The organism is Shewanella sp. 10N.286.52.A9, assembly GCF_041468985.1.
Lineage (GTDB): Bacteria > Pseudomonadota > Gammaproteobacteria > Enterobacterales > Shewanellaceae > Shewanella > Shewanella japonica.
Window position 1 is genome coordinate 1 of sequence record NZ_JBFRJQ010000019.1, and the last position, 44,146, is coordinate 44,146.

The following is a 44,146-nucleotide window of genomic DNA, read 5'->3' on the forward strand; positions in this document are numbered from 1 at the left end:
GCCCAGTATCGACCACCATTTCTTCTGCTTTACCTCATTAAATTCTCAAGTTTGATCTAAACACCAACAGTTCATTGTTTTCTGTTTGATGTTCTATTCAATTTTACTGTGTTCTACACTTTTTGTTTTCAAAGCCTATTACTCGTTTTTTGCAAAGCATGTGCAAATCTTAATAAACCAGAGTATTTAACGAGAAAGCTAGTCTATATCCACTCTGCATATTGTTGAGCCATAAAAGCCGCTCAGTGATTACATTGAACGGCTTTGTACTTTATAAACTCAATTTAAGCTTAATCGATCCCTAAGAACCCACCTGTTTGATGTGCCCAAAGCTGTGCGTAGATCCCACCCGATTTAATTAATTCTTGATGCGTACCTTGCTCAACTATTTTGCCTTTGTCTAATACGATCAATCTGTCCATTGCAGCGATAGTTGATAAGCGATGAGCAATAGCAATTACCGTTTTACCTTGCATCAACTCATACAAACTTTCTTGAATCGCAGCTTCAACCTCTGAATCTAATGCCGATGTCGCTTCATCAAGTAAAAGGATCGGCGCATTTTTAAGTAGAACACGGGCTATAGCGATACGTTGACGCTGACCACCAGACAATTTCACACCACGCTCACCCACTTGTGCATCTAAGCCGGTATTACCAAATGGATCTGATAAATCCTTAATAAAGTCAGTAGCCTGTGCTTGCGAAATCGCAGCTTCTAGCTGTGCTTCAGTTGCAGTTGGATCGCCGTAGAGTATATTTTCCCTAATCGAACGATGGAGTAAAGAGGTGTCTTGAGTGACCATCCCTATCATTGAACGTAATGAGTCTTGGGTAACATCAGTAATTTTTTGGTCATCGATGGCAACATGGCCTTTTTCGACATCATGAAATCGCATGAGTAAGTTAACTAATGTTGACTTACCGGCACCAGAACGGCCAACTAAGCCGACTTTTTCACCCGCTCTGATATTGAGATTTAAATCGTTAATCACCCCAGAGTCTTCACCATAGTTAAAGCTAACATCATTGAAATCAATTTTGCCGTTGTCGACACAAATATCTTTGGCATCAGGCTTATCTTCAATTTCAATAGGCTTAGATAAGGTGTTCATTCCGTCAGTGACAGTACCGATGTTTTCAAAAAGTGAGCTGATTTCCCACATGATCCACTGTGACATCCCGTTTAAACGTAATGCTAAACTTACCGCAATAGCGATAGCACCAACGGTAATAGCATTATCAGCCCAAAGCCAAATTGAAACAGCAGCAATGGTAAACGCCAGTAAGTAATTAATCCCTTGCACAAGCACATTAATAATCGTGACAAGGCGCATTTGACCATAAACGGTGTGCAAAAAGCCCATCATACTGTCTTGAGCATAATCGGCTTCTTGTTTCGTATGAGAGAATAATTTTACAGTCGAAATGTTGGTATAGCTGTCAACAATACGGCCAGTCATTGTCGAGCGAGCATCAGCTTGCTTGGCTGAAATTGCTTTTAATTTTGGTACTAACTTCCATTGGATGGCGATGTAAGCAAATAACCATACAAGCATAGGCAGCATTAAACGGACATCAGCACTGGCTATCATAACCAGCATAGAGGTGAAATAAATCAAGATGTACATCAATACATCAAGTAATTTCATCACTGTTTCACGAACTGCGAGAGAAGTTTGCATGACTTTAGTGGCAATACGACCTGCAAAGTCATCTTGGTAAAATGAAATACTTTGCTTAAGCAGATATCGATGTGCTTGCCAGCGTATTGCCATCGGATAATTGCCTAATAGAGTTTGATGCACGATAGAGGCGTGTAACCATACGAGTAGCGGGATCACTACCAGCACAATGACAGACATGCCAATTAACGTGTTACCTTCATCTTGCCATAGGGTTTCAGGGTTTTTAGTGACTAACCAGTCGACTAACTTACCCATAAACCCGAAAAGCGAGACTTCTAAAATGGCGAGTGTGGCAGTCAACATCGACATAATAATCAGGTGTTTTTCAAACCCTCGGGTGTAATGGCGACAAAACGCGTACACGCCTTTAGGTGCCTTGGTGGGCTCTTCTTGAGGCAAAGGGTTCGTTAAAGATTCAAAAAATTTAAACATCAACAACTCGAATGAATATTAGTTATTGCTAGGATACCGTAACTTCTGATGCAAGTGTTGAATAGATTGTGACAATCCTTGTGCGAAGTTAATCAGCATTCAGTTCCGTTTTCCGCTAGTTGTGAAGGTAAACATTGGGTAAAGTGACGTTATCTCCATCACTGACTTATCGATATATGATGACTAGTACAAACAACCAGCCACATCCAGATAACGAGCTCGAACCGGTGCTAGAACCTTCAATTGCATGTTTTTTGCCGAATGATGTTTGCAGACAGGCGAGGTTAAGTCGTGACGCACGCTTTGATGGTCGCTTTTTCATTGGCGTAAAAACGACAGGAATTTATTGCCGTTCGATTTGTCCTGCTTCTCCTCCTAAAGAGCAAAATGTGGTGTATTTCGATTCGGCGATAAAGGCTTCTCAAGCTGGGCTGAGGCCTTGTTTACGCTGCCGACCTGACAGTGCTCCAGAATCTAATGCATGGCAGGGTACAAGCACTAGTTTGCAGCGAGCTATTTCGTTAATCGAAGGTGGTAGCCTTTCTGGTGAGAATGCGCAGTCTTTAACGGAATTATCAGCAAGATTAGGGATAAGCTCGCGTTATTTGTCACGTTTATTTAATCAACAACTCGGGACTTCACCTAAAAAATATGCCTTATACAGGCAATTGATGTTTGCGAAACAATTACTACATCAAACCAGTTTATCGATAACGGACGTCGCAATGGCGGCAGGTTTCAATAGCATAAGACGCTTCAATGAAGTGTTTAAATCACAACTACTACTGACGCCAACACAGCTGCGCAAAACCCAAAAAGTAAACAAGTCTGCAGAAACCAATTCGCAAGGTATTAAGTTATTGTTGGATTATCGGCCACCGTATTCATGGCAGGATATTTGGTCGTTTTATCAATTGCGTGCAGTAGATGGTATGGAGTGGCTGAATGAAACAACTTATGCTTATGGGAGAAGTTTTGCTTTTTCATTCAATGAGCAAACAGTGACAGGTGTCTATGAAGTTGTTCCTGTCAAAGGCAAGAATCAATTAGCGTTAACAGTTGAATTTGAACAGACTGAACATATCCGGTATTTACATCAAACCGTGCGATTTATCAGGCAGCGACTAGATTTAGACGCGGATATGGACGTGATTGAACAATCATTTGAGCCGCTGCAGAACTTAGGGATGAAGGTGAAACAAGGCTTGAGAATTCCAGGTACTGCTTCAGTATTTGAGGCGGGGTGTCGCGCAGTACTTGGCCAGCAAGTTAGTGTGATTCAAGCCAGTAAACTTCTCAATATCCTCGTTAAAAATTATGGTGCCGTTAAGCGAGTTGGAGGTAGGGATGTGCAGTTTTTTCCTAGCGCTGAGTCCATCGCTGCAGCGAGTTTAGATGAATTTAAAATGCCTGAATCTCGAAAACGTGCGCTAAAAGGCCTTGGTGACTTTGTTGCTAAAAATCCATTTGCTTGCCCTAGTAAATGGATAGATATAAAAGGCATAGGTCCTTGGACTATTGCTTATGCTCAAATGCGAGGAGAGAGTAACCCTGATGTGTTTCTGGGCGGAGACTTAGTGATTAAAAATCGAATTAAAGCCCTCTTGCTTGCCTTAAATGACTTGCCTGATAACAAGCTGTTTGCGATAGCAAATAAGGGTGAGTTTACCCCTAAGTTGTATCAAACATTCGTTAACAACCTCGCTAAGCAAGTTAGCCCATGGGGCAGTTATCTCACGTTTCAATTATGGAGCCAAAATGAAAATTAATATGTTACCCCCCTTGCATCAATCTATTTTTAAAAGTCCTGTTGGCGATTTAAAGCTGCAAGCTTCAGTGGCAGGTTTAACGCATTTGCAAGTGATTGATAAAGACTCACCTGCCGCAAATTATTCATTATCCTCTGAAATAAAAGCAGCGACTGGCGCAGACATTAGCCAAGCTAAACAATGGATTGAACAAGCTATTCACGAGCTCGAAGAGTATTTTTCAGGCCAAAGAGTTCACTTTGATGTGCCACTTGCTGCCAAGGGGACAGAGTTTCAACAACAGGTTTGGCAAGCGCTAGTTGATTTACCATTTGGCAAAGTCTGCAGTTATGGTGATATTGCCAATAAAATTGAGCGCCCTAGAGCGGTGCGTGCTGTTGGCGCTGCAAATGGGGCAAACCCAATAGCTATTATCGTGCCTTGTCATCGAGTTATCGGTAAGAATGGTACCTTAACTGGTTATGCTTATGGACTTGAGATGAAGCAATTTTTATTAAATCTTGAAAGTCGTTAGCTCTCAATTAGAGCTAAACTATTGGTATTCAGTCAAACTTTTCAAATGATAAACTGGTGGCCGTTTAACCGCTTATTTGACCACCGGTGATACTGGTACACTGTTATCGCTCAAGACTGTTTGCATATGAGTTTAAATTGGATGTTTGGCTTTTTGATGGGAAATACCTGTATCTAATACCGATTAAGGTTATTAATTACTCATAGGTTGCGCAATATCGCTAACTTAACCGGCTCAAATAAGCTAAAATAAACCTTACTGTTTTATTCGATTTATATTTATATTTGAGCACCCTAATTTAATGACATCAGCTAATCATTCTCCTGAAGCTTCACACAACAGTGCAGCCAACTTTGCCGAACTTGGCCTAATTGCACCCATTACCAATCGTCTAAAGGAAATGGAATATAAAACGCCAACGCCGATCCAGGCGCAAGCTATTCCAAGTGTGATTGCAGGAAAAGATATATTAGCGGGTGCCAACACTGGCTCAGGTAAAACGGCCACATTTGTTTTACCCATTTTGCAAAAAATTCATCAAGCACAACAAACGGCGAAAAAAGACAAAGGCAACTTTGTTTCTGCATTAGTACTAGTTCCTACTCGTGAGCTTGCTAAGCAAGTCGCTGATAGCGTTAAATCTTATGCTGTGTATTTTAATGGTGCTATTAAATCAACCGCAGTTTTTGGTGGCGTATCAGCCAATACTCAAATGCTGTCATTGCGTGGCGGCACTGATGTATTAGTTGCAACACCAGGGCGATTGCTAGATTTGATTTCTAGTAATGCTATCAAGCTCGATAAAGTTGATACCTTAGTGCTTGATGAAGCAGATAGAATGCTGAGTCTAGGCTTTACTGAAGAGTTAGCCGCTCTGTTAGCCTTAATGCCTCATAAAAAACAAACGTTATTGTTTTCGGCAACGTTCCCTGAAGAAGTGCGCACCCTCACAGATAGCTTGCTCACCACGCCAGTAGAAATTCAATTACAAAGCGCCGACGCAAGCACGTTAGTTCAGCGTGTTTTTGCCGTAAACCGTGAAAAGAAAACCGCATTACTGGCCGAATTGATTAAACAAAATCAATGGCGCCAAGCACTGATTTTCGTCAATGCTAAAAACAGTTGTAAACACTTAGCTGAAAAACTCTCTAAGCGGGGGATTACAGCAGAAGTGTTCCACGGGGATAAAGGCCAAGGTGCACGTAATCGAGTTCTTGATGGGTTTAAAGCGGGCGATATTGAAGTGTTAATTGCCACCGATATTGCCGCTCGTGGACTCGATATCGAAAAACTTCCAGTGGTCATTAATTTTGATTTACCTCGAAGCCCTGCTGATTACATGCATCGCATTGGTCGAAGTGGTCGTGCAGGTGAAGTCGGCTTGGCCATTTCGTTAATTGCACACGCTGACTTCCATCACTTTAGTGTGATTGAAAAGAAAAACAAAATTCGTTTAGAACGTGAAACCTTTGTTGGATTTGAACCTGACGAAGAGGCGCCTGAAGATGAAGACGTTACTAAGCCTGTGGCAAAACCTGCAGGAACAGGCAAAAAGAAGAAAAAAAACAAAGTACCAGTGAATGTTGATATTTGGCATTCAGCTGCAAAAGATAAACAATAATACTGGCGACTTAATGGGCAGAATGCGTGATGCATCTGTTCAATGAGGCTGTCAGGGTTTTACATCCTACCTATGAAATAAGAGCAACCATTAAATATGAAGCAGTTATTTTGGTTAGTTGACGACGTGATTGCCGGTCGTAGTGGCCCTAATAAGGATGAATGGGATTTAGCAGAATTAAAAGCCGCCGGAGTGGGCGCAGTTTTATCGGTCAATAACGGGGGTAATGTTGATACTGATGAGATTGAGAAACAAGGTTTACGCTATTTGTGTACTCCTTTTTCACGCAACATTCCTCCACAAGAGGGAGATGTGGCGATTTGTGTTAGCCAAGCGAGAAAAGCGCTAGCGTTTATCAGGCAATGTGAAGCTGACAATGTCGCCGTGATGATCCATTGTTGCTCAGGTAAAGACAGAACTGGGATAATGATGGCATATTATTTAATGGATAATGGCGCAGCGCCAGTTCATGCAGTCAGCCAAGTTCGCAGTGTTCGTGATATTGCATTTAGCGCTGAAGGCTGGGACCAACTGGTGTTTGATGTGCTATACGCGCTGCAAGATTAAATTAAGTGAGGGCTAATTGACGTTAATATAGCCCTCAACAATAAACTGCTGTTATTCGAAGCGTTATAAATCGAATATAAAATAATCGAGAAAGGGAAACTTGATGCTTAAAAATAAATACATATTACTGCTTTGCTATGTGTTTGCTTTTATTGTGTCGGGCTGTGCCTCCAAGGTCGATTTTGCCCCCCTTGAAAAGCAGTATAAGTTTAACCCGCCTACCGATACATCCCTCGCTAACTATATAAACTCTCAGAAAAAGCCAAACTTAACAGGCATAAAAGCTTTATCAGATGGTATTGATGCCTTTATCGCAAGGCTGGCGATGATAGATAGCGCGCAAAAGAGTATTGATCTGCAATATTACATTTATCGAAATGATGAAACAGGGAAAATACTTACCTTGTTTTTATATAATGCAGCTGAGCGTGGAGTTCGAGTTCGTATCCTTCTTGATGATCTGACGACTGCTAACCATGACGATGGGTTATTGGCTGTTGCAAATCACCCTAATATTTCTATTAGGTTATTTAATCCCTCATACGAACGTCAGTATCGTGGTTTAGCATTCTTAAGTGATTTTGGCCGCATGAACCATCGGATGCATAACAAATCATTGACCATTGATAACCTCGTAACCATTGTTGGTGGTCGAAATATTGGTGGTGAGTACTTTTCCGCCAATGAGAATGTTGAGTTTGGTGACTTAGATGTGCTGGCTGTAGGCGAAGCTGTTGATGAAGTCTCAAATCAGTTCGATATTTATTGGAACTCTGAACAGGTACAAAGCATTCAGCAGCTTGCTGATGCAAATGAGCTTAATTCTGATCTTGAGATGCTAAAGGTAAAGGCTGCTGAGTTTGAAGCCACATTAACCCAAGACGAGTACGTTAAACGTCTTGAAAACAGTAGCTTGATTGAGAGGCTTAAAAATAAAACGTTAGATTGGTATTGGGGAGAAGCTCATGTGGTGTTCGATCCGCCAAATAAGCTTGAACAAGGCCGTGAAGATGGCATTTTACTTGATGATTTAGCTTTCTTTTTTAATCAAACTCAGCATAAATTGTTAATAGTATCGCCTTACTTTGTTCCTGGTGATGAAGCCACAAATGGACTAATTAGTGCGGTCAAAGAAGGTAAACAAATTACCATTGTCACCAATAGCCTTGCAGCGACCGATGTCCTTGCTGTTCATGCTGGTTACCAACAATATCGTCAAAAATTAGTAGAAGGTGGCGTTAAAATTTATGAAGTTCGAGGCGATGCAACTGAGAAAAAATCGAGCTGGAAAGGGAGCAGTAAAACCAGCTTACATGCTAAAACCTTTGTCATAGATGAAGAGATAATTTTTGTCGGTTCGTTTAATTTCGACCCTCGTTCGGCCTTAATTAATACAGAAATGGGCTTAGTTATCGAGAACGCGCAATTCGCTCAAGATATATTAAATGGGATAGCCATTACTGCAGATGAAAAAGCTTACGAACTCAGTATTGAAGAAGGTGACTTAGTCTGGCTTGATAACCTCAATGATAAAGTGATTTATGCTGAGCCTGGTGCGGGTTTTTGGCGTAAGTTTATGGCAGATTTTTTATCATTGTTGCCAATAGAGTCACAACTTTAACTTTTCTCAATCATTAATCTAAGCTGTGATTTGCTATGCCATTTAGGTTGTGATTAACTCAATTCGACATGGTGCTGAGTGTTAATGTTTTTAGCAGAATACTTGTTCATGAGCACCCGTTTTTGTATCAGCTACCTGCGAATGATTATGTTAGTGTTGCTGTAAACTTAGCACAGTTGTTATTGGATGGTTTATGAAGAGCAAAGCAGGCCAGTCACAAGGGTTACTCCTTTTTCATTTAACCCAAATGCAGCAGTTTGCCCTCGGTACTTTAAAAATTCGTGAAATAGTGCCTTTTAGCGCGTTATCGAAAATCCCTCAGTCTCATCCTTATATTCTTGGCACATTAACTGTGCGTGGTAAAACCATTGCCATTATTGATATGGCAGGTGCAATTGGATTTAAACCGATCGCTAAATCAGAACAAGAAAAGTGTTATGTGATTATTACTGATTGTCAGCGTATGGTGATTGGTTTTCTGGTTCGTGGCATTGATAAGATCATTGAATGTAATTGGCGTGATATTGAAGCGCCAGCGGCTAATTTAGGTCATTCCGCTTTTTTAACTGGGGTAACTCGAGTGGATGATAAGCTAGTGCAGTTGCTGGATGTTGAGTTGCTTATGGCAAAACTATTCCCACAAGATCCAGCAACAAGTCGCGCAATGCTCACCGATGTTCAGCGTGAGCGATTAAAGCCAATGCGGATTTTGCTTGTCGATGACTCAAAAGTCGCTAGAAAGCAATTATCTGACGCCCTTGATTCAATCAACATTGCTTATGACGTTACCGCTGATGGTCATGATGCATTGACCATTATGCAAGAAGCGGCCAACCAACAAAAACCAATTAATATCTTAGTTAGTGACATTGAAATGCCGGGGCTTGATGGATACGAGTTGGCATTTGAAGTTAAAAACAATCCTGATTTGGCTGATGCCTATATCATTTTACACACGTCATTATCGAGTGAGATAAGTGTAAGTCAGGCACATCAAGTTGGCGCCAACGAAGCCTTAACCAAATTTGATGCCCATGAATTAATCGAAGCCATGCTACGAGGGGCGAAATAACAATTTTTAAATGATTTAACCCACTGCATCATAATTAGTCACATGTTGGCTAAATGTGGTTTGTTTGGTAATAGCGAGTAATATTAGCGCATCATTTCTTCTCTAGACTAGACTTTAGCCAATTCATCCGATATATACCTATCAGAGCTTATTAAAAGCCGCACAAATATTAGAGCTTACTAAAAGCCATAAATATAATAATCATAGGTCAAGCAATGAATCAAAATCCATCTCTGTTAGCGCGGGTCGCTAGCGGTAGCTTAGTGCTACAAATTCTCGCCGGTATTATTCTAGGTGTTATTTTAGCCACTTTCTCGACTTCAGCAGCCACACAAGTTTCTTTTTTAGGAAGTTTGTTTGTTGAAGCACTGAAAGCGGTTGCACCTATTTTAGTCTTTATTCTCGTTGCTTCATCGATAGCAAATCAAAAGAAAAATACCCAGACTAATATGCGCCCTATTATTGGCTTATATTTAGTCGGTACTTTAGCGGCGGCATTAACGGCTGTGGCATTTAGTTTTGCATTTCCAACAACGTTACTGTTGGCTGGCGGTGTTGAAGGTTCTAATCCGCCACAAGGCATTGCCGAAGTGTTAAATACTTTGTTATTTAAAATTGTTGATAATCCAGTCAATGCATTATTAACAGGCAACTACATTGGTATTTTGGCATGGGCAGTGGGTCTGGGGATCACGTTACATCATGCTAGTGAATCAACTAAAAAAGTCGTGTCGGATTTAAGTGATGGTGTGACTAAGATTGTTCGCTTTGTTATTCGTTTCGCCCCAATTGGTATTTTTGGTTTAGTATCAGGCACTATCGCAGAAACGGGATTTGATGCATTAGCAGGTTACGCACAGTTATTAGCCGTACTCGTTGGCGCGATGTTGTTTATTGCATTAGTTGTTAACCCAATTATTGTGTACCTGAAAATTCGCCGTAATCCTTACCCATTAGTATTAAAGTGTTTACGCGAAAGTGGTGTGACGGCATTCTTTACTCGTTCAAGTGCGGCAAACATTCCTGTCAACATGGCCTTATGTGAAGAGTTAAAGCTTCATAAAGACACTTATTCAGTATCAATTCCGTTAGGTGCAACCATTAACATGGGCGGTGCGGCAATCACGATTACAGTGCTGACATTAGCTGCTGCAAATACCTTAGGTATTCAAGTAGACTTTCTAACTGCTGTGTTATTGAGTGTAGTTGCGGCAGTTTCTGCATGTGGCGCTTCAGGTGTTGCAGGTGGTTCATTACTACTGATCCCATTAGCATGTGGTTTATTCGGTATCTCGAACGACGTTGCAATGCAAGTGGTTGCAGTGGGCTTCATTATTGGTGTGGTTCAAGACTCAGCTGAAACCGCGCTTAATAGTTCTACTGACGTGGTATTCACTGCTGCGGCATGTGAAGCTGCTGAAGCAAAAGAAAACAGCTAAAGCTTATTGTAAGCATTAAAAAACCGCTCGTATGAGCGGTTTTTTTTTGAGTTTACAGTTTTTCTACAGCTTAGTTAGTACATCTAAGAATATACTTAGTCGCTAAAAGGGTGCTTACTGAAAAAGGTGCGCTGCTTTTGGGTGTACGGATGGGTTATGGTTAGCATTTGCGCATGCAAACTTAACCTATCCCTTAGTGCGATAGTCTGCTCATCTGCATAAAACGCATCACCAAGGAGCACGTGGTTGAGTGCAAGCATATGAACACGCAGCTGGTGAGTTCGGCCCGTTTCCGGTATTAATTTAACTAGGGTATGTTCTGGATGCCTTTCAATGACTTCGTAATGGGTAATTGCGGCCTTGCCAGTTTCTGAAACAACCTGAAATGGCGGATTACTTTTGTCTGCAGCTAATGCTAAATCGACCGTACCTGAATCATTTTCAATTCGTCCTTTCACCTCAGCGATGTAGACCTTCTTGGTTTTACGGTCTTGGAATTGGGTTTTTAAATGAGATTCAGCTTTTTTATTACGTGCAAACACCATAATGCCTGAAGTATCGCAGTCTAAGCGGTGTACTAAAATAGCCTCGGGGAACAGCTTTTGAACACGTGTGATAGCACAATCGTGGGTTGCTAGTGCTTTACCCGGATTAGCAAGTAACCCAGCAGGCTTATTAATCACAATGATATCGCGGTCTTTGTAGCGAATATCAAGCCAAGGGATACTAGGAGGTTGGTAATCAAAAATTTGCATTAAGTGGCATCGGTTTACAAGAATAATCGGCTATTTTAGCAAACTTTTAGCTGTGCAGTAACGCTTAAACACACAGCATGTGGGTAATAATTGCAACTTAGAGGTGAGGTGAGTATTTATGGCAGGTATTGTTCTGGTGTTTTTCGGCTGTAAATACGGCTGTATGCCATTAACTGCGGGTAGAAGGTTCTAAATGCGATTTCAATATCAACATACAACTTATCGACATCTTTAATGGCCGTTTTAAAGAGTTCTGGCTTTGATATACGTCGGCTAACCCCTTCGATGGCTTTATTCATCCCTTGTTTAGTTTTATAGGCGGATAACCAGTCTTGTTCGATAATGCTAGGAGCAATAAGTTGCAGCTTTTCAGGCAGCTCTTCTGTGGTGTCTAAACTGTGATATGCCTTCTTAGTAAAATCGGCAAGTGAGTCTTGATGGTATTCTTCCCAATAAAAAGCCAAGTAATGATCAAATGCTAAATCGATAAGGATGGGAGCAACTCTTTTAGAGGATTTAGGGAACAATTTAATTAAATCCACAATTATTTCATGGCTATCGGTAATTTTATCAATTTGTCTATGTAGCCAAATTCCTTGCTGAAGATGTTTTGGGAAGTGTTTTATATCGCCTTTTGCAAAGTCACCAGCGAGATTGGCTGCCAAATGAGTATCACTAATATCGGCTAGATGTAGGTGTGCAAGAAAGTTCATATTTTGTACTTTTAATTTTTGAGTTTTTCAGTATGATGCTAAACCACGCAGACAGAAATTAACCATCAATTAGCATTTTTTATAAGTCTAGAATCAATCATATAGATTTCTACTCAAATGTCATTGCTATTATTTCTGAGGGACGTTGCGACATAATAAATAATCGGTTTAAGGATCACGGATGATGAAAAACTGGATAATGTCAGTATTGGGACAGCAACCTAATCGTAAACGCACAAAAATCGAAATTGATCTCCGCTTTGAAAAGCAATCCTTTCGCCCTGAACCCCAAGCGCTTGCCGAAGAAAACGATTCAATTAAAACCCATTCCGGTATCCCTGATTTAGACAGTAATGTGAGTCAATTTAAATCACCTAATTCCAAATAACGATTCACTCATAGATAGTAGACTTCATTGTATTAACGGCTTTGCCTGTTACTCGCTTTTCCTCCTAGCCGATGATTAATATTCGGGCATCGGATTTACTGTGTAATCTTCAAGCACTATTTATTGCGATAAACTTGATATTAACGGCTGGTAGTCCTAGACTAGCGCCCGTTTTTATTGTCCTTTGAATAGAGTATAGATATGCGCGTTGCTGACTTTTCTTTTGATTTACCTGATGAACTTATTGCTCGTTACCCAATGGCAGAACGTAATGCATCAAGATTACTAACGCTTGATGGAAATAGCGGTGCATTAGAGGATCAGCAATTTACTGACGTATTATCAAAGGTTAATCGTGGCGATTTAATGGTGTTTAATAACACTCGCGTTATTCCTGCACGTTTGTTTGGCCAAAAAGCGTCAGGTGGAAAGTTAGAAATACTTGTCGAAAGAATGTTGGATGATAAGCGTATTTTAGCCCATGTGCGTTGCTCAAAATCTCCAAAAGTTGATTCAATCGTTATCTTAGATGGCGGTTATGAAATGACAATGCTCAAGCGTCATGACGCATTGTTCGAACTTGAATTAGACGCTGATAAAACAATCTTAGAAGTGTTAGAAGAAGTGGGCCACATGCCGCTTCCGCCTTACATCGACCGCCCTGATGAAGATGCAGACAAAGAGCGCTATCAAACGGTTTATAATCAAACCCCAGGTGCAGTCGCAGCGCCAACAGCAGGCTTGCATTTTGATGATGCCATGCTTTCGGCGTTAAAAGATAAAGGGGTTAACATTGCTTTTGTTACTTTGCATGTCGGTGCTGGCACCTTTCAACCTGTTCGAGTTGATACGATTGACGAGCACGTGATGCATTCTGAGTGGGCTGAAGTCTCGCAAGAAGTTGTCGATTTAATCGCTGAAACCAAAGCTGCGGGTAATCGCGTGATTGCCGTAGGAACCACTTCGGTTCGTTCACTTGAAAGCGCAGCTAAAGCAAGTGGGGAGGCTCCTCTTGCCGCGTTCAAAGGCGATACGGATATCTTCATTTTTCCTGGTTACGAATTTAAAGTGATTGACGCAATGGTGACCAATTTCCATTTACCCGAGTCGACGTTGATTATGTTAATTAGTGCATTTTCGGGTTTTGACAATGTGATGAATGCCTATCAACACGCGATCGAACAAAAATACCGCTTTTTTAGCTATGGCGATGCCATGTTTTTAACTAAAAAAGCCCCGTAACGTTTGATTTTGATCTAAAATACCCGCCCACAGAGGTGGGTATTTTTTTGGGTTAATTTTAGCTTTAACCTTGAAGTTATCGCTAATGCCCTCATGTCTTATGCAACAACAACGAGTCAGACTGTTTATCTGGCAAGGTGAAATATGAATTTTGAACTTGATACAACAGACGGACGCGCACGTCGCGGTCGTTTAGTTTTTGAACGTGGTACGGTTGAAACCCCAGCATTTATGCCAGTTGGTACTTACGGTACTGTAAAGGGTATGACACCTGAAGAAGTCCGTGCAACGGGTGCTGATATTCTATTGGGTAACACGTTCCATTTGTGGCTACGTCCTGGTGAAGAAATCATGCGTAAGCATGGTGATTTACATGACTTTATGAATTGGCAACGTCCTATTTTAACCGACTCGGGTGGGTTCCAAGTATTCAGTTTGGGTGATATTCGTAAAATCACCGAAGAAGGCGTGCACTTTCGTTCACCAATTAATGGTGAGAAGATTTTTTTAGATCCAGAAAAGTCGATGCAAATTCAAAACTCATTAGGCAGTGATGTTGTGATGATTTTTGATGAATGTACTCCTTACCCAGCAACACATGATGAAGCGCGTAAATCGATGCAAATGTCATTGCGCTGGGCACAACGTTCACGTGACGAGTTTAATCGCTTAGAAAACCCTAATTCGCTGTTCGGCATCGTTCAAGGTGGCGTTTACGAAGATTTACGTGATGAAAGCGTTAAAGGGCTAACAGACATTGGCTTTGATGGTTATGCTGTTGGTGGGTTAGCCGTTGGTGAGCCTAAAGAAGATATGCACCGCATCCTTGAGCATGTATGTCCTCAGTTACCACAAGATAAACCTCGTTATTTAATGGGCGTAGGTAAACCTGAAGATTTAGTTGAAGGTGTTCGTCGTGGCGTTGATATGTTCGATTGTGTAATGCCTACACGTAATGCCCGTAATGGCCATTTATTTACATCAGAAGGCGTGATTAAAATTCGTAACGCTCGCCATCGTGATGATACATCGCCATTAGATGAAAGCTGTGATTGTTATACTTGTAAGAACTACTCACGTGCTTACCTGTATCACTTAGATCGCTGTAATGAGATTCTAGGTGCTCGTTTAAACACCATTCACAACCTACGTTACTATCAAATTTTGATGGAAGGTTTGCGTGGTGCTATTCAGACGGGTACATTAGACGCCTTCGTGACAGATTTCTACACCAAGTTAGGTCGTGAAGTTCCACCTGTACCAGAGTTAAAAGACTGATTTTTAATTTAGAAAACAAGAAGAGAGTAATATGTTTATTTCAAATGCATACGCAAACGCAGCAGGCACTCCACAAGGTGGCGGCACTATGGAACTGATTTTCATGCTAGTAGTTTTTGGCTTGATCTTCTACTTCATGATTTTCCGTCCTCAGTCTAAGCGCGTTAAAGAGCACAAAAACTTAATGTCAGCATTAAGTAAAGGTGATGAAGTGCTAACAAGCGGCGGCATTTTAGGCAAGATTGCTAAAATCAGTGACGACAGTGATTACGTTTTATTAAGCATTAATGAAACTAGCCAAATCACTATTAAAAAGGATTATGTTGCAGCGGTATTGCCTAAAGGCTCTATCCAGTCGTTGTAAGCCAAGAGGGCTCAGGTGTGTTAAATAAATACCCAATGTGGAAAAACATCATGGTGTTGCTTGTCATCACCATTGGTGGTTTCTATGCAATTCCAAACCTTTTTGGTGAGGACCATGCGGTACAAGTCGTAGCGACTCGTGGCGCGGAAGTCACGGCTTCAACACTATCGTCAGTAAATGGATTACTTGAGAGTAAAGGCATTGCGGTTAAGCGCGCTGAGCTCGAAGACGGGCAATTAATTGTCCGTGTTCAAAATGCTGAACAGCAATTGTTAGCAAGAGAAGCCATTGCTGAAAGTTTAGGTGATAAATATACCGTTGCGTTAAATCTAGCGCCTGCTACTCCAGAGTGGCTTGAAGCTGTTGGCGGAACGCCAATGAAGCTAGGTCTAGATTTACGTGGCGGTGTTCACTTCTTAATGGAAGTGGACATGGGGGAAGCCATCCGCAAGATGGAAGAAGCCAAAATTGCTGACTTTAGAAGTCAATTACGTGAGCAAAAGATTCGTTATGCTGGTGTCAGAAAAACAGCAAAAGGATTGGAAATTAAGTTCCGTGATGCTGATAACTTGGCAAAAGCTGAGCGCTACTTAAAATCATTAAGTAACGACATGGTATTTACCGACAACAGTGTTGGTGAAAACTATATGCTTCACGCAAATATGAGTGATGTATACCTTAAGCAAATTAAGGAAGAAGCTCTTCAGCAAAACATTACGACTATCCGTAACCGTGTTAATGAGCTAGGTGTAGCTGAGCCCGTGGTACAGCGTCAAGGTGCTGAGCGCATCATTGTGCAGCTTCCTGGTGTTCAAGATACTGCTCGTGCAAAAGAAATTCTTGGTGCAACAGCATCGATTGAATTTCGTATGGTTGACGAAAATGCGGATCAAGCAGCAGCTGCAAATGGTCGAGTACCAGCCTCTTCTGAAGTATACCCTCGTCGCTCTGGCGGTATTGCTGTATTGAAAAAAGAAGTCATGTTAACAGGTGATCATATTACCGGTGCACAACCTTCTTTTGATGAATACAGTCGTCCTCAAGTGTCTATTAACTTAGATGCGAAAGGCGGTAATATTTTCTCTAACGTGACCAAAGATAACATTGGCAAGCCAATGGCAACGTTGTTCATTGAATATAAAGATAGCGGGCAACGTAATCCTGACGGCACGGTAAAAATGACTAAGATTGAAGAAGTCATTTCTGTTGCTACGATTCAGGCGCGTCTTGGTCGTAACTTTGTGATTAATGGTCTTGATCATGCCGAAGCACAAAGCCTGGCATTATTGTTACGTGCCGGTGCCTTGATTGCGCCTGTGACGATTGTTGAAGAACGTACAATTGGTCCAAGTCTAGGTGCTGAAAACATCGAAAACGGTAAAATGGCAATGATTTGGGGTATGGCAATCGTACTTATCTTCATGCTGGTTTATTACCGTGCATTTGGTGTTATTGCTAACTTAGCGCTTACTGCTAACTTAGTGATGGTTGTTGGTGTGATGTCAATGATTCCTGGAGCGGTACTAACGCTTCCTGGTATTGCTGGTATGGTACTGACTGTCGGTATGGCGGTTGATGGTAACGTCCTTATTTTCGAACGTATTCGTGAAGAATTACTGGCAGGCCGTAGTGTGCAACAAGCGATTCATGAAGGTTACGGTAACGCATTTTCTACTATTGCTGATGCGAACATTACCACCTTTATGACAGCCTTGATTTTGTTTGCTGTGGGTACGGGTGCTGTAAAAGGTTTCGCTGTAACTCTAATGATTGGTATCGCAACGTCTATGTTTACTTCTATTGTGGGAACTCGCGTAATTGTGAATCTCATGTGGGGTGGTAAACGCGTTAAGAAACTATCTATCTAAGGGAGGAGTTGACCATGTTACAAATATTTTCAGTTACCAAAATGATCGACTTCCTAAAGCATGCGAAAGTCATCAGTATTTTTTCAATGTTTTTGGTTATCGCCTCTTTAACCTCTTTAGGTGTAAAAGGGATTAACTGGGGACTTGATTTTACTGGCGGAACTGTCGTAGAACTTGAGTTTTCGAAACCTGTTGATCTACTTGAACTTCGCGCTCAGTACGAAACTGATGCCGCAAGTGGTGCCGTGGTTCAAAACTTTGGTTCAAGCCGAGATGTGTTAATCCGTTTACCTGTACTTGAGGATCTGAAAAGTGAAGTTCAAGTTGCAGCTGTAATGGATGGCGCACAAACTATCGATGCTGGCGTTATTCAAAAGCGAGTTGAGTTTGTTGGTCCACAAGTGGGTAAAGAGCTTGCAGAGCAGGGTGGCCTTGCGGTTATCGTAGCATTAATCTGTATTCTTATTTATGTATCTTTCCGTTTCGAATGGCGTTTGGCAATGGGCTCTGTAGCCGCACTTGCCCATGACGTTATCGTAACATTAGGTATTTTCTCAATTTTACAACTTGAGTTTGATTTGACAGTTCTAGCTGGCTTATTGACCGTTGTTGGTTACTCATTAAACGATACTATTGTTGTTTATGACCGTATCCGTGAGAACTTCCTTAAGATGCGTAAAGGCGGACCAAATGAAGTGGTAAATACGTCTATTACCCAAACAATGAGCCGTACCATTATCACAACAGGTACTACGCTGGTTGTTGTCATCGCATTGTTCCTAAAGGGCGGTAGTATGATCCACGGATTTGCGACAGCGTTATTATGCGGTATTTTCGTTGGTACATATTCTTCAATCTATGTGGCAAGTTACCTTGCAATTAAACTGGGTATCTGTCGTGAGCACATGATGCCTGTTGAGATTGAAAAAGAAGGTGCTGACCAACCTTCAATGATGCCGTAAACGGTATTAATCTAAAAAAGCCACTCTATTGAGTGGCTTTTTTGTATATAAATTAAGGTTTTTGATGGCTAAAGTGTGTTGCTGTTTGCCATTATGTTCTGTAACTAGCGCTCAATTAGCACTGCTGTTGCGCTACTAAGTGCTGCACGACAAATGGCTGTAGCTGTTGAATGAATTTTATGTTGCCGTTGTGGTTGATATCAAGTTCTACCCAACCGTCTGTTGAAAGTTGTGATAAACGATTTATGTGTAAGGCAGACTTTTGTTCGTAATCTGAGTTTGGCACCCAATGTCCGTTTAATTGCACAATTCCGACTTCTGTGTGCAATCGACTGATATTGAAAGGTATCACAGTGAGGTTATTTCCATTTGGTAGTTAGCTTGCCCCTTTTCACCAGAGGTAAAGCTGCCTTTGCCGTCAATATTCGCTAGCTCTCCTTGTCCTGAATTCGGCACGATGATAAAACTACTGATTGCGACGCCTTGCTCAAACTTACCGTTATGCTGCAACACGAAACTACCAGACTTGCCGTTGATAGTGACTTCGACATTTTCATAGCCACAAAATACCGCTTGGGCATCGGTTGTATAACACATAATGTACTTGGGCTGACTGACGCCCTCAAGATCACCAGAATACATTTGGGTTATACTGGCTGATGTCTGCTTTGCTCCATCTGGGTGCTGAATATCAGTGGTTTCATCCCAACTGGTTATTTGAAAAATGCCTGATATATGAAGTGTCATACCAATCTCCTTTGAGTGCACTCCTTTAAGTACCTTGTTGAGCATATATTGAGTATAAAGTTTAATCAATGCTCGACATTAAGAACCATTTACAAGTAGGATGATTAAAAATTTGCCAGCAGAGCAATAGCTGTAGGAATAATAATGGAAGATAGAAAAGTATTACTCACCGGTGGAAACTTACTTCAAGCCCATACATGGAAAGGCTTACTCGAGACCCATGGCATTATGGTTGAACTCACGGGTGAAGCGCTTGTCGGCGGTGTCGGTGAGTTACCAACCGAAATGCAAACTGTCGATTTATGGGTGAATCAGCATCAAGTTGAAAAAGCCCGTAACTTATTAGAGTCCCATGATATGGAACGTCCACAATGGCAATGCTTACAATGCCATGAAATGAATGAGGGCAGTTTTGAATTATGCTGGCAATGCAGCTCCCCACAAAGTACTCCTCATAATTAATCTATAATTAATCATTATTCTTGATAGCAAAATTGACTAGGACAACCGAGTCAGTTAATGGGATAGTGAGTGATATTGTTCACGACTGTTTTCAGTCATTGTGATTTCTTTGAGAGTGATAAATGCAATACTTTCCATTGTTTGTGGATACAAAAGAATTAAAAGTGTTAGTGGTTGGCGCTGGTGAAGTCGCTACTCGTAAATTAGATTTACTCTCACGCACCGAAGCCCATATTGACGTTATTGCCCCTGAAATTGCTGATGAGGTCAAGGCCTATCAAAAGCGAGGTCGAATTTCACTATTTCAGCGAAGTGTCAATACGGATGATATGACAGGTTATGATTTACTTTACATGGCTACAGCTAATGCGCAGCTGAATATGGATTATGCCGTTATTGCCCGTGAAAAAGGCATTTGGGTAAATGTTGTTGATAATCCAAGCTATTGCCGTTTTATCACCCCTTCGATTGTCGACAGAGGACGATTAGTCGTTGCTATTAGTACTGCAGGTGCTGCTCCTGTATTTGCTCGTACCATTCGTTCTCGCCTTGAAACTATGTTGCCGCAATCATTAAACCCTTTATTTGATTTTGTTGCCTCAAAGCGGGTAGAAGTACAGCAGCGAATTACATCAGGTAAAGAGAGGCGCTTGTTTTGGGAACGTTTTTTTCAGCAAAATAATGACAGGTATGACACCGTCACCGAAAGTCACTATCAAGAAGCGTTTTCTCAAATATCTCATCAAGGTGAAATTCTACTGTTCAATAAACATGATGATGCCAATTTGCTGCCTATAGCGGCCATGCCATTACTGCAAAAAATTGACATTTTTTATACCGAAGCAGAGCGAGACGAGTCGACAAATACAATTAACGAGCTTGTTCGTCGAGATGCAAGTCGAGAAATCATTCCCAGTTTAAGCCAATTAGCTGAACAGTATAATCATGGTGATAAAGTCTTACTGGTGGTAGACGACAGTATGTTAAACAAATTAAAGGCGCATTTTCCTATGGCAAAACACCTGCAACCAGGCGCTCTTTAATCACAACTTGCCAATTATTTAGCGCTGACAATAACTGACCATGTTAACACGCTAGGTGATCGAGTCAGAGATAAGTTCAAGCCGAGTTTCATACTGAAGTTAAACAGTATAAACTCGGTTTTTTTATTTTATTGGAATCCCCATGGCGCCCAAAGCTACCGTTTATAAAGCCGCTCTTCAAATTGCTGATATGGACAGACATTATTATGCTGACCACCAGTTGACGATTGCACAACACCCTTCTGAAACTGACAGCAGAATGATGGTACGTATTTTGGCTTTCATTATGAATGCGTCGGACTCACTGCAATTTAGTAAAGGTTTGTGTGTTGATGATGAACCTGAGTTATGGGAAAAAAGTTTATCTGATGAAATTAACCTGTGGATTGAGTTTGGCCAGGCTGATGAAAAGTGGCTGCGTAAAGCTTGTGGCCGCTCAAAACAGGTTCAGTTAATTACTTATGCTGGCCGCAGCGTACCGATTTGGTGGCAGCAAAATGAGCAAGCATTACAACGTTATAAAAATCTGTCAGTGTTTAATATTGACGAAGAAGCCGTTAAAGCGATGGCAGTTTTTGTTAATCGCAATATGAAGTTACAAGTCAGTATCAGTGATGGCGAAATTTGGCTATCTGATGACAGTAATAGTCTGATGATCCTGCCGCAACGGCTTAAATAATATCGCAGCAAATTTGGACTATAATTTGTAGGTTACCAAGTCTTTGCAAAACGACGAGCACCGATTTAATAATAACCTAGATTTATCTTAATCTAGGTTAGTTCGGATTATTAATCGATGGCCTACCAATCGAAGTAAGTGATTGTTTAATGATAACTGTGATAGCGTTAACTAACTGATTAAAGGCATATTGCAACCATATCTATATCACCTGATTCAGGCCAACTTACATTGAAACAACCTAAAAGACTCGATAACGAATTGGAATTTGTATTAGTTCAGTCTATTAAGGAAGTGACGATGAAGACGTTATCATTACATGGGGTCGATAAAATCGATCTTCTTGCCCAACCAGAAGTCTCAGAACATATTAATTTATTTTCCGCAGCAACCTCTGTATTTACCGATTTTAAATTACTCAAACCATTGGTTATTAAGTTAAACACTGCTGCAGTAGATGTTGAACACTTAATGAAGCAGTCCCATGTGAGGCTTAAAATTGTTATCGATGAAAGAGGGTACTTTATGGGCTTAGTAAGTTTACAAATGCTCCACAGTCAAGAAATGCAAAAACATGTGGCTCAAGGCTTCCCACGCGAGCAATTATTACTTTCTGACTTTATGTTGCCCAAAAGTGCGCTTAAAGCTATCCATTATGAAGATCTTCTTAATGCGAGGATCAGTGATGTGATCGAGACGCTGAAACGCTCTCAACATCAACATTGTTTGGTGGTTGATAATAAGTTGAATGTGATTAGAGGGCTTATTTCTGCAAATGACATTGTCAGAAAGCTCAAGCTTCCTATCGATGTAAATCAAAACCCAAGCTTTATGGAAATATTCGATAGCATTGAAAAAGTTAAACTTGCCAGTTAATCAGCAACGTATTGTTTTTAATGAGCAAAAATAATATCGTATTATAAAGCCCTCTAAATAAATGATTTATGCACATTAGAAAAGCGACCAAGGATGATGCTGCCGTTGCATTTGAAATTCGTAATCTTGCGATTTTAGCTCAATGTAAAGGCCACTATGAGGATGAGACTTTGCAAAAGTGGACCGAAGGCAGTCTTCCCGCACACTTTGTGACAGACTTTGCCGCTAATGGCTATGTATCCATTATGAATGACAATATTGTGGGTGTGGGGATGATAAACCTGACCACAGGTATGGTCGATGCTATGTTTGTGCGGCCAGAGTATATTGGTCAAGGGTTTGGAAAACAGATGATTCAGTACCTTGAATTACAAGCACGCAAAGCACAATGCAAAAAATTATCTTTGGATGCGTCACTCAACGCTGTCGACTTTTATCGTGCTTGCGGTTTTGAAGGACAGCGAGAGGCTATTTTTTACTCGCCTAGAGGCATTGAATTAACTTGCTTACCTATGACGAAAGCGCTCTTGTGATGAAGCGCTGTGATGAAACTGTCTTATGAAGCAGCCTGTATACTCATCATTAACCCAAAACAAAAAAAGCCTCTTAGTGAGGCTTTTTTGTTGTGGCCATATTATTATTTTACTGATGTGCGATAAGCTGTTCAAAGCCCCCGCCATTATAGGTTTGGGTAAAACCTGCTTCCACAAGGTCGTTATTGGCAATACCGCTTCTTCTTCCACTTCTGCAATACAATACAATCGCCGTATCTTTATCAAGCTTTTGTTTGGTTAATTGCTTTAGTACCAATTCAAAAGGAATGTTAATCGCTCCATCTAAATGACCAGCTGCAAACTCTTGCTCTGTACGCACGTCAATGATCATGGCGCCATTATTAATTTTATCCCAAGCGACCGCTGGAGGCATTTCATCAGCAATAGATACTGTCGACAGCACCAGTGCTAAGCCAGCGAATAGGAGTAAAGCGACTTGATTTAAAAAGCGTGTAGGGTGTTGTTGCACAATGAATCCTCTATGGTTTGTCGGTCATTGCCAACTCTGCAGCAGGCTTAGCGCCGAGTTTTTTAAATAATATTGCTGCAGGGCAAAAACCAGTAAAAGCACTTTGTAATAGATTAGCGCCTACAAATACCGTTAGCCAGATAAAATTATGATTTACCCAAGCTGTTAACGCCATTGATAGCAATACCATAAAGCCTGCAAAAGCCATAATTATGCGTTCCAAAGACATGCTTATCTCCTTAGTTTGATGGTCGATTTTTCATTACGCTGTAATACAAAATCGGAATAACAATCAGGGTGAGCAAACTGGATATAAAAATGCCAAAAATTAAGCTAATAGCTAATCCATTAAAAATGGGGTCATCAATAATGAATAAAGCCCCAATCATCGCAGCAAAAGCGGTGAGCATAATCGGTTTTGCTCTGACCGCACCAGATTGAATAACCGCTTGCTCAAGTGGTACACCTTTAGCCGTTTCTAGTTTGATAAAGTCCACCAATAGGATTGAGTTACGGACAATAATGCCTGCAAGTGCAATCATGCCTATCATCGATGGGGCTGTGAAGTGAGCACCAAGCAGCGCATGCCCTGGCATAACACCTATGATGGTTAGTGGAATAGGTGCCATGATGACCAAAGGCACTAAGTAAGATTTAAAATGTCCTACAACAAGCAAATAGATTGCAATCATGCCAATGGCATAGGCAATTCCCATGTCTCTGAAGGTTTCATAGGTAATCTTCCACTCGCCATCCCACAAAATGGCTATGGTGTCTAATCCATCTGGTTGATTGATCAAATGTTGCTGTACAGGGAAAGGATTCACGCCACTTAGATTGTCTTTTTCAATATCGGCATACATAGAGAACATGCCATATAGCGGGCTGTCTGTTGGGCCTGCCATATCAGCCACGACCATGATCATTGGCAGCATGTTTTTATGGATAATAGGGGTATTGATATTACCGTGCTCGACCTTAACTACGTCATTAAGGCGAACAGGTTCTCCGTGACTATTGTTAAGTGTTAATTGAAGAAGCTGTTGTAAATTAATTTTAGCTTGCTCAGAAGCTTGCAGCTTAATGGGAACGGGCACCTGAAAGTCTTGGTTTCGAATGTAACTAACATGTTCACCTTCTATTGCACTCGTAAGGGTGGTTACAATATCTTGATACTGTAATCCCATTAATTGCGCCTTACTTCTGTCAATATACACTCGCCATTGAGATGCTTGAGCAGGAAGGTAAATATCCACATCGACCACATGCTCAGTTTGTTCAAATCGCTGTTTAAGCTTGTTGGCTGTTTGTTCACGCAGTGCGGTTGTGGGGGCGTAAACCTCAGCCAGTATTGGTGACCAAACTGGTGGACCTGGAGGGACTTCAACAATTTTGATATTGGCTTGGTAAGGGGCACCAATGTGTTGTAATTGGCTGCGAACGGCTGTGGCAATTTGGTGGCTATCTCGGGTTCGATGAGCTTTATCGACCAAGTTGACTTGAATATCACCTAACTCTTGGCTTTGGCGCATAAAGTAATGCCTTACAAGGCCGTTAAAGTTAATTGGTGCATGCGTACCAGCGTAAAGCTGAAGGTGGTCGACTTCATCAACTGTGAGCAAGTGATCACCCAATGCTTTTAGTACTCGCTGTGTTTGTTCCACAGGCGTCCCTTCAGGCATATCGACTAAGACTTGAAACTCTGATTTATTATCAAATGGCAGCATTTTCAAAATGACTGCTTGTCCAACAGGTAATGCAACCGCTATAGCAATTAAAAAGATGATGGCACCAGTGAGTCCTAAGCGGGCTAACCTTGCTTTTTCGCCGATTAAAAACGGTGTCATCAGCCAGGTAAATAGACGCTGTAATTGACTACCTTTAGTGGATAACGGCTGCTGGTCTGCAAACTTGTTCGCCACAGGCTGTTCTGAAATAAGGTTATTCGGCTCTGAATGACTGTTATTTGGGCTAAGGTTTTCACTCAGATTTTGGCGATGGTTTGCTCCATGCCTCAATAGCTTTAAACTCAGCCAAGGGGTTACAACAAATGCAACGACTAACGAAATAAGCATCCCCATACTGGAATTTATCGGAATAGGGCTCATATAAGGCCCCATAAGGCCAGAAACAAATGCCATTGGCATAAGTGCCGCTATTACGGTAAACGTTGCTAGAATCGTCGGACCGCCAACCTCATCGACAGCTAAAGGGATAAGGTTTTTGAAGTCTTTATTGCCTAACGCCATATGACGGTGAATATTTTCAACAACGACAATGGCGTCATCGACCAATATTCCGATAGAAAAAATTAAAGCAAAAAGCGAGATTCGATTGAGGGTGAACCCCCATGCCCAAGAAGCAAATAAGGTCATGGCTAAGGTGATAATAATAGCAATGCCGACAACCATTGCTTCACGCCTTCCCATTGTTATCAGCACCAATATGACAACCGCTAAGGTAGCAAAGACTAACTTCAGTATCAGAGTATTGGCTTTATTACCTGCAGTTTCTCCGTAATTTCTTGAAACCGTGACTTCGACATTATTTGGTATCAGCAGGTTGTCGACTTTATTCAAACGTTCAAGAACTTGAGCGGTTATATCGACGGCATTCTCGCCAGTTTGTTTACCGATAGCGATAGTTACTGCAGGGTAAACACCTGACTTATCTAGATGCAGGACATGTTGAGTTGCAATATCAGTTGCTAAGTTAACCTCGGCAATGTCAGATAAATACACTGGGCTTTGATGCTCTTCTTGATTAGCCACCTTAATGACTAAATTTCTAACATCATCAGCACTTTGTAAAAACTGCCCCGTTTGTACTTTAATAAGTTGATTATTTTGGGTTAAGTCACTTGGCGATGAAATATAATTATTGCTGGTAATAACTTGCCTTAACTGGGAAAAACTAATGCCATAATGATTCATTTTAATGGGATCAAGCCTGACATTGACTGCTAGCTCTTGGCGGCCCATTGAGTAAATTTCGCGTGTGCCTTTAATGCGCTTAAATTCATTTTCAAGCTCAGTTGCCACAATGGTAAGAGATTCTGGTGTTACATTTTCATCTTTCGACCATAACGTTAATCCGACAATCGGAACATCATCGATTCCACGCGGTTTAATCAATGGTGAACCAATTCCTGCCGCTTGATTGAACTTATCTTGGTTTGATTGGAGCTGGTTGTATAAATTGACAATAGCGTGATCTCTAGGTACTCCGACATCAAATACAGCGATAATTAATGCGCCATCATTCATTGAAAAAGAGTAAAGGGTATCGATGCCTTTTAATTCAGAGATGATTTTTTCAGCCGGTAAGGTGACTTGCCTTGCTACTTCATCTGGAGTGGCACCTTGGTAAGGAATGTAGACATCAGCAAAGGTCACATCAATCTGCGGTTCTTCTTCTTTTGGTGTGACAACAATAGCGAATAAGCCCAGTAATATTGCCAGTAATGCAATTAATGGGGTCATCGCGCTTGACTGAAAAGCCTGAGCGATTTTTCCAGAAATACCAAGAGTCTGTGATTTGGTCATAACTACTTCCTGGCTTATTTATCGTTGTTGGTAGACTGGAGTATGAACTGGCTTGCTTGAGCAAGAATAATATCGCCATCCATCAATCCAGCATCAATAATTACGCTTGGGTTATCGCTACTATTAGCCATAGTTCTGACCCTGACTTGAGTCTGCACAAAGTTGTCAGCTTGCTTTATAAAGACTGCAGTGTAGTCACCCCGTCTAAAGATGGCCGATTCTGGAACGACAATGTGTGGTTGCTTTTTGCCTGAAATCGCGATTTTTACCCATTCACCCGCTGTGTATTCTGTTTCTCTAACAGGTAAATTTACTCTGATCTGGTAGGTTTGACTTGGCGACTGCAAAAATGAGAATGGAATAATATCACTTGATTGAATGATAACGCCTGAAGCTAGCTCGATAGTAACCTTAGTATCAGTTGTGACATATGATTGATATTGCTGCGGAAGCTGAAATACTGCGCGCATATCGTCGATAGCGTAGCCTGCATAAAGTGGCTGACCAACAGTAACGGTTTCGCCTTGCTCGACAAAGCGTTGTGTTACTCGTCCACTAAATGGCGCGCTCACAGTGGTGTAATTTAAGGTTTCTTTGGCGGTAATTAATTGAGCTTTTGCTGCGGAAACTGCTTGAAAGCTGGCAGTAGCATTGGCGGTGGCTTCATCCATTGCGCCTTTAGATATGGCTCCTTTGGGGAAAAGGGCCTGATAACGAGTGAACTGGGCTTGTGCTTCAATGTTTTTAGCTTCCGCTCTTGCTAATTCAGCTTCAGCAGCAGCAAAACTCGCGCCTTGTTCTTTACTGGTGATTTCTAATAATGGTGAACCCGCAGGCACTAAATCGTTAATATCGTAATGAAGCGCAAGTATTCGTCCCGCCGTTTGAGCTGATACTGTTGCGGCTTTTACCGCTTCAATTTGACCATCAAAATAGAGCTGCTGAGCCTGTTCAACAGTTCTTATTGTTAATGTCTGCATGCTGGATTGATTAGGATGGCGCTCTGAACGGATATCGTCGCTCGCTTGCGCTGGGGACAGTGAAGCGTTACCTATAAATAGCCCAATAAATAAAACCCATTTTAAAAGCATGATGACACCGTTAATAATTATCCATAAGAAAATTCTAATGGACTTTTTATGCTGTGGCAATTACTTTATGAGAAAAATCTAATGGAAGGTATCAATGTTACAAATTAAACGTAAAAAAAACGCCTAAGTAAACTTAGGCGTTTTCATCGCATTCATGTGAACGATTGAATCGTTAAATTTAGAAGTTGTAGTTGTATTGCAAAGAGAAGTAGTTAGCACCTGATTCAGTATAAGCACTGACCTGTCCAACTAATGCACTTTGCTCAAGAACATGAACTTTCTCACCGTCAACTAAGGTGTAACCAAAGTCTAGGCTAGAGTTTTGGTTGATGTTGTAAGTAAAACCAGCTGAATACCAGATACGATCTGAATCAGGAATTGATAATGATGATACTTCGCCCACTACCCCTTGGTCATTTGCGATACCCGCTCTTACTGTCCAATTCTCATTGATATCGTAAGTTGCACCAAAGCTTAAGAACCACGAGTCTTTCCAATTGTATTCTTTTAAGATTGCTTCACTTGAGCCTGCATCACCATCGACTAAACCGATGTGGTCGAATGTGCTCCATTGAGTCCATTGCGCTGTATAGTGAACAGCAAATTTTTCAGTTAACTGATGGAAACCAGCGAACTGAGCAATGTCAGCCATTGGGATTTCAATTTCATCAAAATTTTCAGCAGGTGTTAGTGGGTTCGCATTGTAAGAGATGTCACCAGAAGCTTTCATCTCAGGGCTGAAACGGTAGCTAAAGCCAAATCTGTGGTTTTCATTAATTTCGTAAGCTAAACCAATGATGCCACCTACAGCCCAGCCATCAGCATCTACATCAACAAGGTTTAAAGCAATAGGATCCATTCCTGGAGCCAGAGTTAAATCACCTGAACGGGTTAACGTACCAGAACCTTGGATGATATCTAAACCTAAACCTAAGCTTAAAGAATCGTTGATACGGTATGACATGCTTGCATTTAAGTTGATAGTGACAACTTCGGTGTTACCTAACAAATCAATAGGGGTGTTGAAGTCTTGGTTATTATTTAACTCACCAAGATCCGTGCCTGTACCGTAGTTGCTGAATGCGGCAAAACCGAAAGCGATTTTGTCATTTACTGGATTGATGTAGTAAAAGTTAGGGATAACTTTATTTTCAGCAGCATTATCTAAGCTACCTAAGTGGTTCGTGCCACCGAGTATAGTGTCATATTGAACGTCGCTAACTTCAACATTGATGTCAGCATAGGTCATGCCTACAGAAATTGCTGTTTCATCAAACAATGCCATTGCTGCCGGGTTACGTGCTAAAACTGATGCATTATCTGCAATGATTGCATCACCAGCCATTGCACGGCCAATACCTGTAGCTGATTGGCTATTAAGTTGGAATCCAGCTGCCATGGTTTGTGTGCTAGCTAATGTCACTGCCATCGCAAGCAAGGTCTTGTTGAATTTAGTCATCATTTTTTCTCATCGTTGTACGTCAGTTTATTAATTTCCTAAACGCTGCCGTTTAAGTCCCCAATTAACACCAACTTTAATAATGCGGGCATATTAGGTAACAGTTGTCATCCCTGCAACTCCGACCAGTTGCTAGTTATTGTTAACTTTAGGTTAATTGTGCATAGTCGAGTATTTCATAGAATTTGAGTAAATACTCTATAGCGCCTGAACTGTATGGGTTCTATGATTTTATTGATAAATTAAAATGTTGCTAGCTGGTTAATTTTGCAACAAGTGGGCAGCAAGATTATTTTTAAAAAAATGGTACAGATGTACGCTGAAAGACCCAATTATTGAAAACTCACAATAATTGGGTCTATTGAAGATTAAAGAGAAGCTTTGAAATTATCGAATTGAGTCTTAATGTTGTCGGTTGGAGGCGACAACTTACTGAATACAAAGCCAGCGATGCTAGCAAATAAGAATCCAGGTAGAATTTCATATAAATCGAACAATCCGCCTGACAGTTGCTTCCATATCACAACAGTTAACGCACCGACTACGATTGTCGCAATTGCGCCATTTCGGCTATAGCCTTTCCAGAATAATGCTAGCAATACGACCGGTCCAAATGCCGCACCGAAACCAGCCCAAGCATAACTGACTAAATCGAGAACTTTACTGTCAGGATTTAAGGCGATGACGATAGCAATTATCGCAATGGCAAGAACGCCAAAACGACCAACTAACATGAGCTCCTTATCTGATGCTTCGGGGCGTAACCATTTGCGATAGAAGTCTTCTGTAATAACACTTGAGCATACAAGTAATTGAGAATCGATAGTACTCATAATGGCTGACAGAATTGCCGCAATTAAAATACCACCAATCCAAGGGTTGAATGCCACTTGTGCTAAATGGATAAATACGGTTTCTGAATTAGCTAAAGGGGCATCAGCAAAATAGATAGTGCCAGCAATACCAGTCGCTAACGCACCAACTAATGCTACTAGCATCCAACTCATGGCGATTCGACGTGACAAAGGAATGTCATCAGGGCTACCAATGGCCATAAAGCGTGACAGAATATGTGGCTGACCAAAGTAACCTAAGCCCCACGCAAGCAATGACACTAAACCTATAGTGGTCATGTTGCTGTGTAGCAGCGACAGCATTTTAGGGTCTAAGGTTTCTAATGCGACTTGTGTATCTGGTTTGCTGAAAATGGCGACAGGGACAATTAATAATGCAAGTAACATTAAACAACCCTGGAAAAAATCAGTCCAACTTACAGCAAAAAAACCACCAACAAACGTGTAGGCCACGATAATAATCGAACCAATCATTAAGGCGATGGTGTAATCAAGGCCAAATATTTGTTCAAATAAAATGGCACCACCGACCATGCCTGAAGATGTATAGAAGGTGAAAAATATTAAGATAGTAAACGCAGAGACTAATTTCAAAATGCCTTTTTTATCTTCAAAGCGTTTTTCAAAAAAGTCGGGTAGGGTAAGTGCATTATCAGCTGCTTGAGTATAGATACGAAGACGTCGAGCGACGAATAGCCAATTTAACCAAGCACCGAAAACTAAACCAATGCCAATCCAGGCTTCACCTAAGCCACCTAAATAAACAGCTCCAGGTAAACCTAATAACAACCAGCCTGACATATCTGATGCACCGACACTTAATGCTGTCACTGCTGGACCCATTTTTCGGCCGCCCAGAATATAATCGTCAACGGTGTCTGTTTTGCGGTAGGCCCAATAGCCTATGCCCATCATAAGGGCGAGATAACCAATAAAGGTAATGAGGATTGGAGCTTCAATTGCCATGCTACTTCCGTATTGTTCTGATTATTGTGCGACATGCTAACAGATGTTTGACCTAGTGCACAATTTTGAAAGGAAGTGTGAAGAGTTATTGACCGGCTAGTGAAAATTCACTAGCCGTTTTGTTACTTAAAAGAGTGAATATTAAATGAAAGTTTGCTCGATTTCATTTTTCACAAATTGCAAATCAGCATCCTGTTCACCAACGAGTAACATGAAGGTGTCTGCAGTTTGAAAACCTAAACCTTGATAGTTTTTGTCAGCGAACGATTCTTCCGTAACCATACGATTTTCAGCGGGGACAATGAAGAGTGTCACCTTACCTTGTTCGCCTTCCATGACTAAATGTAAGCTTTTAACGCCTTGGAAGTCACAGTAAGAGGTGTAATACACTTTACCTGGTTGTTGGATAAATTTCGCATTCTCTAAACCACTAATACCTGCCAGTTTAAAATTAACGTCTTCAAAGCCGACATTTTGATCTACTGATAATGCTTTAGGCTCATGGTATACATGCTCTAATGCATGTTCCGCTAAGGCAACAGGCGTAAATCTAAGCATGCTAACACTTAAGCCAATGACGAGCGCAACGGATGCTGCCATCGCCATTAAATAACGTGTTTGCTTTTTCTGCTGCTGATGTTTACCTAATTGTTGGCGTAAAATTAGTTTCTCTGCCAGATCATCAGGCACATCGATATTCAGTGCGCTGGTAAGCTTACTGTCTAATGCTTTCAAGTCGTTGACAAGTTTGGCATCAGACTCAGACGCTTCAATCTGGGCCAAAAATTCTTCATCTTGGCTATTTGGGTCACCATAGGCATGGCGACGAAATTTTAGATCATCCATTTGATTGACCTCTAACTTCAGGAGACTCTAAGGCGTCTTTTAATTGATTCCGGGCGCGAAATAATCGCGTCATAACTGTGTTTCTATTGAGCTCTAATAAATCAGCAATTTCTTCACCACTAAATCCACCGATAAGTTGCAGTAATAGTGGCTCTCGATACTCAACCTCTAATTGACCTATTTGCTTGCGTAACCAATATTGTTCGGTCTGCTCTTCGGTTGTGGAAGACTTTTCATCTTCTAGCAACTCTTGCTCTACGTCACTGTAATCAAACTGCTTGCGTTCAAAGCGGCGAGCATTTTCACGGCGTAAAATCGTAATGAGCCAAGCTTTAGCGGCCTTATCATCCTTTAAAGAGTCTAAAGCACGCCAAGCGCGTAGAAACGTTTCTTGAGTGACGTCTTCAGCTACATGTTTATCGCCGATTAACCAATAGGCATATCGGTAGATATCAGTATGAAGTGCCCTGACGAGGCTGTCGTATCGTCGCTGTTTAGTTAGCATGTCAGATAAGACCGTGGGTTCGGACTTTTTATTTCGCAAGCTATCGAACATTTTATGACTTATTGTTAAATATTATGTTCGATAGCTTAAAAGGTTGGCTGTGAATAGCAAGCTTATTTACTGCTATGGGTTCAAGCTACTTAAAGGTGAAACATCGCTTTGTGTTTGATTTAACTGAGTTTGCTTTATCGCATTAATCAGTTTCTGTTTATCTATCACGACACTGTTTTGGCTATATTTGGCTTGTTGCAATTGTTCAATTGCCGCTGATAACTCAGGCGATAATTTTGCTATAGCAGATAAATTTATCGGTTTATTGAACTGAGAACCATACCATTTTTGTAGTAAAGCAATCACTTTCGATACATCATTATTATCACAAGCATCTTCTATATCTTGTAAACTAATTGCGGTTTTTACAGCACTTTGTACTGAGGTGGTATCGGCTATTTGGGACGGCTTTTGACGTCTGGCTGTTAACCAAAGCGCCAAGGTTATTAGCCATAGTGTCGCAAATAACAAGGTTAACCAAGGCCATAATCCTGCTATTGAGGAGGTCGCTTGTGGCTGTTCTGCCACTGTAGGTTGAACAGGATTGATAGGGGCTGAACCTGTGATGGTGACAGTTCTTGCGGGGATAGTGGCATACTGCTGCTGACGTAAGTGTGGATTCCACCACGGCACTGAAATTTCAGGCAAGGTAAAAGTACCAGGTTGGGTTGGCACTATTGCAGTGGTTAAACTGTATTGAGCTATGACTTGATTCTCACGTACAACGGTTTGTCTGACTGGTTTTTCTGGGTAGGCTTTCAAGCCTTCTGGCATCGTAATTTTTATATCTGGTAAGCTGTTACTGTCGGCATTAGAGGCGACAATATTAATGGTTCTGGTGATTGGAGTTCCAATTTCAAACGCATTATTATCATTTTCTTCTGGCCATACTTCTTTAGCAATTAATAAATCACTGACTAACCAGTCACCTTGATATTGCTGAGGAATAGGGTTAATGACAATTTGAGTGTTTTCTGCAGTCGCTTGCATTGGGCGGCTTTCATTAAAACCAAACATCCCGCCACGCCTTGGAGCTTCAACTAAAATATCTCCTGAAAACCCTGCACCTTTTATAGCCAAAGTACCAGGTGTGTCAGCAATGATTGAGTAAGTACGTTCGATAACTCGAAATCGACGCCCATCAACAATTTCAACTGAATCTTTATCTTCACCGATTTGTTTTATTTCAGCGCCAGATATTTCAGGTGAACTGATGACGCCTCGTTGAAGTTCAGCGGCTAAAAATAGTTTTACTTGGTATGTCACAAGTTGACCAACATAGGCTTCTTGTGTGCTTAATTCGCCTTCAATAAACAAATTACGCATTTGTTGCGGTTGGCTGCCCGCTTTGGCGACGGTTAACGTAATGGGGTTAGATGTTACACCTTCCATTGTAAATGGCGGAATGGTCACAGTGCCTGCATTTTTAGCCGACAGTAACACTTGCCAGCGGGTTTCTTTTGTTGTATCAAAATTAACCATCTTTGTACTACGGCCAACGCTTGTTCGGCCGACAACAAAGTCTTTTAGTAACACAGACGTATCTAATGAGCCTGCGTTTAAATCAGCATCAGCAGTGACATTTAAAACAAAATATTCACCCTGCATGACAGGGTTTCTATCAACTGTTGCTTGAATTTGACTGACTGCAAAAACTTGCCCCGTAAAAAGAATAGTAAGAAGGGCGAAAACGATTCTGTTTACCACTGTTGTGTATCCTTAGGCAATTGGCCGCTTTGGCGACGCTTTTGATATTCTAATAGCATTTTATTTCTGATAAGCACTTGCGGATCTTCACTAACGGCACGCAATGCTCTCTCTAAATCTGCTGGTAACGGTTCTTCTGTAAGCTCACTGGCTGCAACAGATTGAGCTTGACTAGGTGAATCATCAGTAGGCTCAGGTTCTGTTGTGGTTGACGTTTGCTGTGAAGCGTTATTTGTCGATTCATTTGACGCATCTTCTGAAGTCGGTTCTGGCTCTGATGGCGATTTAGCCTCCATTTTTGCATCATTATTCGCAGACTGTTTGGGATCCTCAGTAGCATTGCTTTGTGCATCTTCTTGTTCTTGGGCGTTGTCTGATTGAGCCTGATCTGATTCAGATGAATCGGCATCTTGGCCATCTTGCTCATTTTGGGACTGCTCTTGTGAAGACTGGTCTTTTGATGCGCTGTCGTCTGAGTTCTGCTGTGATTGGTCATTTGATTGACTATCATCGCTCTGATTTTGTTCAGAATTTTTGGATTGATTCTGTTGATTATTAGCATCAGAACCATCTGATTTATTGTCAGACTGGCTGTCATCATTATTTTCATTATTACTATTTTGCTGCTCTTGCTGCTGTTTCATTTGCTCAGCAATTTGCAGGTTTTTCTGCGCTTGTGGGAAGTCCGGTTGTTGTGTCAATGCTTTTTGATAGCGCGCAATAGCTTCATCTAGTTGATTGAGTTGCATCAGGGTATTGCCTTGATTATATAGCCCCTGTGCTGTGCTATCTTGCTCAAACCCTGCGAGGGCGTTTTCATAATCCCCAGCTTTATATTGGGCACTGGCTTGCCATTGAGGCTGATTAAACTTTTTAGCGGCTTGGGCAAAATCTTCTGCAGATTGCGCTTGCATAAATTGCTCGCTAGCTTGTTGATCAGAGGTTTTCCATAAATCATCCCAAGTATTAGCTTGTGCTGGCGCCGGTTGCAGCATCATACCTATTGTGAAAAACGACATAATGGGTAATAGGGTAAACCTAAAGCTTAATAACACAGGGATAAGCAACAATAATGCAATATAAGGCCCTAAATCTTGCCAAGCTTCACCTTCTAACTCAGTGGCTTTGGCATCGCCGTCATTAGCTAACCAATCTTGCAACTGAGTTAACGAACGTCCATCTGCAGTCGCCGGGATCATAATCCCACCAGTAGGTTTAGCGAGTTTTTCCAGTAATGAAAAGTCAGTTTTGTCGATAACCACGTCACCGCTATTATTTCGTAAAAGTTGACCATCAGGTAATTGAATAGCCGCACCTTGTGCAGTACCAAATGCCATCACAGAAACTCGATACCGACTGCCTTCTAGTGCATTAGCTGCATCGGCATATTGCCTAGGATTCACCCCATCTGTCATTACAATAATATCGCCACTGATATGCCCACCCTGGGCTAGCAATTGCTGTGCTAGCGCGAGTGCAGAAGATAAATCTGAGCCTCTCACTGGCATGATATCTGGAGAAAGTGTTGGAAGCAGGTTGAGTAAAGTTGCATTATCACGAGTCAACGGGCTAATGGTAAATGCGTCGCCAGCAAATGCGATTAAGCCTGTTTCACCTTCAGTTAAACTACCAATAAAGTCCGTTGCACGGTATTTGGCTTGAGATAAGCGGTTAGGTTTTTGATCTGTGGCATACATGGATAAAGACATATCCATGATTAATACTCGGCCTTGTTCATTACTATAAACAGGTAAACTCTGTTTGTTCACAGCTGGCCCCGAAAGTGCCACGACTGCAATTATCCAACAGATAATTAATCCCCACTTAGGCTGCTTTTTAACCTGAGCAGCCTCTGTAATCAGTGTTTTGGCCAAATGTGGCGCAATATATTGCTGCCAAGCTAGGTTTTGTTTTTGGCTACGCCATAGGAGCAGCCCAAGCACTAATAATGGGATAAGTAATAGTAACCACTCAGGACGAATGAAGTGTAATTCCATTATTTGCCCCCTCGTGATGATATTTTGCTAAATGAGAATTGGCTGTGAATACTTATTACGACACTCATTAAAATAGCGAATAGTAATGGCCAATAAAATAATTCACTTTTAGGGCGATAGGTGAGTTGATCGCGGCTTACGGGTTCTAGTTCATCAATTTTTTGATAAATCTGAGCCAGCTCTTCACTATTTCTTGCGCGGAAGTAGTGGCCGTTGGTCATGTCAGCTAAGTTTTGTAGTTGTTCTTCATCTAAATCAAGTGAAGGATTAACTCGTTCGGTACCAAAAATGCTGCGACGCTCTAATACTTCAGCACCGACACCGACGGTATAGATGGTAACGTTTCGTTTTGCCGCAATTCTTGCTGCGACTTCAGGTTCGATGTTGCCAGCATTATTTGAACCATCGGTGAGAAGAATTAACACACGGTTACTATCGTTGACCATATCAAAACGTCTTACAGCTAAAGCAATTGATTCGCCAATGGCAGTTTGTTTGCCCACGAGGCCAATTTCGCTGTCAGCGAGGAATTGTGCAACAGAGCGTCTATCTTGAGTCAGCGGCGCTTGTAAGTATGCATGATCGGCAAACAAAATGAGGCCGAGTCGATCTCCATTACGGCGTTCAATAAAGTCACCAATAACATGTTTTATTAAGGTGAGTCGATCGACTGTTTTACCATTAATCACCATATCTTCAATTTGCATACTGCCAGATAAGTCCACTGCCAGCATGACATCTCGCCCTTCAGAGGGCAGCTCGATTGGCTCACCGAGCCATTGTGGTCTAATTAATGCGCAAATTAAACATAACCACATGAACCAATAGGCTTTTCTATTAGGTTTTTTAGGCGTGCTAGATACCGATATTTGGGCTTCACTGATGCCTGGAAGTTGTAAATGACCACCAGTATTCTTGCTAACTTGTTTAGATTTAATAAAAAACGGTAATGGTAAAAGCAATAACAACCAAGGCCATGTTATTGAGAACATGAGTCCTCCTTGTCATTTTGCTTTGCGACCATAGATGGCGGTAATTCGTTAGGGTTAAACGCTGTTAAGCGGGCTGATTTGGCAAGAAACACATGAGCAAGCCGTTGCAATTGCTTCGTTTCTTCTTGGGATAAGCCTTGCGATTGGTATCGTTTATTGAGCAATAATCCAATTTGACCGTGATGCTGTTTTGGTAAGCGTAGTTCTAGCCAAGCAAACCAGTGGTTGCCGTCAAGTTTGGCAAAATCTTGTCGTGGGAAATAACTCATCGCTGTTCGTTTAAGCAGGCTATTCACTTCAGTTGCATACTGTGGGCTGGCAATATCTAATTGGTTTAATACATCTAAAGCCGCTTTTCTTGGAGCATGGTACTGTTTATCTCGTTTAAGCTTAACCACCATTGCTATGGTGATACCGATGACGAGTGCGGCAAGTATCCAATAACCTGGCGCCATTGGCCATTGAGAAATTTGCTGAGGCAGCACGATATCTTCTAATTGCATTAAAGCTGGATTTGCTTGAGCTGAATTCATTTAGCGTAGTACTTCCAATTGGTCACTTAATCGTTTCCCTGCGTCAATAAATCGTGTGGGTACTTTAATCATCTTCATTAAATCAATAAATTGTTGTTGATTTTTAAGTTGGTTTTCAAGCCAAGTATCATAACTATGACGAGTTAATGTTAGTTGCTGTTTTCCATCACGTACTGGCAATGAAAAGCGCTTTGGAAGTGCTAACGTGCCTTGCCTTAATGGATCACTAATGACAAATGCTCCGACATCGCAATGGCGTTTGAGTTCAGTTAATGCGGCTAAACATTCTTGAGTAAAATGTTGGCCATCGGTAATAATCCATACTAATGAGCCTGGTTTAGCGATACGTTGCAAGCGTTGGCAAGCACGGAGTATGTGTTGAGGATCATGGGGTAGCTCATCAAAATGATTTAACTGATTACCATGTACCTTCATTAAGGCTGATGTTAACTGCAATATACCTTGTCGACGGCTTCGAGGCTTGAGCTCGAGATGTTCAGTTTCACTGGCTATGAATGCACCTAGTCGATCGCCATGATTAATCGCATTCCAACCTAGTGTTGCTGCCACATGTGCAGCTTGTACTGATTGCATTAATAGGCGTGAACCAAAAAACAAGCTATGACTAAGGTCAATGAAGAGAATAATAGGGCGTTCACGTTCTTCTACAAAAAGTTTTGTGTGCGCTTTTCCTGTCCTTGCCGTTACTCGCCAGTCAATGGTTCTGACGTCATCGCCATTTTGATAATGACGAACTTCAGCAAACTCCATTCCGCGACCTTTTATCAAGCTACTTCTGTGTCCTGCTTGACTTGCTTTAGCACGGCTGCGTTTATCGGGCATTGCACGAGCTGTGCTTTGACAGCTGAATAGCTCTTGCTCGGTCAAATTGACCCCATTACTGAATAACGGTAACGGGGAAACTTGTGCTTGTTCAAATGGCATCTTTGCAGTCCGGGTTTAAGGTACAGCCACTTGGCTTAAAATATGGCTAATGACATGATCTGCATTAATTCCTTCAGCTTGTGCTTGATAACTTAATAATAAACGGTGTCTTAGCACATTCGGAGCAACTGCTTGGATATCCTCTGGTGAGACATAATCACGTTCTTGTAGCCACGCTCTAGCTCGAGCACATCGCTCTAATGATATTGAAGCACGAGGGCTGACGCCATATTCTAACCATTTAGCTAGCTCTGGACTGTAGCGCTCAGGTTGGCGTGTCGCCATAATTATCTCAACAATGTAACTTTCTAGCGGCTCTGCTAGATAAAGCTCCATGGCTTGATCACGTGCGGCAAATACATCTGACTGGGCGACAGGCTCAATAGTCGGTAATGTTTGAGTAATCGCTTCTTTGCGCGATTGTCTTAAAATTTCACGCTCAGTATCGGCACTTGGATAATCTAGATTTAAATGCATCAAGAAGCGATCAAGTTGTGCTTCAGGAAGTGGGTAAGTCCCTTCGTTTTCAAGTGGGTTTTGCGTTGCCATGACTAAAAACAAATTTGGTAGGGGGTAACTGTTTTTACCCACCGTAACTTGGCCTTCTGCCATTGCCTCAAGTAACGCCGATTGCACTTTTGCTGGCGCACGGTTAATTTCGTCAGCCAAAATGAGGTTATGGAATATAGGCCCTGCTTCAAATTCAAATGTGGCTGTTTGCGCACGGTAAATATCGGTACCGGTTAAATCTGCAGGTAATAAGTCCGGAGTAAACTGAATACGGTGGAAATCACCTTCAACGCCATCACATAATGCTTTCACTGCACGTGTTTTTGCAAGACCTGGCGGGCCCTCAACTAATAAGTGTCCATCTGCAATCAATGCAATCAGTAGGTTTTCAGTTAATACAGGTTGTCCCAAAATGACGTTGTCTAAATAGGCACGTAAAGAATGAAATCGACTCAAAGGCATGATGATACTCAATTAATTTCAGAAATTTATCTAATTAAACCTATGTTAATGAATTTCATTAGCCTTTGGCTAGTAGCATTAACAGATTTTCATTTTTAATTAATTCTGAGTGATATTTTGTGAATTTATTCATTGGGAAAGAGCAAATAAAGCGAACTTTGGAATATTTTAAAGTTAATGCTCTATATTTTAATCGTATGATTATTAATGATTATTTATTGGTTCAGTCAGTGCTTTTGATGATAATTACTGCTATTTTTCATACGGATGTTTAAAACTTCGCAATTAAAAGTTAGAATCAGATCACACTTTTATGGTCAGACCAGATCTGTCTGACATAATTTAAGTATTCACTGACAAGCCAGATAAGGCTAAACAATTAAAAGAGGGTGAACAATGAGTGATAGACAACAAGTAACCAACGCTCGTGGGGAGCGTATCGCTATTGTGGCGGGTCTTCGAACCCCGTTTGCAAAGCAAGCAACTGCTTTTCACGGTGTATCAGCACTGGATATGGGCAAAATGGTGGTTAATGAATTGCTGTCTCGCTCAGAACTTGACCCTAAAACAATTGAGCAACTGGTATATGGTCAGGTTGTTCAAATGCCTGCAGCGCCAAATATTGCACGTGAGATTGTACTGGGAACGGGTATGGATGTCTCAACAGATGCGTACAGTGTGACTAGAGCTTGTGCCACAAGTTTTCAATCAGCGGTCAATGTTGCTGAATCGATTATGACTGGTAATGTTGAAATCGGTATTGCTGGTGGTGCAGACTCCTCGTCAGTTTTACCTATTGGCGTTTCAAAAAAACTGGCACATGCCTTAGTTGATTTAAATAAAGCACGTACCTTTAAACAAAAGTTTGCCATTGCACGTCGACTCGGTTTAAAAGACTTAATGCCAGTACCTCCGGCGGTTGCTGAGTACTCAACTGGGTTATCAATGGGCCAAACAGCTGAACAAATGGCAAAAACATACGGTATTAGCCGAGCTGATCAAGATGCGCTAGCACACCGTTCTCATACGCTTGCAACTGAAACATGGAATTCAGGTAATCTTGCTGATGAGGTAATGACAGCCCATGTTCCTCCTTACAAGCAGTTTATTGATCGTGATAATAATATTCGTGAAAACTCAGTATTAGAGTCTTATGCCAAATTACGTCCAGCCTTTGACCGTAAACACGGCTCTGTAACAGCTGCAAACAGTACACCATTAACCGACGGCGCTTCTGCCGTTATTCTAATGAGCGAAGGCCGTGCTAAAGCATTGGGTTACGAGCCTATCGGTTATATTAAAAGTTATGCATTTACTGCAATTGATGTGTGGCAAGACATGTTGATGGGACCTTCATACGCAACACCATTAGCACTAAAGCGTGCTGGCATGGAGTTAGAAGATTTAACATTAATTGAAATGCATGAAGCATTTGCAGCACAAACATTAGCCAATATGCAAATGTTTGGTTCTAAGAAATTTGCGGAAGAAAAGCTAGGTAGAAATCGCGCCATTGGTGAGATTGATATGAGCAAGTTTAATGTATTAGGTGGTTCTCTTGCTTATGGACATCCATTTGCAGCAACTGGAACACGTTTAATTACCCAAGTATGTCGTGAACTTAAACGTCGTGGCGGTGGTACTGGTTTGGCTACAGCATGTGCTGCTGGTGGTCTTGGCGCAGCAATGATTGTAGAAGTGGAGTAATTCTGATGGAAAAGACATTTAATTTATCTCGCCGCGAAGACGGAATAGCAGTGTTAACAATGGATGTTCCTGGTGAAACCATGAACACCTTAAAAGCAGAATTTGGTCCAGAAATCAGTGAAATACTAGCTGAAATCAAACATGATGCCAGTGTGAAAGGGCTTGTGGTTATCTCGGGTAAAGCTGACTCATTTGTTGCTGGTGCAGATATCAGCATGTTAGATGCATGCACTAGCGTTGCAGCTGCTAAAGAGCTGTCTCAGCAAGGGCATGTTGTATTCAATGAGCTTGAAAATTTATCGATTCCTGTCGTAGCAGCTATCAATGGTGCATGTCTAGGTGGCGGCTTAGAATTAGCGTTAGCGTGTCATTTACGTGTTTGTACTGATGACAAAAAAACCATCATGGGTGTGCCGGAAGTGCAACTTGGTTTACTGCCTGGTGGTGGGGGAACACAACGTTTACCGAGAAAAGTCGGTATTACCACTGCACTTGATATGATGCTAACAGGCAAACAAATTCGCCCTAAACAAGCACTTAAAATGGCATTGGTTGATGACGTAGTACCTGAGTCTATTTTATTAGAAACTGCTATTGCAATGGCCAAAAAAGGTAAGTCAGCAGCAAAAGTCGCTAAGAAAAGCGCATTAAATAAGGTGCTTGAATCAACAAGCGCAACTCGCGATATCATTTTTGATCAAGCTGCAAAACAAGTCCTTAAAAAGACCCAAGGTAATTACCCAGCGCCAGCCAAAATTATTGACTGTGTTAAACAAGGCATGAATAAAGGCATGATTAAAGGGCTTGAAGTTGAAGCCAGTCATTTTGCCGAATTAGTCATGTCATCAGAGTCAGAAGCACTTCGCAGCATTTTCTTTGCTACGACAGAAATGAAAAAAGAAACAGGTGCCGATGGAGCTGAGCCGCGTAAGGTTAATAAAGCCTTAGTTATCGGTGGTGGTTTGATGGGAGGCGGTATTGCTTCTGTGACAACGACTAAAGCTAAAATCCCTGCACGTGTGAAAGACATTAATGAAAAAGGGTTAAGTAACGCGTTAGCTTATGCTTATAAATTATTGGCTAAAGGCGTTAAGCGTCGTCATATGACTCCAGCTGTTAGAGATAATTTAATGGCATTGATGACGACAACGACTGAATATAAAGGTGTTAAGGATGCCGATATTGTCGTTGAAGCCGTTTTTGAAGATTTAGCTCTTAAGCACCAAATGGTAAAAGATGTTGAGCGTGAATGTCATGAAAATACTATTTTCGCTTCAAATACGTCTTCGTTACCGATTGGACAGATTGCAGAGGCAGCTTCCCGTCCTGAAAACGTGATTGGTCTTCATTATTTTTCACCTGTTGAAAAAATGCCGCTGGTCGAGGTGATTGCCCATAAAACGACATCACCAGAGACGATTGCAACTACGGTTGCATTTGCGCGTAAGCAAGGCAAAACCCCGATTGTTGTTCAAGACGGTGCGGGTTTCTATGTGAACCGTATTCTTGCTTTATACATGAATGAAGCCGCTCAAGTTTTATTGTCTGGCGAAAAAGTAGAAAGTTTAGATAAAGCCCTCGTAAAATTTGGTTTCCCAGTGGGACCCATTACATTATTAGATGAAGTCGGAATAGATGTTGGAGCTAAAATTGCGCCGATCTTAACGCAAGAGTTAGGTGAAAGGTTCAAAGCCCCAGATGCGTTTGACAAGTTGTTAGCAGACGATCGAAAAGGTCGTAAAAATGGCAAGGGCTTTTATCAATATGGTAATAAGAAGTCTAAAGCTAAATTGGTTGATGAGTCCGTTTATCAGGTACTTGGTGTCAATAATCAATCTACTGGTTCGGGTAGTGATATTGCCATGCGCTGCGTGGTCCAAATGCTCAATGAGGCCGTTCGCTGTTTAGATGAGGGTATTATTGCCAGTGCTCGTGATGGTGATATTGGCGCAATCTTCGGGATTGGGTTCCCACCTTTCTTAGGCGGTCCATTTAAATACATGGACAGTATGGGAATCGCTAACTTAGTGTCAAAATTACGTCAGTATCAACAACAACATGGCGATAGATTCGAACCTTGTGAAAGGTTGGTCAACATGGCTGAGTCAGGCAGCACTTTCTATTAGCCGTAAGTCATACTTTATGGTTGATTAAAATTAACAAAGCGGCAACAAATTGCCGCTTTTTCATTCTAAAGTGGCATGTTTTAGCCTAATAAATAGCCTATATGTCTATTTTTTACTTTCCAGTATAATAGTCTTATTTGCTACTCTTATAGCTAACAGCTTAGTTCTTGGTTATAATATCGCCGTTATTGGCAGGGTGAGATAGCTGATAAAGAATTAAAAAAAATGGAATGTTGTTAACTGAATAAATTATTGAGGTTTCAGTGATATTTCTACTCTTGTTGATTTCGTGTTTATCAGGATATTTTCTGGGTAATCAAGCTTTTGTCAATGGGATGGCTGTTAAAAGATGGTCTGTAGCTGGAATGCTTATGGGGCCGCTTGCTTATCCATTATTCAATAGTCATAAGTATTTATTAACCAAGAAGATATCTAACCCAAATGAACATAAACGTTCATTTTAAATAGATGTAGATCTAAAAAAAGGGAGCGTAAGCTCCCTTTTTTATTGTCTGTATGAAGTGGCTAAATGCAGTATTAGCTCCACCAAGCTTTTGCTGGAATCACTTCTAAGTGCTCTAGCCCTTCTGGCAACTTAACTCTTTTACGTTGTGGTTTCGCAATGCCAAGTACTTTCTTTAAAGAATTAAACATAATGAATCTCCTAAGCGATGCTTGAGTTGCTGAACTTAATGTTTGGCAGGCCAGCGACTTGTGTTTCAGTAAA

At 41.3% G+C, this 44,146-nt stretch carries 40 protein-coding genes; 20 read left to right on the forward strand and 20 right to left on the reverse strand.

Going from position 1 to position 44,146, the window contains the following annotated elements:
• Positions 1-290: 290 nt before the first annotated feature.
• Positions 291-2,120, reverse strand: a complete 1,830-nt coding sequence (locus AB4128_RS14505) for an ABC transporter ATP-binding protein (protein ID WP_372038134.1) — start codon at positions 2,118-2,120, stop codon at positions 291-293.
• A gap of 179 nt (positions 2,121-2,299) precedes the next feature.
• Between AB4128_RS14505 and AB4128_RS14510 the strand changes: the two genes are divergently transcribed.
• The 7 genes from AB4128_RS14510 (at position 2,300) to sstT (ending at position 10,723) form a co-directional block, all read left to right on the forward strand.
• A complete protein-coding gene (locus AB4128_RS14510) occupies positions 2,300-3,889 on the forward strand; it encodes a DNA-3-methyladenine glycosylase 2 family protein (protein WP_408018440.1) in 1,590 nt (529 codons plus the stop codon).
• The gene (locus AB4128_RS14515) at positions 3,879-4,403 is read left to right on the forward strand and encodes a methylated-DNA--[protein]-cysteine S-methyltransferase (RefSeq protein WP_119969691.1); all 525 of its coding nucleotides are present in this window, start codon (positions 3,879-3,881) and stop codon (positions 4,401-4,403) included. Before AB4128_RS14510 ends, AB4128_RS14515 begins: the two co-directional genes overlap by 11 nt.
• 301 nt (positions 4,404-4,704) lie before the next feature.
• Positions 4,705-6,024, forward strand: a complete 1,320-nt coding sequence (locus AB4128_RS14520) for a DEAD/DEAH box helicase (RefSeq protein ID WP_372038135.1) — start codon at positions 4,705-4,707, stop codon at positions 6,022-6,024.
• Positions 6,025-6,120: 96 nt separating this feature from the next.
• Positions 6,121-6,591 (forward strand): dual specificity protein phosphatase family protein, encoded by a 471-nt coding sequence (locus tag AB4128_RS14525; RefSeq protein ID WP_372038136.1) that lies wholly within the window; start codon positions 6,121-6,123, stop codon positions 6,589-6,591.
• Positions 6,592-6,694: 103 nt separating this feature from the next.
• Positions 6,695-8,212, forward strand: coding sequence for a phospholipase D family protein (locus AB4128_RS14530; RefSeq protein WP_282167866.1), 1,518 nt, complete (start codon positions 6,695-6,697; stop codon positions 8,210-8,212).
• 193 nt (positions 8,213-8,405) lie between these two features.
• Entirely contained in the window at positions 8,406-9,284 is an 879-nt protein-coding gene (locus AB4128_RS14535; RefSeq protein ID WP_055026171.1) for a chemotaxis protein CheV, read from the forward strand.
• A gap of 215 nt (positions 9,285-9,499) precedes the next feature.
• The gene (sstT, locus tag AB4128_RS14540; protein ID WP_055026172.1) at positions 9,500-10,723 is read left to right on the forward strand and encodes a serine/threonine transporter SstT; all 1,224 of its coding nucleotides are present in this window, start codon (positions 9,500-9,502) and stop codon (positions 10,721-10,723) included.
• 95 nt (positions 10,724-10,818) lie between these two features.
• On the opposite strand, the gene AB4128_RS14545 is transcribed toward sstT, so the two are convergent.
• Together AB4128_RS14545 and AB4128_RS14550 are read right to left on the reverse strand one after the other, a co-directional pair.
• Positions 10,819-11,478: an RluA family pseudouridine synthase gene (locus tag AB4128_RS14545; protein WP_080916175.1), complete on the reverse strand. Its 660-nt coding sequence runs from the start codon at positions 11,476-11,478 to the stop codon at positions 10,819-10,821.
• A gap of 116 nt (positions 11,479-11,594) precedes the next feature.
• Positions 11,595-12,191, reverse strand: coding sequence for an ACP phosphodiesterase (locus tag AB4128_RS14550; protein WP_055026174.1), 597 nt, complete (start codon positions 12,189-12,191; stop codon positions 11,595-11,597).
• A 181-nt stretch (positions 12,192-12,372) separates the two neighbouring features.
• Between AB4128_RS14550 and AB4128_RS14555 the strand changes: the two genes are divergently transcribed.
• The 6 genes from AB4128_RS14555 (at position 12,373) to secF (ending at position 18,293) form a co-directional block, all read left to right on the forward strand.
• Positions 12,373-12,579 carry a hypothetical protein gene (locus AB4128_RS14555; RefSeq protein ID WP_055026175.1) on the forward strand — a complete coding sequence of 69 codons (207 nt, stop codon included), beginning with the start codon at positions 12,373-12,375 and terminating at the stop codon, positions 12,577-12,579.
• A gap of 201 nt (positions 12,580-12,780) precedes the next feature.
• A complete protein-coding gene (gene queA / locus AB4128_RS14560; RefSeq protein ID WP_372038138.1) occupies positions 12,781-13,821 on the forward strand; it encodes a tRNA preQ1(34) S-adenosylmethionine ribosyltransferase-isomerase QueA in 1,041 nt (346 codons plus the stop codon).
• 144 nt (positions 13,822-13,965) lie between these two features.
• Positions 13,966-15,099 (forward strand): tRNA guanosine(34) transglycosylase Tgt, encoded by a 1,134-nt coding sequence (gene tgt / locus AB4128_RS14565; protein ID WP_055026177.1) that lies wholly within the window; start codon positions 13,966-13,968, stop codon positions 15,097-15,099.
• 31 nt (positions 15,100-15,130) lie between these two features.
• Positions 15,131-15,463 carry a preprotein translocase subunit YajC gene (gene yajC / locus AB4128_RS14570; RefSeq protein ID WP_055026178.1) on the forward strand — a complete coding sequence of 111 codons (333 nt, stop codon included), beginning with the start codon at positions 15,131-15,133 and terminating at the stop codon, positions 15,461-15,463.
• 17 nt (positions 15,464-15,480) lie between these two features.
• On the forward strand, positions 15,481-17,331 hold the full coding sequence (secD, locus tag AB4128_RS14575; RefSeq protein ID WP_055026179.1) for a protein translocase subunit SecD: 1,851 nt from the start codon (positions 15,481-15,483) through the stop codon (positions 17,329-17,331).
• A gap of 14 nt (positions 17,332-17,345) precedes the next feature.
• Positions 17,346-18,293 (forward strand): protein translocase subunit SecF, encoded by a 948-nt coding sequence (gene secF / locus AB4128_RS14580; RefSeq protein WP_055026180.1) that lies wholly within the window; start codon positions 17,346-17,348, stop codon positions 18,291-18,293.
• A gap of 115 nt (positions 18,294-18,408) precedes the next feature.
• On the opposite strand, the gene AB4128_RS14585 is transcribed toward secF, so the two are convergent.
• A complete protein-coding gene (locus AB4128_RS14585; RefSeq protein WP_080916172.1) occupies positions 18,409-18,645 on the reverse strand; it encodes a hypothetical protein in 237 nt (78 codons plus the stop codon).
• The gene (locus AB4128_RS14590; RefSeq protein WP_065110672.1) at positions 18,642-19,040 is read right to left on the reverse strand and encodes a DUF3224 domain-containing protein; all 399 of its coding nucleotides are present in this window, start codon (positions 19,038-19,040) and stop codon (positions 18,642-18,644) included. The genes AB4128_RS14585 and AB4128_RS14590 overlap by 4 nt, the downstream gene beginning before the upstream one ends.
• Positions 19,041-19,184: 144 nt before the next feature.
• Between AB4128_RS14590 and AB4128_RS14595 the strand changes: the two genes are divergently transcribed.
• The 5 genes from AB4128_RS14595 to AB4128_RS14615 all read left to right on the forward strand — a co-directional run bounded on the left by AB4128_RS14595 (position 19,185) and on the right by AB4128_RS14615 (position 22,633).
• On the forward strand, positions 19,185-19,502 hold the full coding sequence (locus tag AB4128_RS14595) for a DUF2007 domain-containing protein (protein ID WP_055026183.1): 318 nt from the start codon (positions 19,185-19,187) through the stop codon (positions 19,500-19,502).
• A 122-nt stretch (positions 19,503-19,624) separates the two neighbouring features.
• Entirely contained in the window at positions 19,625-20,545 is a 921-nt protein-coding gene (locus AB4128_RS14600) for a bifunctional precorrin-2 dehydrogenase/sirohydrochlorin ferrochelatase (protein ID WP_055026184.1), read from the forward strand.
• Positions 20,546-20,687: 142 nt separating this feature from the next.
• Positions 20,688-21,224 carry a YaeQ family protein gene (locus AB4128_RS14605; RefSeq protein WP_065110671.1) on the forward strand — a complete coding sequence of 179 codons (537 nt, stop codon included), beginning with the start codon at positions 20,688-20,690 and terminating at the stop codon, positions 21,222-21,224.
• A 300-nt stretch (positions 21,225-21,524) separates the two neighbouring features.
• Positions 21,525-22,100, forward strand: a complete 576-nt coding sequence (locus tag AB4128_RS14610; RefSeq protein WP_144430227.1) for a CBS domain-containing protein — start codon at positions 21,525-21,527, stop codon at positions 22,098-22,100.
• 68 nt (positions 22,101-22,168) lie between these two features.
• Positions 22,169-22,633 carry a GNAT family N-acetyltransferase gene (locus AB4128_RS14615; protein WP_055026186.1) on the forward strand — a complete coding sequence of 155 codons (465 nt, stop codon included), beginning with the start codon at positions 22,169-22,171 and terminating at the stop codon, positions 22,631-22,633.
• 109 nt (positions 22,634-22,742) lie between these two features.
• On the opposite strand, the gene AB4128_RS14620 is transcribed toward AB4128_RS14615, so the two are convergent.
• From AB4128_RS14620 to AB4128_RS14685, 14 genes are all read right to left on the reverse strand, one after another.
• Entirely contained in the window at positions 22,743-23,123 is a 381-nt protein-coding gene (locus AB4128_RS14620; protein ID WP_225442080.1) for a rhodanese-like domain-containing protein, read from the reverse strand.
• 10 nt (positions 23,124-23,133) lie between these two features.
• A complete protein-coding gene (locus tag AB4128_RS14625) occupies positions 23,134-23,352 on the reverse strand; it encodes a DUF2892 domain-containing protein (protein WP_055026188.1) in 219 nt (72 codons plus the stop codon).
• Between the two features lie 10 nt (positions 23,353-23,362).
• Positions 23,363-26,668 (reverse strand): efflux RND transporter permease subunit, encoded by a 3,306-nt coding sequence (locus AB4128_RS14630; RefSeq protein WP_055026189.1) that lies wholly within the window; start codon positions 26,666-26,668, stop codon positions 23,363-23,365.
• Between the two features lie 14 nt (positions 26,669-26,682).
• Entirely contained in the window at positions 26,683-27,759 is a 1,077-nt protein-coding gene (locus AB4128_RS14635; protein WP_055026190.1) for an efflux RND transporter periplasmic adaptor subunit, read from the reverse strand.
• 178 nt (positions 27,760-27,937) lie between these two features.
• Positions 27,938-29,218 (reverse strand): OmpP1/FadL family transporter, encoded by a 1,281-nt coding sequence (locus AB4128_RS14640; protein ID WP_055026206.1) that lies wholly within the window; start codon positions 29,216-29,218, stop codon positions 27,938-27,940.
• Positions 29,219-29,586: 368 nt separating this feature from the next.
• Positions 29,587-31,038: a sodium/proline symporter PutP gene (gene putP, locus AB4128_RS14645; protein ID WP_055026191.1), complete on the reverse strand. Its 1,452-nt coding sequence runs from the start codon at positions 31,036-31,038 to the stop codon at positions 29,587-29,589.
• Positions 31,039-31,179: 141 nt separating this feature from the next.
• The gene (locus tag AB4128_RS14650) at positions 31,180-31,884 is read right to left on the reverse strand and encodes a DUF3379 domain-containing protein (protein WP_055026192.1); all 705 of its coding nucleotides are present in this window, start codon (positions 31,882-31,884) and stop codon (positions 31,180-31,182) included.
• On the reverse strand, positions 31,877-32,440 hold the full coding sequence (locus AB4128_RS14655; protein WP_055026193.1) for a sigma-70 family RNA polymerase sigma factor: 564 nt from the start codon (positions 32,438-32,440) through the stop codon (positions 31,877-31,879). The genes AB4128_RS14650 and AB4128_RS14655 overlap by 8 nt, the downstream gene beginning before the upstream one ends.
• Positions 32,441-32,512: 72 nt before the next feature.
• A complete protein-coding gene (locus AB4128_RS14660) occupies positions 32,513-34,147 on the reverse strand; it encodes a BatD family protein (RefSeq protein ID WP_372038139.1) in 1,635 nt (544 codons plus the stop codon).
• Entirely contained in the window at positions 34,141-36,144 is a 2,004-nt protein-coding gene (locus AB4128_RS14665; RefSeq protein WP_372038140.1) for a VWA domain-containing protein, read from the reverse strand. The genes AB4128_RS14660 and AB4128_RS14665 overlap by 7 nt, the downstream gene beginning before the upstream one ends.
• A complete protein-coding gene (locus AB4128_RS14670; RefSeq protein ID WP_372038142.1) occupies positions 36,144-37,136 on the reverse strand; it encodes a VWA domain-containing protein in 993 nt (330 codons plus the stop codon). Before AB4128_RS14670 ends, AB4128_RS14665 begins: the two co-directional genes overlap by 1 nt.
• Entirely contained in the window at positions 37,124-37,669 is a 546-nt protein-coding gene (locus AB4128_RS14675) for a DUF4381 domain-containing protein (RefSeq protein ID WP_372038143.1), read from the reverse strand. Before AB4128_RS14675 ends, AB4128_RS14670 begins: the two co-directional genes overlap by 13 nt.
• On the reverse strand, positions 37,670-38,614 hold the full coding sequence (locus AB4128_RS14680) for a DUF58 domain-containing protein (RefSeq protein WP_080916166.1): 945 nt from the start codon (positions 38,612-38,614) through the stop codon (positions 37,670-37,672).
• A 15-nt stretch (positions 38,615-38,629) separates the two neighbouring features.
• A complete protein-coding gene (locus tag AB4128_RS14685) occupies positions 38,630-39,586 on the reverse strand; it encodes a MoxR family ATPase (protein WP_055026198.1) in 957 nt (318 codons plus the stop codon).
• A 396-nt stretch (positions 39,587-39,982) separates the two neighbouring features.
• On the opposite strand from AB4128_RS14685, the gene fadI reads away from it, so the two are divergent.
• Together fadI and fadJ are read left to right on the forward strand one after the other, a co-directional pair.
• Positions 39,983-41,293 (forward strand): acetyl-CoA C-acyltransferase FadI, encoded by a 1,311-nt coding sequence (fadI, locus tag AB4128_RS14690; RefSeq protein ID WP_065110659.1) that lies wholly within the window; start codon positions 39,983-39,985, stop codon positions 41,291-41,293.
• A 5-nt stretch (positions 41,294-41,298) separates the two neighbouring features.
• A complete protein-coding gene (gene fadJ / locus AB4128_RS14695; RefSeq protein WP_055026200.1) occupies positions 41,299-43,419 on the forward strand; it encodes a fatty acid oxidation complex subunit alpha FadJ in 2,121 nt (706 codons plus the stop codon).
• A gap of 537 nt (positions 43,420-43,956) precedes the next feature.
• On the opposite strand, the gene AB4128_RS14700 is transcribed toward fadJ, so the two are convergent.
• Positions 43,957-44,146, reverse strand: a 190-nt coding sequence (locus tag AB4128_RS14700) for a hypothetical protein (RefSeq protein ID WP_372038145.1), incomplete at its 5' end; no start/stop codon positions are given.

Bases quoted from the DNA above. Each gene is read 5' to 3' on its own strand.
- AB4128_RS14600 (WP_055026184.1), top strand. From the start codon at position 19,625: ATGCAATACTTTCCATTGTTTGTGGATACAAAAGAATTAAAAGTGTTA.
- AB4128_RS14520 (WP_372038135.1), top strand. From the start codon at position 4,705: ATGACATCAGCTAATCATTCTCCTGAAGCTTCACACAACAGTGCAGCC.
- AB4128_RS14625 (WP_055026188.1), bottom strand. From the start codon at position 23,352: ATGTCTTTGGAACGCATAATTATGGCTTTTGCAGGCTTTATGGTATTG.
- AB4128_RS14545 (WP_080916175.1), bottom strand. From the start codon at position 11,478: ATGCAAATTTTTGATTACCAACCTCCTAGTATCCCTTGGCTTGATATT.
- AB4128_RS14630 (WP_055026189.1), bottom strand. From the start codon at position 26,668: ATGACCAAATCACAGACTCTTGGTATTTCTGGAAAAATCGCTCAGGCT.
- fadJ (WP_055026200.1), top strand. From the start codon at position 41,299: ATGGAAAAGACATTTAATTTATCTCGCCGCGAAGACGGAATAGCAGTG.
- putP (WP_055026191.1), bottom strand. From the start codon at position 31,038: ATGGCAATTGAAGCTCCAATCCTCATTACCTTTATTGGTTATCTCGCC.
- sstT (WP_055026172.1), top strand. From the start codon at position 9,500: ATGAATCAAAATCCATCTCTGTTAGCGCGGGTCGCTAGCGGTAGCTTA.
- AB4128_RS14605 (WP_065110671.1), top strand. From the start codon at position 20,688: ATGGCGCCCAAAGCTACCGTTTATAAAGCCGCTCTTCAAATTGCTGAT.
- AB4128_RS14555 (WP_055026175.1), top strand. From the start codon at position 12,373: ATGATGAAAAACTGGATAATGTCAGTATTGGGACAGCAACCTAATCGT.
- AB4128_RS14535 (WP_055026171.1), top strand. From the start codon at position 8,406: ATGAAGAGCAAAGCAGGCCAGTCACAAGGGTTACTCCTTTTTCATTTA.
- AB4128_RS14615 (WP_055026186.1), top strand. From the start codon at position 22,169: ATGCACATTAGAAAAGCGACCAAGGATGATGCTGCCGTTGCATTTGAA.
- AB4128_RS14610 (WP_144430227.1), top strand. From the start codon at position 21,525: ATGAAGACGTTATCATTACATGGGGTCGATAAAATCGATCTTCTTGCC.
- tgt (WP_055026177.1), top strand. From the start codon at position 13,966: ATGAATTTTGAACTTGATACAACAGACGGACGCGCACGTCGCGGTCGT.
- AB4128_RS14635 (WP_055026190.1), bottom strand. From the start codon at position 27,759: ATGCTTTTAAAATGGGTTTTATTTATTGGGCTATTTATAGGTAACGCT.
- AB4128_RS14505 (WP_372038134.1), bottom strand. From the start codon at position 2,120: ATGTTTAAATTTTTTGAATCTTTAACGAACCCTTTGCCTCAAGAAGAG.
- AB4128_RS14685 (WP_055026198.1), bottom strand. From the start codon at position 39,586: ATGCCTTTGAGTCGATTTCATTCTTTACGTGCCTATTTAGACAACGTC.
- AB4128_RS14590 (WP_065110672.1), bottom strand. From the start codon at position 19,040: ATGACACTTCATATATCAGGCATTTTTCAAATAACCAGTTGGGATGAA.
- AB4128_RS14595 (WP_055026183.1), top strand. From the start codon at position 19,185: ATGGAAGATAGAAAAGTATTACTCACCGGTGGAAACTTACTTCAAGCC.
- fadI (WP_065110659.1), top strand. From the start codon at position 39,983: ATGAGTGATAGACAACAAGTAACCAACGCTCGTGGGGAGCGTATCGCT.
- AB4128_RS14675 (WP_372038143.1), bottom strand. From the start codon at position 37,669: ATGAATTCAGCTCAAGCAAATCCAGCTTTAATGCAATTAGAAGATATC.
- AB4128_RS14510 (WP_408018440.1), top strand. From the start codon at position 2,300: ATGACTAGTACAAACAACCAGCCACATCCAGATAACGAGCTCGAACCG.
- AB4128_RS14650 (WP_055026192.1), bottom strand. From the start codon at position 31,884: ATGGATGATCTAAAATTTCGTCGCCATGCCTATGGTGACCCAAATAGC.
- AB4128_RS14640 (WP_055026206.1), bottom strand. From the start codon at position 29,218: ATGACTAAATTCAACAAGACCTTGCTTGCGATGGCAGTGACATTAGCT.
- AB4128_RS14550 (WP_055026174.1), bottom strand. From the start codon at position 12,191: ATGAACTTTCTTGCACACCTACATCTAGCCGATATTAGTGATACTCAT.
- AB4128_RS14530 (WP_282167866.1), top strand. From the start codon at position 6,695: ATGCTTAAAAATAAATACATATTACTGCTTTGCTATGTGTTTGCTTTT.
- secF (WP_055026180.1), top strand. From the start codon at position 17,346: ATGTTACAAATATTTTCAGTTACCAAAATGATCGACTTCCTAAAGCAT.
- AB4128_RS14680 (WP_080916166.1), bottom strand. From the start codon at position 38,614: ATGCCATTTGAACAAGCACAAGTTTCCCCGTTACCGTTATTCAGTAAT.
- yajC (WP_055026178.1), top strand. From the start codon at position 15,131: ATGTTTATTTCAAATGCATACGCAAACGCAGCAGGCACTCCACAAGGT.
- AB4128_RS14665 (WP_372038140.1), bottom strand. From the start codon at position 36,144: ATGGAATTACACTTCATTCGTCCTGAGTGGTTACTATTACTTATCCCA.
- AB4128_RS14655 (WP_055026193.1), bottom strand. From the start codon at position 32,440: ATGTTCGATAGCTTGCGAAATAAAAAGTCCGAACCCACGGTCTTATCT.
- AB4128_RS14515 (WP_119969691.1), top strand. From the start codon at position 3,879: ATGAAAATTAATATGTTACCCCCCTTGCATCAATCTATTTTTAAAAGT.
- AB4128_RS14670 (WP_372038142.1), bottom strand. From the start codon at position 37,136: ATGTTCTCAATAACATGGCCTTGGTTGTTATTGCTTTTACCATTACCG.
- AB4128_RS14525 (WP_372038136.1), top strand. From the start codon at position 6,121: ATGAAGCAGTTATTTTGGTTAGTTGACGACGTGATTGCCGGTCGTAGT.
- queA (WP_372038138.1), top strand. From the start codon at position 12,781: ATGCGCGTTGCTGACTTTTCTTTTGATTTACCTGATGAACTTATTGCT.